Consider the following 55,644-nt stretch of genomic DNA (forward strand, 5'->3'; position numbering starts at 1 on the left):
AGCTGGGCGGCGGCACCGCAGGCAGCCGCCCCCGCACCCAAGATACTAACGCGCATATGAAATCGCCTCTTCTGCTAGGAACGGCAGCCCGCCAAAAATGAGGCCCGCCGCTTCGGAGAAACTGAAACCCGGATATATTCGCGTCTCAAAAGGCATTTCGGCCCTTCGACGACTTGCGATAGAGCAGCACCATCAGGCCGCGCGACGACTTCTCCAGCGGATTGCTGATGGAATGCACCACATCGACCGGATATCGCGCCGTCTCACCTTGCCTGAGCAGGTGGCGGGAACTCCCGCTGGCGATCACGAACTCGCCGGAGAGCGCCGTGAAATGCTCGACGGCTCCTGGAGCATGAGGCGAACTGTCGAGGCATCCGCCAGCCGCGATCTCGACATCGTACCATTCGATATCGCCGGATAGGCTGGGTGGACTCAGGATGCGCAACTGGCAGGAACTGTCGGCACTGCGGATCGTCGGCGTGCGCTCCAGTGACAGCATCTCGATGGCGTTGTCGGCGCCCGCCGTCGCCTGCCTCTCTCCCAGCAACGCAACGAAGTCGATCCCCAGTCCGCGCGTCAGGCTCCAGAGCACGGCAAAGGTCGGATTGGCCTCCCCCCGCTCGATCTGCGACAGCATCGATTTTGAAACGCCCGATAGCGCGGAGAGCTGCTGCAACGTCAGACCCCGCTCCTTGCGTTGGCGTTGGAGAAGCGGGCCGATCTGAGGGGCGTTCAGCTCGCTCATTGGCCCCTCAGTGCGTCAGGACCTGCTTCAGGAATTGCTTCGCCCGCTCCGAGGAAGGCGAAGTGAAGAACTGGTCCTTGGGCGTATCCTCGACGATCTCTCCGCGATCCATGAACAGAACGCGGTCCGCGACACGCTGGGCGAAGCCCATCTCATGGGTGACGACGATCATGGTCATGCCCTCGAGGGCGAGTTCCTGCATAACCTCGAGCACCTCGTTGATCATCTCGGGATCAAGCGCCGAGGTCGGCTCGTCGAACAGCATCGCCTGCGGATTCATCGCCAGCGCGCGAGCGATCGACACGCGCTGCTGCTGCCCGCCGGAGAGTTGAGACGGGCGGTTGCTGAGCTTGCCGCCGAGCCCGACCCGCGTCAGGATTTTTTCGGAACGCGCATCGGCCTCCTTCTGCGAGCGCCCGAGCACATGGACCTGCGCCAGGCTGACGTTTTGCAGCGCGGTCATGTGCGGGTAGAGCTCGAAACTCTGGAAGACCATGCCGATCCGCGAGCGCAGGGCCGGGAGATCCGTTTTCGGCGACGAGACCGAGACGCCGTCGACGGTGATCGTGCCCTGTTCGAAAGGCACCAGGCCATTGATGCACTTGATCAGCGTGCTTTTGCCGGAACCCGACGGCCCGCAGACTACCACGACCTCGCCGAGACGAATTTCGGCCGAACAACCGCGGAGGATCTGCTGCGAGCCATAGAACTTATGCACGTCGTCCAGAACGATCATGACGGACGCCTCCTCCTGTAGAACTCGGCAACCTTCGTGATCGACAGGCAGATCACCAGATAGACGACGGCAACCAGCGAATACATCTCGGTCGCGCGCCCGTCGCGCGAGGCGACGACGCTCGCGGCGGTAAGGAAGTCGTGCAGCGACACGACATAGACCAGCGACGTATCCTGGAAGACGATCACGATCTGATTGAGGATCAGCGGCCCCATGGCCCGCATCGCCTGCGGCATCACGATCAGCCGCAGCACCTGCCAGCGGCGCAATCCAGTCGCCAGCCCCGCATCGCTCTGGCCCTTGCGGACGCTGCCGATTCCGGCGCGGATGATCTCGCAATAGAACGCCGCCTCGAACAGGACGAAGGCGATCAGCGCCGAGGTGAGCGAGCCGACCGGCCGGCCAATGGCGAGCGGCATCAGGAAATAGAACCAGAACAGCACCAGCACCAGCGGCAACGAGCGCATCACCGTGACGTAGCTGGCCGCGGGGACGGAAATCAGCCGATGCTTCGACAGCCGCATCAGCGCCAGCCCAAAGCCGACGACGAGCCCGCCCAGCGTCGCGACCAGCACCAGCAGCGCGCTGAGCGCCATGCCCTCCGCGAGGAAACCGTACGATCGGGCGATCACCCCCCAGTCGAAATCGCTCACGCCGTGGCCTTTCGCAACGCGGCACCGCCGATTCGATTATCGATGAGGCGCATGAGTCCGGTCGCGCACAGGCCGATGACGAGATAGCCGATGGTCGCGAAGGTGAAGGCTTCGAAGCCCTGGAAGGTGTAGTTCTCGACATGGCGGCTCTGCGCGGTCAGTTCGAGCACACCGATCGTCAGGCTGAGCGACGACAGTTTGATCGTGATCAGGAATTCCGAAGTCAGAGGCCCGACGATGGCGCGCAGGCCGAGCGGCAGCGCGATCAGCCGATAGGCCTGCATCGGGCGCAGACCGGTCGCGAGAGCCGCCGGCAACAGCGGCGCACCGACGGCCTCGATGCCTGCGCGAACCTGCTCGGCCACGCGCGCGCCGGCGAACAGGCCGATCGCGATCACCGCGGTGACGATCTCCGGATAGGGCAGATCACGCTTCAACCACAGGCCGACCGCGTCGGGAACGATCTCGGGCAGGACGAAGTACCAGAGGAACAGCTGGACCAGCGGCGGCACGCTGCGAAACACGTCGATATAGATGCCGGCCAGCAAGCGAGCCACCGGCGACGGGGCGCTGCGGGCGACGCCGGCGACGATGCCAATCGCCAGCGCGACGGCCCAGCTCATGATGCTGATCGCCAGAGTCAGGAGCAGGCCGCTCCACAGCCAATCGACAAAAGGCTCCCGTATCAGGACCGACCAGTCCCAGCGGTAATTCATCCGGCCCCACCTATCGCAAAGGCAATTTCTACGTGTTTGCTATTCCGATATACCGGAATTGGCCCATCGACCGGGTGGATTGTCAATCGGCATTTTAGCTCGCCAAAATTTTCGGTATAGAGGCGACGGAGGCCGAATAGAGCGTCATTTGTGCTTCGGTACCGAACGCTTTAGATGAGTATTCTGTTTATATCTACGAACAAAAGCAATCTGGAGGGCGCCCACACCTATCCGCTATAATGAACCTAACGTGCAAGGCGGGGAACTCGATGGCATGGAAATCACGCCCCATCGAAAGCAAACCTCTGGCATTCCTTCGTATATCGCCGGCACGGTCATCGGCGGCCTTCGCGCGCGTTGAGGCTGCGCGAATCGTAACGCACGGGAGCCGGCTCGGCGGGTTGTCCGAAATGGAGCCCCGCCGCGGTGATGATCGGAAGCAGGCTGTTGCACAGCGCATGCGCGTAGACGAGCCGTTGGGCTCGCGCCCATGGTGCGAGCGTCGAGACGGCTCATTCCCAGGGGTCATACCCAACCGGGCTCATGACGTTGATACCTGATGCGGCAATGCCTCGAGAGATCGGCTACGATGCCTCGCCAGGAAGATTTGGATCCGAACCGAAAACCGCGAGCAGGAGCTACGCGGCTGGCCAGGGACAGGCCCCGCCGAAAGCGATACCTGTGAGCTAGCGCGGAGGCGAAAGACCTCGGCGCCCCCTGCCCGACGGCTCGCTACAGACCATCGCAGATAGCGTGAAAAAGAGAGGTGCTGGCGAGCTACGGCTCCCCGTGCAGGGGGCTCGCTTTAGGGATGCTGCAACGGGTCGAGCAGGCCGCCCTTGCTCGCACAATGTGCCGATGTTGGCCTCAGGCTGCTGCTTTAGATGCCACGCCAAGCTCGGCCAGAACAGCCTGCGGACAAAGACAAGCCGGATCGGTTGGCGGGGGACCCCAAGCGGGTTGCCAGTCGAGTTCACCCTGCTGCCAGGCTGAAACAACCGCTTTCCATTGCTTGCGCTGCACAGATGCCTTCCGGCGCCGGACAGATCCGCTGTTTCGTTTAGCCATGATGGATTCGAAAGCCTGTTGTGCGCCGCGTCTAAATTTGTGCGACGCAACAAGGTAGCGACCCGGCGCCCTGGCCGACCATCCCCAGTTTGGGCATCGCGACTATGCGTCGAAGGGGCTAACCAAAAGGCCCCTTCCGCTCCGCTGCTCCGCGGGCTTGTACCGCCGGTCAGGACAGGGTCAGAGAGATAGCCGCCAGAAGAAGCCGTGACTTCGCTCCCGCATCGCGGCAGGATCGGCTTCAACAAGGAGCACTCGGTATGAAGAAGTTTCTCGCGGCGGCATGCTGTCTGTTCCTCACGGGATGCGCTGCCTTCGGCGGAGTATCGGAGTCGACAGGCGTCGATCCGATGCAAAGCGACGGGCAGACTTATGTGCCTCGATCAGCAGGAAGCTTTGAGCCGCCTCCTGCCGAGGAGCGAATTACCAGCACCTGCACGATGAAGGGCCAAAACGTAAACTGCTTCTGAGCGCGGCACTCCGGGCGAGTCCATTCTCGGTCATGGAGAACATTTCGAGCCGTTTGGGGCGTCGCTACGGCCAATCTCCGATTCACGCTTCGGCCTGACGACGACGCCGGTAGCCCATGAATAGCAGTGACGCTCGAGCCTCTCCGTTTATCGGCGGCAGGCATCGGCCAATGAGACCCTGACGCCTTTCGGAAAGGCCTTCATAGTGATCGGCACGAGGCCGGTCACATTCGGAATACCCGCACAACGATCATGCCCAGTAATTTAATCATGAAAGCGCCGACCAACAGAAGTATGCCGGCGATCACCACCGCCGCAGCGGTCTTTATTATTGCGATATCCTGAGAGTCGAAGAGAGAACACCACCAGGCGATGAAATTCAGGAACCAGCCGAGTTCGGATTCGTCTGCCGAAAATTGATACATGGCGCACCGGCTAACCTGTAGCTGAGCAGTTGGCACGCTAACACGCACGCCAGGAGCGCTCAATTCGAAGTCGTTCTCACCGGGCAGCTTCGGCTGCCCTCCGATAGTCCGACCGATCAGCCCACCCAGGCGGTTTTTTCGCGCCTGGAGGATCTTCGGTTGCGTAAGCCGACCGAGTGCCAGGCGATCTGGTCGGATCACGCTTTCTCTATCAATAGCTTAGAGACGGTTTCAGGCTCCGCTGATCGATTGGACCCAGCTCAGCATCTCCCAGGCCACACAGCCAAGAAACAGGAACCAAGCCACCGTCAGCGCGCCGCCGAGGACCATGATCGTGACGAGGAAAACCCCGTGGAGGCGCTTCTTCAGACGAGCCGGAATGAGTTTTTTCATGGTCGATCAGCCAACCATCCGGAACAATTCCGTAGCCGGCGGAACACGCACCTGATTGGTCACGACCAGTGAAATGGACCCGCGGAAATCCGACCACTTGGCAATAGCGGCGCCACAGCTACCGCAGAGAACCTGGCTCTCCGGCTTGAGGTCGTCCGGGATTGAAACATGTGGCGACCAGCAAGTCTCGCAACGGAACTCTGTCTGATCCAAGACGGTACCTCCCGCGATTTTTCCGTTTGTCGCGGCAAGCCTCGTTCCAGTTCATCGTCATAGCCGAAGCATCCCGCTCCACGCGGCTTTTCTTTGGCGGGTGCTCCGACAGCGACACCATCCGCCGCCCGGTCGAGGAGAACGGCACGATGCCCAACACCCTGCCCAAGACCGACCGGCACTGGAGGAACCGCTTCTCGCCCGCGCTCTGCCTGGACCGCAACGCCATCGAGCGCATGTGCTGCCGTCTCAATGACTTCAGGCGCATCGCGACCCGCCGCGACCACCGCGCCGTCGACTGTCTCGCCGCCGCGGTCAGCTACCGGCGGTGAGTCCGGGCCCTAGAACCGCAGGCTCAGCCCGACGACCGGTCCGTGCTGAAGCATATCGAAGGCATAACGCCGCCGTCCTTCCCCTTGCGAATAGTCGACATAGAGCGCCCGGTAACCGATGACGCCCGAATAGGTGATGCCGTTCTTCTCGGCGAAGTCGAAGCCGTAACCGGCGATGCCCTGCCACGAAAACTTGCTGCCGCCGCCGCCGATGTCGCCGCGCAGGAAGAGTTCCTGACCGGGCGCGACCGCGACCCGCATGCGCGCCCCGGCGAAGCCGTCGAGCCAGTCGACAGTGCCGGAGCGGGCGACCGCCACGTTGCGGCCGAAACTGAGATCGCCGATGTCGACCGTCGTGGCGAGATCGAAGGACAGATTGGCCCGCTGATACCAGTAGCGCGCACCGGCCAGGACGTCGAAGCTGACCGATCCGAAGCGCGCCACCTCATAGGTCGCCCCCGCTTCGATGATTCCCATCGAGACTTTGACGTCGGCAGCTGCGCCGACCGCACCCACGATCCCGGGCGCGGCGCTGCGCGTCGTGGCGCCGCTGCGGTCGACACCGATCTTGGACCAGACGACATTGCCGTAGAGAGAGAACCGACCGTAGCGGGCCTCCAGATCGCCCATCAGGCCGATCAGGGTTCCGCCCTCTCCGAGTGTGGCATCGATGACATCAACGAAGCTGGCATCGACCTTCACGTTTCGCCCTTTCACGGTCTGGTTGCCGTTGAGCGATGTGAGCCAGCCATAGGGCGTGAACCGGAAGGTCCATGCCGGGGGCGGCACCAGCTTCTCGGCCGGCACCGGGGGCGACAGATCGGCGGCTTCAGCCAAGCCGCCGCCAAGTCCGAGCATCATCATCAAGGTAAGCCCGCACAACCTTGAGCCGATGAGTGTCATCGCGATCCCCCTTTTTGCGTTTCGTGCTTTCTCGACGCGGGAAAGGGCCTTGTCGTCCCTTAGCCAACTCGCGAGCTAGCTTGCCCGAAAGCCAACTTTCCGGACCCAGAGAAAAGGCCACTTTTACCCGTCGGATCGCTCGCCACCAGAACACCCGGGAGCGGATGTTGTCAAAGTCCGAAATGAACCGATTGTGTTGAAGACGTCGGCGTTGCTGTGGGCTTGAAGTCCTGTTTCGGTCGCGCCTCCCAGATCTGCGTTCCGACAAGGGCACAGCCGCCGAATGCGGTCGATTGATCGCGGAGAGATTTCATGAGTACGAGCCTTCGACGCGCGGTGGGGCCGTCATCTGGATCAGGCCCATGAACCGACGTGGCGGTGCTTTTCACGGCGAGCTCACGGCGCGCCGCGCCGAGTTGGCAGGAGCTGATCGCTCGCGATGCCGCGTTCGTACCAGCCCTTAGACCGATTCACGATCCAGACGACGGTCAGCATGACCGGGACCTCGATCAGGACGCCGACAACCGTGGCGAGCGCGGCCCCGGAATTGAACCCGAACAGGCTGATCGCGGCGGCGACGGCGAGCTCGAAGAAGTTTGAGGCACCGATCAGCGCGGACGGCCCCGCAACGCAGTGCTGCTCGCCGGCTATCCGGTTCAGGAGGTAGGCCAACCCGGCATTGAGGTAGACCTGGATCAGGACAGGCACCGCCAGCAGCGCGATCACCATCGGCTGGGCGAGAATCTGTTTGCCCTGGAAGCCGAAGAGCAGGACGAGGGTGGCGAGCAGAGCAACCAGGGAAATCGGCCCCAGGCGACCGAGCAGCCTATCGAGTGTGGCCTGACCGCCGTTTGCCAGAACGCGGCTGCGGACGACCTGCGCGACGATCACGGGAATGACGATGTAGAGGACGACCGAGAGAACGAGCGTTCCCCATGGTACGGTGATCGCCGACAAGCCCAGCAGCAGGCCGACGATCGGCGCGAAGGCGATGACCATGATCGCGTCGTTGAGCGCGACCTGGCTCAGTGTGAAATGCGGTTCGCCCTTGGTCAGGTTCGACCAGACGAAGACCATGGCGGTGCACGGCGCTGCCGCCAGGATGATGAGGCCGGCGATGTAGCTGTCGATCTGATCGGCAGGCAGCCACGGCCGGAACAGCCAGGCGATGAAGATCCAGCCCAGCGCCGCCATCGAGAACGGCTTTACCGCCCAGTTGATGAAGAGGGTGACGCCGATCCCGCGCCAGTGCCGGCCGACCTGCCCCAGCGCGGCAAAATCGATTTTCAGCAGCATCGGGATGACCATCAGCCAGATCAGCACCGCGACCGGAAGGTTGACCTTGGCGATCTCGGCCGAACCGATGGCCTGGAATACGCCGGGCATGATGTGCCCCAATGCGATACCGACGACGATACACAGCGCGACCCACACTGTGAGGTAGCGTTCGAAGGTGGACATGATGACCTCAGGCGAGCGCGACGGGGCGACCGCAGGCATCGACGACCAGCTCGCCGTCCTCCTTGCGGAACTCGCCGCGCTGGGGCGGCAGCAGGGGCATAACGGCCTCGGACGGGCGGCACAGCCGCACGCCCTTGGGTGACACCACCAGCGGCCGGTTGATCAGGATGGGATGGGCTTCGATCGCATCGAGCAGGGCCTCGTCGGAAAGGGCCGGATCGCCGAGGCCAAGCTCGGCGAAGGGCGTGCCCTTCTCGCGCAGAATTTCCCGGACAGTCAGCCCCGCACGGTCGAGAAGCTGCTTGAGCAGCGTCCGCGTCGGCGGCGTCTTCAGATATTCGATGACGTGCGGCTCGACGCCCGCATTGCGGATCAAGCCCAGCGTGTTCCGGGACGTCCCACAGGCCGGATTGTGATAGATGACGACGTCCATCACGCCACCTCCGGGCGAGCGGAATTGTGCGTGCGGATAAACGGCACGTTGCGAACGCGATCAGGCATCGGTCGTGACCTTCGGCGGGCAGCAGGGGCTGAGTTCGGCGAGAAGCGGCGCACAGATCTCCGGGCGACCGCCGCAGCAATCCTTGAGAACGAACGCGAGCACCGCACGAAGGGCGTCGAGGTCCGCGCGGTAGACGATGGAACGACTGAACCGCTCGGAACGGACGAGACCCGCCCGGCTGAGGATGCTCAGATGGGAGGACATCGTGTTGTGGGGAACATCGAGCTGGCGGGCGACCTCGCCGGCAGGCAGCCCCTCGGGCTCCGCGGTCACCAGCAAGCGGAAGACGTCAAGGCGGGTGCTTTGAGCCAGCGCGGCCAGGGCGAGGATGACTTGAGTGATTTCCATATGTCGAGATTTATCGACATATATTTCGAGACGCAAGAGGCTCTGGATGACGTGAAGGATGGCTCCGCGCCGTCAACTGTCTCGCCGTCTGCATCGCTGCCGCCGTCAGCTACGGGTCATCAGTTTGGGCCCTGGCGCACTGGCGCCAACCACCTCCATCCCGCCCCTGAACTCAGTGGTTCGTGAGCTGCCGGAGATCGTTCATCAAGCTCTTGGAGAGCTGGGCGGCTGGAGGCGGCAACGAACGGTGGGTTGCCGTAATGATGCCGATGCGCAGCATGTTCACGCCGGGGGAAGAAAGGGGGCGCCATGCGATCTTGCCCTGTTCGATTTCCTTCAGGAAGCCGAGTCGGGTGAAAAAGGCGATACCGAGTCCGAGCTCGATGCAGATTCGGATCATCTGAATCGAGTTCGAGGTGATCTTCGGTTTGAGCATCGCCTTGAACTGACTGAAATCGGCGTCGGTGTCGGCGCCGCGCGGCAACGGTCCGGTCTGGTCGAGCACGGGATAGGACAGAGCCTCCTCGAAGCTGACGCTCAGGCGCGCGGTCAGCGGATGATCAACCGGCATGACCACCCCGATCGGCGCGGGAACTTCTGCAATGAAATTGACGTTCGCGGTCGACAGCGGACTGATAAAGGTCAGACCAATATCGACTGCGCCGCTGCTGACCATGCCGGCGATCTCGGCCGGCGGCGTGGCGAGCACGGTGTGGTTGATCGCGGGAAAGTCGCGCCCGAACCGGGCCAATGCCCGCGGCAGGAAGTCAACCAGAAGGGAATCGAGCGCGGCGATCGTGACGTGGCCCGAACGTGCTTCGCGAAGATCGTCGATCGCCGCGCGAACCTGCCCATAGGCTTCGATCGTCGAGGTGACGTGCTGCAGAAGCAACGTACCTGCGACGGTCAGGCGCATTCCGGCTGGGAGCCTGTCGAAGAGGGGACCGCCGAACTCGTCCTCGAGCTTCAGAATCTGGCGATTGATAGCACTCGCCGCGACATTCAGCTGGGCTGCTGCGCGGCGGATCGAACCCAGCCGCGCAACCTCCCGGAAATAGAACAGGGCAGCGGCATGCATGACCGGGCATCCTCAGCTTGCGGCCTTCCTCGGCCAGGCCGCCACCGTGGGATGATCGCGCGTCGTCGTCAAAGACAAGTCGGCGCCGCCGGGCTTGCCCCAGCCTGTCACCTCCGGTCCGAAGAATTCGCGATTGACCGCCGGCCATTCGGCAAGCCCGGGCGGCAGCCGGTCATCGGCGTGGATAGCCGCAACCGGGCAGACCGTCTCGCACAGGCCGCAATCGATGCACTCGTCCGGCTGGATATAGAGGGTGCGGCCGCCTTCGTAGATGCAGTCGACCGGACAGGCTGTGAGGCAAGCCTTGTCCTTGATGTCGATGCAGGCGTCCGTGATGACGAAGGGCATGGCGGACCTCCCGGTTCAGCGACCCTGCCAGACGGGCTTTCGCTTCTCCCGGAAGGCGCGGACGCCTTCGTCCGAATCCGCCGATTGCAGAGCCGCGACCAGGGCCGGCAGGCGCTGCGCCTGCGCCTCCGTCGGCGAAAGATGGGCGGTCCGGCGCGCGACCTGTTTGATCGCGCGCAGCGAAAGGGGCGCGCAGGCGAGGATATCCTGCACCCAGCGATCGACCGCGGCGTCGAGCTCCTCCTTGGCTGCGACTTCATTTACGAGGCCGAAGCCGAGCGCTTCCTGCGCTTTGATCCGGCGCCCGGTCAGCAGCATGCCGAGCGCGTGGCGATGGGCGATCTGGCGCTGCAGCAGCACCATGCCGCCGTCGAGCGGCAAGCGGCCGACGCGTGGCTCGGTCAACCCGAAGCTCGCATGCTCGGCCGCAACGACGAGATCGCAGCCGAGCACCATTTCGAAACCGCCACCGACCGCATGGCCGTTGACGCGCGCGATAACCGGGATGTCGAGTGTCTGGCGCAACGCAATGCCGCCGAAGCCCGCCGGTCGTGAGGCCGCCCAATAGGCAAGGCCGGTCAGCTCGGGATCGACATTGCGCATGTCCGCGCCGGTGCAGAAGGCGCGGTCGCCGGCGCCTGTCAGCACCACCACGCGCACCGAGCGATCGGCCTCGATGCGCTGCCAGATCGCCTCCATCTCGGCCTCGGCCACCTGGTCGAGCGCGTTCAGAACCTCCGGCCGGTCGATGGTGACCCGGGCTACGTGATCCTCGACCGAAAAGCTGACCGGCATCAGGCCACCTTTCCGAAAGCCGACAGCCCGAGCTCGCCCAGGATTTCGTCGGTATGTTGCCCGAGGCCGGCAGGAACAACGCGGATCGTCACCGGCGCAGCCTCCATATGGATCGGCGAGCCGACCACACGCACGCGTTCGCTCGGCCCGTCAGCCTCGAGGATCATCCCGTTCACGCGGGTCTGCTCGTCGTCGAGGGCTTCGGAGAGCTGGCGCACAGGCGCGCACAGGAGGTCTTGTCGCTCGAGCCGCTCCAGCCAGTAGGCGGTGGTCTGCGCCGCAAAGCGCTCTGCGAAGATCGCCTGCAAGGCCGATTTGTTGGCGACCTGCAGCTCATGGCCAGCAAAGCGCGGATCGCCCTTCAGCGTCGGCAGGTCGAGCGCGGCGGCGATGTCGCCGAGCGGATCGGCCTTGAAGGCGCCGACCATGACGAGAGCTCCGTCCTCGGTCTCGAAGACGCCGGTCAGCGGCATCGCCCCCCAATTCACCTCGCGTCCGCGCATCAGCTGCGCGGCTGCCTCCTGCGTCTGCGCCGCCAGCATCGAATCGAACAGCGAGACGCTGATGCGCTGTCCCTTGCCGGTCTTGTGGCGCTGCAGCAGTGCCAGCAGGATACCCTGGACCATGTGCATGCCGGCCGAATAATCGGCGAAGGTCGTCGAGAGCACGGCCAGCGGCTGATCGGCATTGGCGCGCCGGAACATCACGCCCGAGAGCGCCTGGGCCAGCACGTCCTGGCCGCCCTTGTGGGCATAGGGGCCGGTGAGGCCGAAGCCGGTGCCGACCGCATAGATCAGCCGCGGGTTGCGCGCGGCAAGCGCCTCGTAGGAGAAGCCCATCCGGTCCATCACACCGGCGCGGAAATTGTTGACGACGACATCCGCCTCGTCGATCAGCCGCAGCACGGCGTCCTTCGCCTCCTGCTTGCGCAGGTCGAGCACGATCGAGCGCTTGTTGCGGTTGAGCGAGCAGAAGACCGGGCCCTGCAGGCCGGCGGGGTCGTTGGGAAAGGACGTGCGCGAGAGATCGCCGTAAGGCGGGCGCTCGACCTTGATGACGTCGGCTCCATAGTCGCCAAGCACCTGCGTCGCGACCGGCCCCATCATCACCTGGGTGAAGTCGACGATCTTGATGCCGGCGAGCGGCAGTTCGGCAGGGTTGGTCACGCGGCATTCTCCAGGATGGTGGCGTTTTCGGAGGGGATGTCGCCGGGATCCCCCCCCTGGGCGCGCACGTGCTTGCAGATTTCCTGCGCGGCGACATCGCGCAGGCGGCGCCCGCTCGCGACGGCCAAGGCTGCGGCGACGCCGGCCGACTGGCCCATCGCCATGCAAGGCGGAATCTCGCGCGACATCTTCTGGGCCTGTTCCGTCGCGGAATAATGCCGCCCGGCAACGACGAGCCCGTCGAGGCCGCGCGGCAGCATGGAGCGATAGGGTGTGTAGTAGTCGCGGCCGCGGGCCACCGTGTCCGCGAAATGGACCCGGTCGAGCACGTCGCGCTTGCTCACCACGTATTCGCCTTGCAGCAGCCGGGTCTGGCGCACGCCGAGCTGCGGCGCCACGTCGACGACGAAGCAGTTGCGGAAGCCGGGCATGTGCTCGCGGACATAATCGACGAGGGCGTAGAGCTTGTTGCGGCCCTCGAAATCGGCACGGGTCAGGTCCTCGACGGCGAGCGCGTCGAACCCGGCCATATGGGGGCAGTTGCACCAGACGACTCCGGGCAGCGGTGTCTTCAGCCACCACATGTCCCAGGAGCCGCCCATGATGCGCTTGGCCTGCCGGTCGATGGCGGCGAAGGCGTCGGGCTCGTCATGCTGGAAGCGCTCGGCTTCGTCGGTATCGACCCCGCCGAGCCGGAACACGGTCGTGACGATGAAGGAGCCCTTTTCGTGGGCCGCGCCAGCCGAGGCGGCAACGTCAAGATCGCCGGAGGCGTCGACGACGGCATCGGCCAGGATCGCCTGTCGCCCGGACTTGGTCTCGCAGACGATGCCCGTGACCTTGCCGTTCTCGACCAGCGTGCGCGAGAACCAGGAATGAAGGCGCACATCGAGCTTCGCCTCGGTCACCATCTCGTTGGCGGCGCGCTTCCAGCCATCGGGATCGAAGGCAGCGGCCATGACGATCGGTTGCGGCTTGGTCTGGGCGCGGAAATCATGCGCTCCCCAGCGCGCCCATTTGCGGTGCATCGCCCAATCCTGGCGGCGCTCCTCGGGCGGCGGATAGACACAGGCGCCGCGCGCCGCCATGCGTTCGATCATTTCCATGCAGACGCCCTGCACGGTGACTTCGTCGCCGTTGTGCATGTCGTCGAGCACCAGCACCATGCCGCCGGAGGCGAGGCCTCCGAGATAGGGGTAGCGCTCGATCATGGTGACGGCGCAGCCCTCGCGACGGGCGCCGATCGCGGCGGCCATGCCGGCCGGCCCGCCGCCCACGACGAGCACGTCGGTCTTGGCGACGACGGGGACGGGGCCGCCCGGATCTGCAATGGTGGTCGGAGTCATGAGCCTCTCCACGTTTGTGCCGGAGCGTCAGTGCGCGTTGGCCGGCTGCCAGCGCACGATCAGGCGCTCCAGCATGGTCACGGTCAGGAAGAACAGCATCGAGAAGCAGGAAGCGACGATGACGGTGGCGTAGAGCAGAGCCGAGTCGAAGCTGTAGGTCGCCTGGATGATCAGCGCGCCGATGCCGACATTCGAGCCGATCCATTCGCCGACGATCGCACCCACGACCGAGGTCGAGGCCGAAATCTTGAGCGCGGAGAACAGATAGGGCAGCGAGTTGTAGAGCCGGAGCTTGAAGAAGACTTCGCGCTTCGAGGCCGAGAGCACGCGCATCAACTCCATCGCCTGCGGGTTCACCGCCTCGAGCCCGCGCACCATGTTCACCAGCGTCGGGAAGAAGCAGATCAGAGCCGCAATGGCGATCTTGGGTTCCATGCCGTTGCCGAGGAGCAGCACCAGGATCGGTGCCTTGGCCACGACGGGAATGGTGTTGATCAGCACCACCGTCGGGAAGAAGGTTTCCTCGAGCGTCTTTTTGTGAACGAATGCGGTCGCGATGACGATCGCGACGATGTTGCCGAGCAGAAAGCCGGAGAGGGCCTCGATCGCGGTCGGAACGAGGTTCGACAACAGGATGCCGCCCTTGCCGACGAGCGTCTGCGCCACCAGCAGCGGMGAAGGCGCGACGAACGGTGGAACCTTGAACAGGTAGACCAGCGCGGCCCAGATACCGAGGAAGATGGCGATGCCGACGAAGGGCAGGATGCGCCGGCGCAGTTGCGCGTGGCGCCGTGCCCGGCGGAAGCTCTCCTCGGCATCGGAAATGGTTTCTTCGTGCGAAATCGCGGTGGCAAGCGTCATTCCGTGCCTCCCAGCGCTGCGCGTAGGACTGTGGCTGTGCGCATGAATTCCGGCGTCTCGCGGATCGCCAGCGTACGGTCCCGCGGGAGGTCGATATCGACCAGGGACGCGACGCGGCCGGGATTGGCGGCGAGCACCAGGACCTGCTCGCCGAGGAAGAGCGCCTCATAGACCGAATGCGTGACGAAGAGGATCGTCGTGCCGGTCTCGCGCCAGATGCGGCGAAGCTCCTCATTCAAACGATCGCGCGTGATCTCGTCGAGTGCGCCGAAGGGCTCGTCCATCAGCAGGAGCCGCGGTCCGCCGAGCAACGCGCGGGCGATCGAAACCCGCTGGCGCATGCCGCCGGACAATTCGTGCGGAAAGCTGCCTTCCCAACCCTCCAGTCCGACCAGCTTGAGCAATTCGCGCGGGGTCGGCATGCCCGGAGGCAGGGGCGGCCGCCCGCCGACCTCGAGCGAGAGCTCGACATTCTGCAAGGCCGTCCGCCAGGGTAGCAGGGCGGCATCCTGGAAGACGAAGCCGAGCGCGCGCTGGAGCCGCGCCTGTTGCGGGGTCTGGCCCAAGACCGTGATCTGGCCCGAGCTGGGCGGGATCAGATCGGCCACCACCCGCAGCAAGGTCGACTTGCCGCAGCCGGAGGGGCCGAGCAGGCTCAGGAAGCCGCCGCTCTCGACTGAGAAGCTGACATTCTCCAGCGCGGTAACGGTGCGCCGCTCGGTGACGAAGCGCACCGAGAGGTTGTGACAGCCGACCGCGGTGCTCCCGGCCGGGCGCGATGCATCGGTCTGGCGCGGTTCCATCGTGGCGAGCGCGGCCATCGGATCAGCCGATCCGCGGCCGCGTATCGGCTGTCATCCTGAGGACGTCGGCCGTCATAACCTCCGAAAGCTTGGGGGTGCGCTTGGTGAACTGCCCCAGAGCCGCATAGAGGTCGATCTGCTGTTGCCAGACGATTGGGTCCATGGTCCCCCAGCCTGCCGCCTTGGTCTGGGGACCGAAGGAGAAGGACAGCATCACGTCGAGAGCCACCCGCTCGTCCGCTGCGACCAGATTGGGGTATTCCTTGACCAGCAGCGCAACCGCCTGATCGCGATTTTCGTAGGCATAGGCCCAGCCTTTGGCGGTCGCGCGCAAATACTTTGCCAGCAAATCGCTCTTTGTCTTCACCGTATCGGCGGTGGCATAATAGGGCAGTGCGTAGAGCTTCACCCCGGCATCCCAGAGCGACATCCCAACCCGGTCGGCGCCGAGGACCTTGAGCGCGGTGGTGTTCGTCTCCCAGCCGGTCACGACATCGACCTGCCCGGTCAACAGCGGGGTCATTTCCGCGCCGATCGGGACGATGGTGACGTCCTTCTCCGGTATCTTGTTATGAGCCAGGAGCGCGCGCAGCAGGATGATACCCGTCGACTGGATGCCGACCTTCTTGCCGATGAAGTCCTTCGGCTCGCGCACCGGATTCTTCTTCAGTGAATAGAAGGTGTAAGGGTGCTTCTGGCAGCCGGCTGCAAAGCAGACGACCGGGACATCCTGCGAGGCGGCCAGCATCAGCGAGGGGCTCGACGACACCTGGCCGACCTCGAAACGCCCGCTGGCGACGACGGCGACGCCATCGACATTCGGCCCGCCGGGCTGGATGCGCATATCGATGCCTTCGGCATCGTAGTAACCAAGCGCCTTGGCACAGACCTCACCGATCTGATTGCCGCCTGCGATCCAGCCGAGCTGCATATTGACGATCGCCTTGCCTTGGGCTTCGGCTTCGATCGAGAGCAGCGGAGCGGAGAAGGCGGCGGCACTGGCGCCACGCAAGAAATTGCGTCTGTCGAGCGGCATGATGATAGTCCCCTCAATGTGGCGGTTACCGCCTTATCCGGGAACTAGATCACTATCTGGCGTACTCAGATATCACAAAATTTCGTTCAACGCGTTGCCGTAATAAGATCATGCACAAGCTGGCGGCAACTGCCTTGGCGTTGCGCAGGGCGAACCCTCATCTGTCGGTGGCTGCAGCGACGTCGACATGCCGTATGGCGACACCGCCCTCCTCCAGAATCACGACGGAGCGGACGAAGGCATGCCCCCATACCGGATCCTCGAATGCGGGCGGCGGCGTCTCGACGCAGATGATGCCGGCATCGACGATCGCGCGGGCGCAATCGATGCACGGAAAGAATGTCGTCGTCAGCGTAGCTCCCGCCGTCGCGATACCGCGCCGTGCGGCGGTGAAGATCGCATGGCGCTCGGCGTGCTCCATCCACACGAAGCGACCGTCCCCCTCGTGTCGCTCGGGTCGATCCTGCACCCCGGCGGGGAAGGTGTTGCACGCGCCGATCACCGTGCCGTCGCTTGACCGAAGGACGGCACCGACCTGGCGCACCCGATTCGGGCTTTCGCGCGCGGCTTCGAGCGCCGCACGCATGTTCGCGTCCGGGGTGCTGCCCATGGTCAGCCCAGCCGCGGGCGCGAGTCTTGCGTCAGCGCAAGTATGTCCGGCGTGTACACCTCGTCGGCCGAAGGAACGCGCGCGGTGAACTCGCCCAGCTCCCGGAACAGGTCGATCTGGTCCTGCCAGAGCTTCTGCGACATCGCTCCCCAGCCCTGTGTCCGGGTCGTCTCGTCATAGGCGAAGGTTATCAGCGATTTTGCGGTTGCCATCGCATTGGCGGCGTCGAGCTCGGGCTGGTTCTCCAGCAGGTAGGCGACGGCCTGCTCGACATTCTGATAGGCAAAGGCCCAGCCCTTGGAGCTGGCGCGCACGAAGCGCGCGAGCACATCCTTGTGCTTGGCCAGCGTCTCGACCGTCGCATAATAGGGGAGCGCGTAGAGGCGAACGCCGCAATCCCACAGCCCGAGTTCGATCCTGTCCGGGCCGACGGCAAGCCCGTTCGACATCCAGCCGGTCGCGACGTCGACCTGCCCGGTGAGCAGCGGCGTCAGCTCGGCGCCGATCACGGTGATCTTGACGTCGCTTTCCTGCAGGCCGTTCCGGAGCAGCATGCCGCGCAGCAGCGGTCGCGCCGTCGCCTGGATGCCGACGCGCTTGCCGACCATATCCTGCGGCCGGCGAACGGGCGCCCGCGGCAGGGAGAAGAATGTGAACGGGTGCCGCTGCAAAGCCGAGGCGAAGCAGCGCAACGGGATGCCCTGAGACACTGCGAGCAGCAGGGAGGGCGATGACGAGAGCTGTCCGACATTGGCCCGGCCGGACGCGACGATGGCGACACCGTCATTGCTTGGGCCGCCCGGCTGCATCTTCAGCTCGATGCCCTCGGCCTCGTAGTAACCGAGCTTCATCGCGGCGATCTCGCCGAGCTGGTTGTTGCTCAGCCGCCAGCTGAGCTGCGCATTCACGACATCCTTGCTGGCGGCGCGAGCGACCGAAATGCCCAGGCCTCCACCCGCTAGGGCAAGGCCGGAGGCCAGGAGCGTGCGCCGGCTGGGGCAGAAGATGGGTTGACCGGAGATCCTGTTCATCGTTGCTCCCTAGCTCAGGACAGGAAGGGCCGTGCGGGCGGAATGGCGTGCCCGCCACTCATCTCCAGCGGCGGCAGGCCGACATGCGCGGCCAGCCGTGCAGCCGCTGCGCGCACCCCTGCGACGGCGGCGCCCATATCGGCATGAAGGGGGGCGCCGTCACGGGCAACGACGCGACCGTCGACGATCGTGGCGCGAACATCGCGGGTCGTCGCGCTGAAGACGAGCGAGGTATAGACATCGTAGAGCGGCTGCATATGTGGCTGATCCGTCCGGATGATCGCGATATCGGCCCTCTTGCCTCGTTCGAGGGAGCCGAGCTCGTCAGCCATTCCGATTGCCCGCGCCGCGCCGATCGTCGCCATCTCGACCACGTCGCGCGGCGGCATGGCCGCGTTGTTCAGCGCCATCAGATTGGCGACCTTGGCGACATAGCCAAGCTGACCGAGGGTATCGATTCCATTGCCGCTCATCGGCCCATCCGTGCCCAGCCCGACGGCAACGCCGGCGCGGCGCAGCTTCGCTGCCGGCGCGACGCCTTTTCCGGCCTTGATGTTGGCGACCATGTTGTGGGCGACGCTCATGCCGCCCCTGGCCATGATGGCGATGTCGTCGTCGTCGACGAAGATGCAATGCGCGGCGATGAACACGCGATGCGAGAAGCCGAGCGCATCGAGATGAGCGATCGGCGTGAGGCCGCGCCTCTCGCGCAGGCGCTGCGCCTCCCACTCGAATTCGGAGACGTGCATGGTGACGCTGCAGCCGCTCCGATCGCTCAACCCCACGATCGCGGCCAGCGCCTCGTCATCCAACGCATAGGGCGAATGCGGCGAGAGGATCGGTGTGACGAGGCGATGGCCGGCCCAGTCGCCGAGCCAGCCTTCCGCGCGCCGGAGCCCGGCGCGCCAGTCGGGCGAATCCGGCGTGCGCTGGTTCATGATGGTCTGGCCGATCAGGGCGCGCAGGCCGACCTTGTCCGCGGCAAGGGCGCGTCGCTCGGGATAGGTATAGCTGTCGACGACACAAGTCGTGCCGGCGACGACCATTTCGATCGCACCGAGGGTCGCCCCTGCCTCGACCAGATCGCCATCGACCATGTCGCGCTCCAGCGGCCACATGAAGCGCTCCAGCCGGTCCGGCAAGCCCTCGCCGAGGCCACGAAACGGCGTCATCGCGAAATGGCAATGGCTGTTGATCAGGCCGGGGATGACCAGCCCGCCCTCGGCGTCGATCTCCTGCCCGGCTGTGAAGCCTTCGGCGACCGAGGCCGGTCCGGCAGTGGCAATCCGATTGCCGGAAATCACCACTGCGCCGCCGACATGGACCGAGAAACCGCTGTCCATGCTGACAACATGGCCGTTGCGAATGATCAGATCGGCTTGCATGCCCCGCCCCGGCAGATACGGCGCGCCCAAGGCGGCGCGGCGTAACGGAAGCCTAGCGCTGCCGTAGCGCGCCGGGAAGGCATTGATTTTAGCTCCAAATGTACTGATTTCGGCAACGTGCCCATTGGAGAGCCAGATGCCTTCGAACTGGCCGGCGTGCTCCGGGAATCGTGGACAGTGATCTGGCTCCTGGGATCTCCGTGTCGATTGTCGCCCGATCTCGACAGCGCCCTCACCGGGGGCCGCCATCGTGCCGTCGTCGGACATCGCCAAAAAACCCGCCATGCATCAGATCGAAACCCGGCCACGGAACCGCGGCGGGCAAATTCATTCCCGAAACCACCCTTCGGTTTGGAACGTTCTTCGCATCTGCGTCGTATATTAAAAAGAACGTTTGTTTGACTTAACGAACGCTTTCTTTGCAGAATTTGACGATCGCCGCGTCTTCGGGACGCCGCACGGCAAATACTGCGAAAGGGCCGGATATGGTCAGCGCGACCGATCTCGCGAAACGCTTCGATGCCAGCCGCCGGACCCTGCTGAAGGCGTCGCTGGCCCTGCCGCTTCTGGCTTGCGCGGTTGGCGGGGCAGCGGCGCAGGACGCCCTTCCCAAGCAAATCCCTGCCGGCACGAAGCTGGTTGTCGCCGATCAGAACGAGGCGTTGCAGACGCTGATCCGCGCCTCGGGCGTGCAGGCCAAGCTGTCGAGCAACGTCACCTACGCCAATTTCCTTGGAGGCCCGGCGATCCTGGAGGCCTTCCGCGCCGGCGCGCTGGATCTCGCCACCGTCGGCAATACGCCGCCGATCCAGGCGCATGCGGCGGGCGAACGGATCCCGATCGTCGCCGCGCGCGTCTCCTCCGAGACCGATTACTTCCTCGCCGTCCGTCCCGGGCTGAAGATCAACAGCCTCGAGGAACTGAAGGGCAAAAGCATCGCCTATGGCGAGGGCACTGGACGCCAGCCCTTCGTGCTGAACGCGCTGAAGCTTGCCGGGCTGACCCGCAAGGATGTCAAGCTCGTACCCCTGAGAGCCGCCGACTTTCCGGATGCGATACGGACCGGCCAGGTCGATGTGGCCGCGCTCAACGAACCGCATTTCTCTCGCTACCTCGCCGACTTCGCCGATCGCGGCGCAAGCGCGCTGCCGAAGGAGCAGAATGACCGGCTACCCAAGAGCCTGACCTACCTCTACGCAAGCCAGAAGGCTCTCGATGACCCGGCAAAGGCCGCAGCGATCCGCGAATTCGTTGGGGGCTGGATCGACGCCAGCCGCTGGTCGCACAAGAACGTCGATGCCTGGGTCGACGCCTACTACGTCAAGCGCCAGAACCTGAAGCCGGCCGACGGCAGCAAGATCGTCGAGTCTGAAGGCGACTTCCAGTTTCCGCTGCTGGCCGGCCTGATCGCCAAGCAGCAGTCGCTGATCGACGTGATCCACGAGGCGGGCGATCTGCCGAAGCGGCTCGACGCGCGGGAGGAGTTCGACCTGCGCTTCGACGAGGTCATCGCCGCCAAGACCAACTGACGCGCCGGTCGGAACGGATGGACGCCATGAGCCTGATCACCTACGCTAACGGGTTTCAAGCCGGCGCGGAAACCGGCGGGCATTCTGCCGGCTCGGCCGGAACCCAGGCGCCGCGGTCGCCGCAGCTCGCGCCGTCGCGGCTGCCACCGGGCGGAATCCTGTTCGGCCCGATCGCATTGGTCGCCATCTGGGAACTGGCCTCGAGCATCGGCTGGCTTTCCCCGAAATTCCTTGCCGCGCCATCGACAGCCGTCCTGACGGGCATCGAGCTCCTGAGCAACGGCACGCTCGCCGACCACTTCCTCGCCTCGGCCCAGCGCGCCTATCTCGGCCTCGGCATCGGCGTTGCCATCGGACTTGCCATGGCGCTTGCGGCCGGCCTCAGCCGCATCGGCGAGGCCTCCCTCGACGGGCTGGTGCAGATCAAGCGTGCCGTGCCGACGCTGGCCCTGATCCCGCTCGCCATTCTCTGGCTCGGCATCGGCGAGGCGATGAAGGTCGCCCTGATCGCCTCCAGCGTGCTGGTGCCCATCTACATCAACACCCATGCCGCGCTGCGGGGCATCGACATCCGCCATGTCGAGCTTGCCCGCAGCGTCGGGCTTTCCCGCGGAGCGTTCCTGCGTGAGGTCGCGCTGCCCGGCGCGCTGCCAGGCTTCTTCACCGGCTTGAGGCTCGCCGTCACCACCTGCTGGACGGCGCTCGTCGTTCTCGAGCAGATCAACACCACCGAGGGTATCGGCTATCTGATGAACCGCGCCCGCGACTACGGCCAGACCGATGTCATCGTCGTCGGCCTCGCGATCTACGCCATCCTTGGCCTCGGCTCCGATTTCGCGGTCAGGTTCTGGGAGCGCCGGGCGCTGTCCTACCGCAAGGCGCTCGCATCATGAACGCCTCGGCCCATCCCCTCCGCCTGCCACACGGCCATGTGCCCGCCGCCGTCAGCCTGCGCGGAGTCACGCGCCGCTTCTCGGGCCGCACGGTGTTGAGCGACGTTTCACTCGACTTCGCGCCAGGCGAGTTCGTCGCGCTCATCGGCAAAAGCGGTTCGGGCAAGAGCACGCTGTTGCGGGCCCTGGCGGGCCTCGACGACGGCGTCGAAGGCGAAGGCCGGATCGGCGTGCCCACCGATCGTTCGGTGCTCTTTCAGGACTCCCGGCTGCTGCCCTGGAAGACTGTGCTGCAGAACGTCGTCTTCGGCCTGCGCGCGGTGGATGCGGACGAACGCGGCCGCGCCGCGCTTGCCGATGTCGGGCTCGGCGGGCGCGAGGACGCCTGGCCGAATGCGCTCTCCGGCGGCGAACAGCAGCGGGTGGCACTGGCGCGCTCGCTGGTGCGCCAGCCGCGCCTGCTGCTGGCCGACGAGCCCTTTGGCGCGCTCGACGCACTGACGCGCATCAGGATGCATGAGCTGCTCTTCCGCCTGATCCGCCAGCATCAGCCAACGGTTCTGCTGGTCACCCACGATGTCGACGAGGCGATCAAGCTCGCCGACCGCGTCCTCGTGATGGAGGCTGGCCGCATCATTGTCGACCGGCCCGTCATTCTGGCGCATCCGCGCCTCAAGGATCCCAATTTTGAGGCCTTGCGCGGCGAATTGCTCGCAGCGCTGGGCCTCTCAGACGCCGTCTAGACCTCACCGAGCAGGATTGACCCGCCATGGCACGCGAACTTCACCTCAATCTCTTCATCAACGGCCGCGGTCACCACGAGACGGCCTGGCGCCATCCCGCCTCGACGAAAAAGGCACTGAGCGATCTTTCCTATTACCGCGATCTCGCGCTTGCTGCGGAAGCGGCAAAGCTGGATTCGATCTTCTTCGCCGATCAGCTCGCTCTCGGCGACGAGCTCGCTCACGCAGCGCGCGGGGAACTGGAGCCGATCACGCTGCTGGGCGCGCTCGCTGCGCTGACCGACCGGATCGGGCTGATCGCGACGGCATCGACCACCTACAACGAGCCCTACAACCTCGCGCGCCAGTTCGCGTCGCTGGACCACATCAGCGGCGGCCGGGTTGGCTGGAACATCGTCACGTCCTGGGCTCCGGGCGCGGCCGCCAATTTCGGTCAGGCTTCCCAGGTCGGTCTCGACCAGCGCTATGCACGCGCCCACGACTTCGTCGAAACCGTCTCCAAGCTCTGGGACAGCTGGGCCAGGGACGCCATCGTCGACGACCGCGAGCGCGGGATCTACGCCCTCCCCGATCGCGTCCGGCGCGCCGGTCACCGGGGCAGCCATGTCAGCGTCGCGGGAGCGCTCAACATCCCGCGATCGCCGCAGGGCCGCCCCGTCTTCGTTCAGGCCGGCGCCTCGACCGACGGCCGTGCCTTTGCCGCGCGCTACGCCGAGGCCATCTTCACCGCGCATCTGGACAAGGAGAGCGCGATCGCATTCTACGCGGACATCAAGACGCAGGCCCGCGCTGTCGGCCGGAGTCCTGACCAGATCGTCATCCTTCCCGGCCTCAGCGCCGCCATCGGCTCGACCGAGGCGGAGGCGAAACGAGTCTGGGAGGAGCTGAACGAACTCTCGCATCCGAGCGTCGGGCTCGCCAGGCTGTCGAGCCGCTTCGGCGGCCACGACTTCTCGCATCTCGAGCTCGATCAGGTTCTGTCGGTCGACGATTTCCCCGATCCCTCGCAAGTCCAGGCCTCGCGCAGCCGGGCCCAGTCGATCACCGCGCTCGTCGCGCGCGAGCGGCCGACATTGCGCGGTCTGCTGCACAGCCTCGCCGGAGCACGGGGCCATTTCACCGCAACCGGGACACCCGAGCAGATCACCGACATCATCGAGGACTGGTTCACGTCGGGTGCAGCTGACGGCTTCAACGTCATGCCGCCGATCCTGCCGGCGCAGTTCGACATCTTCGCGAGCGAGGTCGTACCACTTCTGCGCAAGCGCGGTCTGTTCAGAAGCGAATATGGCGACGGGACGCTGCGCGACCGACTGGGCCTCGATCCTGTTCCCAGCCAGTTCGACCCGCCTGTGCCGGTGAAACGCTCAGCCTGAGCGCCACACCGTCCAGCCCACGACAGACGGCTGTACTGTTCCTGTCTCGCGCAAACCTGCCCGACGACCGAAGCCGTTATGGCCGACAGCCCCTCGCGCCGGCCAATCGCTACGCCTGTTGGCGAGAGAAGTCTGTTTCCGCATCGCATGGCCGGGGCAGCGCTTTCATTCTATCCCGGCATCGCGATTTGGAAGCAATGCCCCCTCCTCCGGTGCGATAACGCGGAGTTGCTGCCTCGGCCCTGAGGTCGCGCGGAAGCGGAACCTGAGATGATCGACCGTAGAACCCTGCTTGCTCTGGCGGCCGGCTCCGTGGCCGGGATTGGCCCCGGCTTCGCCCAGCGCGCCACCCTGCGCATCGGCTACGTACCGGTCATCGGAGCGAGTGCCTTGTTCGTCCTCGCCGGTGACGGCTCGGCACGGGATGCCGGCCTCGATCTGAAGCTCAACAAATTCGACTCCGGCCCGAACGCCATCCAGGCTTTTGCCTCCGGCACGATCGATATTCTCGTCATCGGCGTCGCACCGGTTGCGGTGGCTCGTTCCCGCGGCCTGGACACGTCCGTCATCGCAGCCGCAGCGGTCGGCGGCACGGCCCTTATGGCCGGCCCGAACCTCGCCAAGGCCTTCGCCGAGAACGCCAACGATCCAGCCAGGGCCTTCGCGGCGTTTCGCGTCGCGACGGGTCGCAAGGCAAAGCTCGGCACGCTTCCGCCGGGCGGCGTGCCGACCGTTGCCCTCCACCACTGGCTCTGGAAGATCGGCAAGGTCGACCGCGCCGATGTCGAGATCGTCAACATGGGCATCGAGGTCGTTCAACAAGCCATGCTGACCGGTGCCGTCGACGGCGGCACGCTGCTCGAGCCCTCGGCCACCCTGGTGTCCGAGCGTGACCCGCGCATCAAGCGCATCGTCAACTCGCCGGACATGTTCCCGAACATTCCCGGCGTCGTCGTCGCAGCCTCCGGCGCTCTCATCAAGAACCAACCGGAGGTGGCCGAACGCTTCGTCGGGCTTTTCCATCGAGCGACCGAGCGGATTCGCAACGAGCCGGCCAAGGTCGCCCCGTTCGTGCTTGCTGCTCTGGGCGGCGACCTGGTCGCCGAGGCGACGATCACGCGAGCACTCGCCTCCCCAGCGGTGAGCTTCGTCAACGACCCCGCCCAGATCCGCAAGGCGACCGAGGAGCTGCTGGCTTATCAGGTGGAGCTCGGCGATTTTCCTCAGGCGCCAGCGTTGAGTGGCCTGTTCAATCAGGCCCTGTACGAACGCGGCGTGCAGACGGCGGTGGTGCGCTGAGTACCACGACTGGCGAGAGCGTGCGCCATCGATCGGCCTGACGCAGGAAAACCGCCACGGCCGTGCCGATCACCCGCCCCTGGAATGGCGCGCATACGAACGGCACATCCGCTTCACTCCTGAATGCGCCCCGACGGGACATTGGACCATCGCAAGCAACGGGACATTCACGTCCCGCGCCTCGGGGTGGCGTTTCGACCCGTTCCTGCCATCGACAGCGTCCGCTTTCACACCACCAGATCGCGCTCTGGCACCGGCTCGCCGCGCGAAACACGCGCCATGTTGTCGAACATGCGCTTCACCGTCGGCACGAAATTATCGGCGGCCATTGCCGCAAGGTGCGGAGTCACCACGAGATTGTCGAGCGTGAGCAACTCGCTGTCGGCCGGCAGCGGCTCGACCGAGAACACGTCCATGGCCGCGCCGGCAATCTCCCTCGCCTTCAGCCCCGCGATCAGGTCGGTCTCGTTGACGACACCGCCGCGCGCGACATTGACCAGTACCGCCGTCTTCTTCATCGCCTTCAAGGCCGCCAGATCGATCAGGTCGGTCGTCTCCGGCGTCAGCGGACAATGCAGCGAGACGACGTCCGCCTGTGCCAGAATCTCCGGCAGCGACGCATGCCGGACACCGAGCGCGGCTTCCGTCGCCGCATCGAGCGGCTGGCGCTTGCTGTAGAGGATGGTGCAGCCGAAGCCCTTGAGCAGCTTCGCCAGGCTCTGGCCGATCGCGCCGAAGCCGATGATGCCGACCGTCTTGCCCGAGAGCATGAAGGTGTCGCCCGGCAGCTTGCCGGTGGCCCAATGCCCCTGCTTCAGCTCGGCATTTCCATAAGCGATGAAACGCAGCGCCGAGAGCGTGAGGCCCAGCGCGAATTCGGCGACCGGCACGGCATTGGAGCCAGTCGTGCGCGCCACCGTGATGCCGAGTTCCTTGGCTGCGGCGATATCGATGTTGTCGTAGCCGACGCCCCATTTGTGCAGCAGCTTCAGCTTCTTCGCCGCCCGCAGCACATCGGCCGAAACGCCGACCTGCCCGGAGATCGCGTAGTCGGCCTCGGCGATGATCTCCTTCATGTGCTCGTCGCCGCGCGCGGTCCCATGCGTCAGCACGAAGCCATCAGGCAGCAGCGCACGCAGCCGGTCGGCCCGCTCGGGGCTGGTCATGTCGAGGAGGACGATGGTCTCGGGCATGGAAAGGTCCAGTCGAATGCTCAAGTCAGATGAGGAAAGGGGCAGCGCCGGGGCTTGGGGCAACGGTCGCCCCCTGCCCCGGAACGGCGACGTCGGGGCAGGACAGGGGATATCGGCGCGCTCCCGCGCCGGACATCAGCCCCTCTGCGCCAGCGCGTCGAGGACCATCTTGGTCGCGCCGGAGATGTCTCCGAGTTTCTCGCCGGCCTTCACGCGCTCCTGGTTGCGTTCACCACGCTCCTGCCGCGCGATGGCCGCGTCGGCAATCGCCTCGGCTTCGGCCCGCGGCAGCACCAGCACGCCGGATTCGTCGGCGAGGATGACGTCGCCGGCCTTGACCGGGACATTGCCGCAGGAGATCGGCAGGTTCAGCGTGCCGCCGAGATTGTAGAGCCTTGTCGTGATCGGCGACATGCCGCGGCACCACATCGGGAAATCGGAATCCTCGATCTCGGTGAGGTCGGTGCAGGGGCCGTCGACGATGCCGCCGACCGCGCCGGCAGCCTTGGCCGCGACCGTGACGCCGCCGCCCCAGCAGGCATGCTTGTCGTCGCCGAGCCGGTCGACGACGAGGATGTCGCCGGGACGCAGCAGGCCGAGCGCGTGATGCAGCAGGGTCGAATCCTGGCCGGGGATCGCCAGCGTCACTGCAGCGGCGGCGATGCGCTTGCCGCGCAGCAGCGGCTGGATGCCGCGATCCATGAAGCCCCAGTGCTGGGAATGGCCGATGGTCGCGGTCTCGACCTTCTGCAGCTTCTCGACCAGCGCCGCCGGCAATTGCTCGGGCATGGCTTCGATGCGGTAATCGGGCATGGACTGGTTCTCCTACTTTCCAACGGCACGGGCGACGCCGACGAGGCGTTCGACGACGAGAACGACGGCAAGCGTCGCGACGATGAGCACCACGGACAGGGCGGCGATGAGCGGATCGGTGCGCCCTTCGACATAGCGCACCATCTCGACCGGCAGGGTCGAGGCGCGCGGGCCGGCGATGAACAGAGAGATCACCGTCTCGTCGAAGGAGAGCAGGAAGGAGAGGCAGGCGCAGGCGATCAGGCCGGGCGTTGCCAAAGGCAGCGTCACCCGCCGCACCACCCGCCAGGGGGTGGCGCCGAGCGTGGCGGCGGCCGCCTCGATATCATCCGGCAGGTTGGCCAGCGCCGTCGCCATCATCCGGATCACGAAGGGCACGGTCACCGTCATATGGCCGAGCACGAGGCCGGGCAGCGTCGCGGTCAGCCTGAGCGGCGAGAAGAACAGCAGCAGCGCAAGGCCGGTGATCAGCGTGGGCAGCAGGAGCGGCGCCAGGAAGAAGCCGGTCAGCGCATCCTTGCCGGGAAAACGCCCCTTCGCCAGAGCGAGCGCCGCGGGCACGCCGACCGCGAGCGACAGCACGGTCACGACCGCGGCGATCTGGACGCTGAGCCAGAGAGCCGCCAGCAGAGGACCGTTGCCGGCAAGCTGCTTGAACCAGCGCAGCGAATAGCCCGATGGCGGGAACAGGATGAAATTATCCGCCGAGAAGGACAGCATGACCACGACGACGATCGGCGCCAGGATCAGCACATAGACCAGCGCCGCGAAGCTGGAGAGAACGCGCCCCGCCCCGGTCATCGCTGCAGCCTCCGCGCCACCAGATTGGAGACCACGAGCAGGGCGAGCAGCAGAACGAGCGTGTAGATCGCCAGCACGGCCGCGACCGGCCAGTTGGTATTGGTCGTCGCCTGCTCGAAAATCTCGGTCGCCAGCACGAAGACGCGCCCGCCGCCGAGCAGCTTGGGCGTGATATAGGCCGACATTGAGAGCACGAAGCCCAGGCCAGCCGCCAGCGCGATCGCCGGCAGGCTGAGCGGCAGGGTGACGCGCCGGAACGTGCGGAACGGCGAGGCGCCGAGCGAGCGCGCGGCTTCCTCCAGCGTGCGGTCGAGCCGGCCGAAGCCGGCGAGCAGCGCCAGGATCATATAGGGCATGATGCTCTCGGCGAGGCCGATGGTGACACCGGTCCAGTTGAAGACGAGCTTCAGCGGCGTCGAGATCAGGCCGAGCGATTGCAGCGTCGTGTTCACCAGCCCGCGATCGCCCAGAATGGCGAGCCAGCCGAAGACGCGCACCACGCCGGAAACCAGCATGGGCATGATCGCGACGACCGCGAGCAGCCCGCGAAAGCGGGAATCGGTGCGGAACAGGAAGAGCGAAACGGGATAGGCGAGGCACAACGCGATCAGCGTCGACACCGCCGAGAGCCAGAGCGAATTCAGCGTCAGTTCGAAGGTGAAGCTGTCATGGAAGGTTGCGCGCCAGGTCTCCAGCGACCAGGCCTCGACCATTGCGCCGGTTGGCCCGACCTCGTTGAAGGCGTTGCGGAACAGCCCGAGCGATGGCCAGACATAGATGACGAGAACGAACAGCGTCGCAGGGATCAGGAGCAGCGGCAGGCGCCGCGAGGCGGTCATGACGCCTCGCGGGCGAAGATGCGGCTCTCGCTGCGCGGCCAGATGACTGCCACCTCGACTCCCTCTGTGGGAGCCGCAGTTCCGGACGGCATCTCGACCGTAAGTTGCCCGCCACCACCTTCGACAAGCACCTCGACATGGTCGCCCACATAGACGCTGCGAAGCACGCGCCCGGTCAGTCGCGCCATTCCTTCCCCGCCGGGCTCGGAAGCCGGCGCGATCCGCATGCGCTGCGGCCGGACGAAGAGATCGGCATTACCAGCCGCTTCCACCGGCACAGCCTGTCCCCATACGGTTGCCCGGCCCTGCGCGTCGCGCTGGATCGGCAGCACGTTGGCGCGCCCGACGAATTCCGCGACGAAGCGCGTCGCAGGCCGCTCGTAGATATCCTCGGCGCTGCCGATCTGCGCGATGCGGCCGCGATGCATCACGGCKATGCGGTCGCACATCGTCAGCGCCTCGACCTGATCATGCGTGACGAACAGCGTGGTGATGCCGAGCGAGCGCTGGATCGAGCGGATCTCGTGCCGCATCGCGTCGCGCAGCTTGGCGTCGAGATTGGACAGGGATTCGTCGAGCAGGAGGACGGAAGGCCGGATCACCAGCGCCCGCGCCAGCGCGACACGCTGCTGCTGGCCACCCGACAGTTCCTTGGGACGGCGCTGGCCGAGCCCGGCGAGCCTGACGAGCGCCAGCGCCTCGTCGACACGCCTGACGATCTCCGGCTTGGCAACGCCCCGCTCCTCCAGCCCGAAGGCGATGTTGCGGGCCACCGACAGATGCGGGAACAGCGCATAGGACTGGAAGACATAACCCATGTTGCGCCGGTGCGGCGGCAACCGGGTAATCTCGTTGCTGTCGAGCGAGATCGCGCCCTGATCGGGCGCAACGAGGCCGGCGAGCATGCGCAAGGTCGTCGTCTTGCCGCAACCGGAGGGCCCGAGCAGCGCGACGGACTCGCCCTGCTCCACCGACAGCGACACGTCGTCCACGGCGACGGAGTTGCCGTAGCGCTTCTGCAGGCGGGAGAGTTCGAGATAGCTCATCGCAAACCGTTCAGCGCGCCGCCGCGATGACCTCGCGCCGCCAGCGATTGTTCCACTGGTCGCGCAGCTTCAGGATCTCGTTCCAGTCGACCGGGATCATGCGCGCGCGATTTTCCGGCGAGGCGGCCGTGCGTGCCAGGGCCTTGGCTTCGATCTCGGCCTTGCCGTTGGTCGGCGCATAGAACATCCGCTCGGTGAACGCCTTCTGCGCGGCCTGCGACAGGGCATGCGCCACGAAGGCTGCGGCTGCCGCCCTGTTCTTCGAGCCGGCGGTCAGGTTGATCGTGTTGACCTGGAAGACCGAGCCTTCCGGCGGGAGCAATGCGTTGATCTTGCCCCCGGTCTGGTCGGAATAGAGCTGGGCGCGGGCATTCCAGCCGGTCGCCACCTTCGCCACGCCGTTGAGGATCAGCGAATAGCCGTCGGGATTGGGATCGAAGGTGCTCACGCCCGGTGCGAGCTCCTTGAGCTTCTTCATCGCGGCATCGATGGATTTGCGATAGTCGCCGCCCTCCATCTTCTCGGTCATCGCCGTCAGCGCCAGCCCCTGGATGTTCGGCGGCGCGGCGAGCGCGATCTGGCCCTTGAGATCAGGGCGCCAGAGATCGGCGAGCTTGGCGAGCTGCGGCTTCAAGGCCGCATCCTGCACGATGACGAGATGGTCGAAGGTGACAGCGGGGCCGTACTCGCCGCCGGCGGCGCGGGCCTCCGGCAACAGCTCGTTGAGTACCGGGAACTCGGCGGGCGTCAGCTTCTCGAACAGCCCCTCGATATTGCCGATGCTGGAGGTGGTGACGTCCATGATCGCCACGTCGGTCTGCGGATCGGCCTTCTGCGCCCGCACGCTGCCGACCATCTGGGCCGAGGTGCCGCCGGGCACGTAGTTCACCTTGACGCCGGGATGCGCTTGCAGAAACGGCTCGATCACCGCCTTGGTATAGTTGTCCTGGAAGATGCCGGAATAGGACATCAACGTGATCTGCCCCGACAGCGTCTGCGCCCTCGGGATGGCAGGCGCGGCGATGGTGGCGAGGCCGGATTGGACGACGAGACGGCGGGTGATCATCAGAACCTCCTGCTGGAGCGCCGCCCCGGCCGAGCGCCGGAGCAGCGGGCTGCGGTGGTGGGCGTGCCGCCGCTCAGGCCGGAACCTTGGCGGCGAAATGGGCGACGAAGCGGGAGACGATCTCGCTCAGCTTTTCGGCGAGCTTGGCTCCGGTCTCGGGCGAGCACAGCTTCGGATCGCCCTTGCCGACGCCGTCATGATAGACCTCGTCATATTCGTGCGGCACTCCGACCTCGGCCCCTTCAAAGCTGGCGGTGCCGAGCCCGGTGAAGGGCAGATCGAGCACGGGATCGCGCTTCAGCGCCTTGCCAGCCGGCACGAGGCCGGGACGCATCAGTTCCGGGAAGAGATGCAGGCCGAGGCTGGTCAGCGGATCGGCGCCATGGCCGGAGACCTTCCCCGACATCTCGGGACCGACGATGCCCGGCAGCATGCCGTAGGCGATACGCCAGAGATAGAGGCTCGGCAGTACGATGCGCTCGCGCTGGTAGAGTTCGCGCGCGACCTCCGAGATCGGCCCGACATTGCCGCCATGGCCGTTGATGACAATGATCCGGGTCAGGCCGTTGCGATGCAGCGAGTCGACCATCTCGGCGATCACCGCCGTCAGCGTCGCCTGCGAGATCGCGATGCCGCCGATCATCGGCCCGAACCAGTCGGCGCCGCCATAGGGCAGCACCGGGGCGACAAGCGTCCGGACACCGGCCTTGCTCGCCTGGAGCGCGGCGAGCTCCGCGATCTTCTCGGCGAGCAGATAGTCGCCCATCGGGGCGTGGGGCCCCTGGTCCTCATGGCTGCCCATCGGCAGCAGGATCACCGGGTTGGACTTGAGCAGCTCACGCGCCTCCCCGCCGGTGATGGTGCCCATATGGACGAGAGGTTCGGTCTTGGCGGCCATGGCGAGGTCCTTCCCTTGATTTCGGTTGGTGTTCAGCGTTCCGCCGTGCGCGGATCGAGGATGTCGCGCAGCGCGTCGCAGAGCAGGTTCATCGCAAGGATGGTCAGCGTCAGCACGGCGCAGGGCCAGAGCAGCAGCAGCGGGGCCTGCTCCATCGTCGAGCGCGCCCCGCGGATCATCAGCCCCCAGGACGGCGCGGGCGGTACGACGCCGAGCCCGAGAAACGAAAGGCCGCTCTCGATCACCACCGCGGCCGCGACGGCGAGCGAGAACTGCACGAGCAACGGCCCCGCGATGTTGGGCAGCACGGTTCGGAACAGCAGATGCGTGGAGCTGGCGCCGAGCGCCCGCGTCGCCTCGACGTAGTCGCGCCCCTTCACCGCCAGCACCTCGGCATAGGTCACGCGCGCAAATCCGGGCAGATAGAGCACGGAGAGGACCAGGATCAGCGTCGCGGCTCCCGGGCCGAGCAGCGTCACGACCAGCAGCGCCAGCAGCACCGGCGGGAAGCACATGATGATCTCGACGCTGCGCACCGTCAGGAACGCCCCCCAGCTCCTCGCCCATCCGCCGATCAGCCCCAGCGTGATGCCGACGAGCCCGGCTGCCAGCGCCGAGGCGAAGGCGACGGAAAGGCTGGTGCGCGCACCCCAGATCAGCCGCGAGAGAACGTCGCGGCCGAACTCGTCGCGGCCGAGCCAGGATCCGGTCATCGGTCCAGCCAGCCGGTTCGCGACGTCCTGACGGATCGGGTCAGGCAGCGGCAGCAGCGGCGCGGCGAGCGCGATCAGGACGATCAGCGCGACGCAGCCACCCGGCAGAGCAAGCTTTGTCAGGCCACGCCGTCTCATGCTGCCTGCACCCGCGGATCGATCGCCGCATGCAGCAGCTCGACGAGGAGGTTGATCAGCAGAAACAGCACCGAAATCGTCAGGATGATGCCGACGACCATCGGGTAATCGCGTCCTTCGACGGCCCGCAGCAGCGGCGTCGACAGCCCCGGCCAGTTGAAGACGTATTCGACGAGCACGGTGCCGCCGAGCAGCGTGCCCATCTGCAGGCCCAGCACGGTGACGACCGGGTTCAGCGCGTTGCGCAGCACATGCACGACCAGCACCCGCCGCGGCGACAGGCCCTTGGCGCGGGCTGTGCGGACATAGTCATGGGCGAGCGCATCGAGCGTCGCCGCCCGCATCATCCGGAACAGGACGGCGGCGAGCCCCTTGGCGATGGCGATCGCCGGCAGGGTGAGGAGCTTGAGATGCTGCGCCGGGTCCTGCGCGAAGGGCACGTAGCCGCCCGCCGGCATCAGCCGCAGCATCTGCGCCAGCACGAGCACCAGCAGCGTGCCGACGACGAAGACCGGCACAGCAAGGAGCAGCGCCGTCATCCAGGAAGCGATGCGATCGAACGCTCCGCCGCGATGAACCGCGGCGTAGACCCCCGCGGGAACTCCGATCACGACCGCGATCAGTGCTCCTGCCAGGATCAGCTCCAATGTGCGCGGCAGCCTGAGCGCGATTTCCTGCACCACCGGATAGTCGTCGACCAGCGAGGCGCCGAGATCGCCGCGCGCCAGGCCGCCGAGGAAATGGCCGTATTGCGCCAGCAGGGACCGATCGAGCCCGAGCTTCTCGCGCAGCTCCGCCACCGACGCCGGATCAGGCACGACGCCGGCCGTCGACAGCAGAAGCTCCGCCGGATCGCCCGGCACCATGTGAAGCGCCAGGAAGACGATCGTCGCCACCAGCCAGGCCGTCAGCAAGGTCAGGATCAATCGCCGTCCGAGCCAGGCCGCGCTCATCCGAAATAGGTCTCCTCGAGCATGTTGCCGGAGGAGTTGGAGAGCGCGCCGGGCAGGTTGGTGAACCCCCGCACGCTCTTGTCCATCCCGTAGCCCTGCTGCCGCCAGGCGAGGCCGACCAGCGGCACCTCCTCCAATGCGGCGCGCTGCATCTCCTTGTAGATGTCGATGCGCTTGGCCTGGTCGAACTCAGCCCGCCCCGCGGCGAGCGCAGCGATCGTGCGCGGCGCGTCCACCTTGAAGGAGCGGCCATGCGAGGGCGAGAGCGAGGTATCGAGCACGACGGTCAGCCCATCCGGGTCGTTGTTGTCGGAGGAGACGCCATGGATCGCCATGTCGTACTGCCCGCGCGAGCCGCGGCTCACCCGCGTCGACCAGTCCGGCAACTGCAGCTCCGCCTGGATCCCGATCGCCGCGAGATATTGCTGGACGATCTCGGCAGTATCCTTGTGCATGCCGAACTGAGCCGTGGCGAGCAGCGTCGTCTGGAAGCCGTTGGCGAAGCCCGCCTCGGCCAGCAGGGCCTTGGCGCGCGCCGGATCGTAGTTCCAGCCATGCGCCAGCTCCTTGTCGTACCAGGGCGTGCCCTCGGCGATCGGCAGCCCCTCGAGCGGCTTGCCGCGGCCGAAGAAGGCGACCTTGACGATGTCCTCGCGCTTCACCGCATGGGCCACGGCCCGGCGCACGCGCGGGTCGTTGAAGGGCGGCTTCGTGCCGTTGAACAGCACGTCCATGAACGGCCCTTCCTGATTGTCGAGCTTGAGCCGCGGATCGGCTTCGACCGCCGCCATCGACTGCCAGGGCACATACTCGATCATGTCGACATCGCCCGAGATCAGCGCCGCATTGCGCAGGTTCTCGTCGGCGTAGACGACGAACTTGATGCCTTTGAGCTTCGGGATGCCCGGCTTGTAGAACTTGTCGAAGGCGGCGAGCTCGAGCGAAGTGCCGCGCTCCTGCCCGACGAGGCGGTAGGGGCCGGCGCCGATCGGCTCGTTCGGGCTCGACTTCCGCCAGATCACGAAGGTGTTGTAGTTGGCAAACCAGCTCGGAAGCGTCGCCTGCGGCCCCTTGGTGACGAGGCGGATCGTCTGCGGATCCGGAATCTCGACCCGCTCGACCAGCTGGAACTGCGCCCGCATATAGGCGGTCGATTTCTCGCCGGCGATCTGCTCGATCGACCACTTCACGTCGTCGGCCGTGACCGGCTCGCCGTTGTGGAAGACGCAGCCCTTGCGCAGCTTGAAGACCCAGGCGCCTTCCGCATCGCGCGACCAGGATTCCGCCAGCTCGCCGCGGAGCTCGCCCTTGGGGTCATAAGAGAGGAGGCTGCGGTGGATCAGCATCTTCACAGTGCCCGCCGAGGCACCGGTCGAAACCCATGGCTGCAGATTGGGCGGGAAGGCGGAGAGCCCGTAGCGAATGATGCCGGAGGAGCGCTGGGCGCGCGCCGGGCTGCTCAGGAAGGGCGAGGCCAGCAGCGGACCGGCAAGACCGGCACCAAGGACGGAACGGCGAGAGATGGTCATCGGCTGATCCTCTGCTGCTATGTCCAATGGCCCGCCGGACTATCTCGGCTCGTGACCTGGAAAGGGGACGAGTGGCGGAACCGCTCGGGCACGAGCAATTGCCGCGCCAGCGTTCCCGGCAGGCCGGACGAGGCCGAAATCTCGATCCGGAATCCGGCTTTGCAGCATCGCAGGAGGCAGCGCGGTCATAAGGTTCCCCGGCACGGCTTCGGCGCTTGGTCGCTCGATCCATACTCTTGATGCGTCATGTATACGTGGCGGATTTTTTGCTGTCTACTGCCGACCTGCCCTATGCTGCACAGAATGAGGGCACCGACGATGACGATGATCGAGCGAGATGAAACGACTGCCGCGCGCAGCAAGCCGACCCGCGAGCGGGTCTATCTCTATGTGCGGGAGCAGATCCTGCGCGGCCGCTTCCCCGGCGCCTCCTTTGTCGAGGAGGAGGAGATCTCCTCGGCGCTCGGCGTTTCGCGTACGCCGGTCCGCGAAGCCTTCCATCGTCTCGAAGCCGAGAGATTCATCGACCTGCTCCCGCGCCGCGGTGCGCTCGTCCGGCAGGTGACGGCGCAGGAACTGCTCGATCTCTACGAAGCCCGGCGCATGATCGAAGGACACGCGATCAGCCGCATCTGCCGGGAGGAGATTCCGTTGCCTGCCGACATGCAGGCCATTCTCGACGAACTCGAACGCATGCCGCAGGACGATTATTTCAATCGGGTTGAGCTGAACCGCCAGTTCCATTTCATCATGGTCGCCGCCGTCGGCAACATCGTGCTCTCTGAACTCTATCAGTCGCTGGGCGCACGCCAGCAGCGCGTCGCGATGACCGCGATCCATACCGACCCCAGCCGCATCGCGCGCATCAGCAAGGAACATCACGCCCTCATCGCGGCGCTGGCCGAATGGGACGAGGAGAAGGCCCTCGCCATTCTGGAGCAGCATTTGCGGCCGATCGTCGGCGTGATCTCGCGCCTGCCGGACTGAGCCGCCCCCTCCGGCGCACCACCCGGGTGCGGCCGGAGAGCGAGGGCCACCCGGAATCGTCCGCTGCGGGACAGCTCGGCGCGGGTCGCCTCGCTACATCCGCGCCGACTGCGTCACCGGCCGGGTGATGACGCCGCTGCGCCGAGCGCGCAGCATCTGATCCTCGACTGCATTCGCGGCAAGCACGCACGGCTCTGCAAGGCGATCCCGCGATCGAGGACGGAACGCTGCCAGCACAGCAATTCCCGGATGGCACCTTCGCCACCGGCAATCAGGGCACGCCGCTAAGCCGCACCGCGGTCGCTGCCGAGCATATCGCTTACGCATTCCATGCAACAATTTTATGAAGATAAAACGCACCTTAATTCAGATATGTTTTCATTTTCAAACCAATTTTCTTTTCAAATACTTTCATAAATTCAGGAATTACGCGAAAATGCCATAATTATAATGTTGACATGAGGTAATATGTACTCAGAATATTGCGATGCAAGAAAATCTGAGTTTGCGATTTGCTGACGCATGGTGGGCGCTATCTTGAACGAGTCATTGTCTGCGACCATTCATCGACTTCCGCATCGCAATCGCTATGTGATTGCCGCGATCAGCGACCAGGATGCTCTCGCAGCCTCTCCGCTCCGCGATCTTCTCGTGTTTGTCGATCCGGAGTCGGACGCCGAAGAGCTGCGGGGCACGTTTCCGCTCATCGGCGTCGCGATTTCCGATGCCGGGAGCAACGCGCTGCGGGCCGCGCTCAAGCGGCTTCGCAAAGTGGGTTCCCTGCCCGATGTCCCCGTCGTCCGGTTGCAGGAAGCAGCGCTCGCGTCGGACGCGGAGCTCGTGGTGCAGGTGCTCGAAGGCGGCCTCGGGCGCCTGTCGCGCCATATGGCGAGCGCCAACACCGAGCTCGCGGCGCTACGGCGGGAGCGGGAGGCGCTCTTCGAAAATTATCGCGCGCTCGAGAATGCGTTTCATGTCCGCAATTGGGACACGGTCTCGGAGGTGTTCGGCCACGGACCGCACATCGACGCCAAGGACCAGGGGCTCGCAGCCTTGCTGTGCGAATCCGAGATCGTGCAGCTCTTCCCGATTTCGAGCTATGCGGTATCCGGCTTCGCTCTGCATTTTCGTGAAGTCCCGACGGACAAGACCGGCCGGCTGATCGTAACCCTCGATTACGTGGAGAGCAGCGAGGGGATCGCGGAATGGTTCATTCCTTATGCCAGTGTCACGCAGGGCTGGAACTTCTTCTCCTTGCCCAAGGCGTGTGACGGCAGCCCCCGCACGCTGCGGCTCAGAATCTCTGCCAGCGGCGGGCTGCCGCCCGAACTCTCTCTCGGCCACGTCATCACCAACGAGCGCTACGCCGCCCAGGCGCGGGCGCCGCATGCCGACCTCGACATGCGCCCTCTCGCCCTGCGGATTTTCACCGGGCTCCCGGGCGTCCGTCCCACCGCCCTGCCGAATGTCTTTGCGCCGTCCACGGTGATCTCCGGGCGGAAGGTCGAGGACTATCGGCTCCCGGTCGAGTTGCTGCGCGCCGTCACCAATGTCTCGGCGAGCCCGATCGAGCCGAGCTTTCAGACTGTGCGCTTTCTCGAGCTCGAGGATGCGATCGTCTGCCATCCGCTCAGCGAGGGCATCACGGCCGGCGCCGTTCGTCGCGTCGTAGCGCCGGGCACGGCGCGCATCTCGGCGCGCGCCGTGATCGATCATCCCGAAGGCAAGCCCGCCACGGTCGGGCTGATGCTCGTCCCCTTGTCGGCGAATATCCGAAAGGAAATCGCGGCTCTCGCCGATGGCCGCGCATTGCCGCCCACGGCGTTCTTCAGCGGGTGGATGGAGATCACGGCCGCGCAGCCGGTAGACATCAACTTTATGCTGGAAGCGCCGGCGCCGCGCACGATGGACCTGGTCGTCCTGAGCAAGGCTGCAACCAATTCGGTCGATTTCGCCTGGCTCAAGGTCTTCAATTTCCGACTGGTAAAGTATCTGGAGAACAGCCCGGTCCGGGAGGTCGCCAATGCGTGACGAGCCTCAGGATCTGGTCGCCATCGCCGTGCCGCTCTACGGCCATGCCGCGCTCGTGATCGAGGCGCTGGAATCCGCCTTGGCTTCGGTAACGGACTGCCGCCTCGCAATCGTGGTTTCGGTCGATGGCGACCCACAGCATGAGGTGTTCGACCAGCTCACCCTCCATGCCGCGGCGCATCCGGAGGTCCATGTGATCTTCGGCGAGAATGCCGGCCCGGGCGGCGCCCGCAATCGTGCGATCGACTACATCCTCGAAGAGTTGCCGGAGACCAAGGCGGTCTATTTTCTTGACGCCGATAATCGCGTCCTGCCGAACACGGTCGAGACCCTGTATCGCCGGCTGAGGGCAAGCAAGGCTGGCTGGGTCTACACGAATATCGATACGTTCTCGGTCAATTGGCGGGCGCATTACGGTGACAGTTATTCGCGCCTGATTCACTGCATCAGCGACAATATCTGCGACACCGGCTCGATGATCTCGATCGACGTCTTCAGCAGCGGTGTCCGCTTCGAAGAAGATCGTCAGAACGGCTTCGAGGATTGGGAGTTCTGGCTTTCGGCCGTCGAAGGAGGCTTCGTTGGCGAGCCTTGCCATGACACCGCGTTCGAATACCGCCTGCGCGCGGAAAGCCGCTTCAAGGAGGCGAACCGCGACCGCTCGGCCTCGATGAGTTTCCTCCGCCGGCGGCACAAGGCGCTGTTCCGCCGGCCAACCCTGGTCGGCTTCGAGCATGAGGAAGCGCCGCGCTATGCTCTGATCCGCAGCGGCGAGGGTATGCTCGACGTCTTCACGGATCCGACGCTGCCACCCGGGCAGATGGGCTTCGACGAAGCGGTGCGGGCCTTCTGGGGCAATGCCGGCGAGCCCGACAATGTCCATTTCCCGCCCTTCATCGCTGCCAGCAGCAGCGAGACGCTCAAGCTCCTCGCCCGTTCGCGGCTCCTGCCGAACGTTCTCTGCCATCTCGAGATGTTTGCCGAACGCTGCAACGTCGTCTTCGTGGAGCTCTGCAACGTCGCTTCGCAGCGGAGCATCGAGTGGGAAATCCTCCCGTCCGGCGCTCAGCGCGGCGCAGCGGATCTGACCTTCGTCTCGACCGATCTGATCAGGAACGTCATCAACGACAACGCGCTCGATTGGTTCTCATCGATTGGCCGCGAACAGGCGTGGCCGACATCGGCACGCCTCAAAGTCAGCTTCCCCTTCCCCAAGGCGCGGCAGCGCCGCTCGCTGATCCGGCCCGAGCAGGCGCTGCTCAATCTCGTCAGCGCGCTCACGACGAGCCCGCTGCGGCCGACAGCGTCGACGCGCTGGACATGGCGCCCCCGCCGGCTGCCTGCCCTGTCCGAGCTTTACAAGCTGCTCAGAACCGAGCTCGGCGGCTCTCCCGTGCTGCCGCTGGCGCACCATGCGGCACCGCGCCGGACGGCAGCCGTGCTGGTGCCGAACGCCTCGTTCGGCGGAGCCGAAAAGGTCGCCTATGCGGCCGGACGGGAACTTAGGCAGAACGGCTTCGAGACCCATCTTTTCGTGCTCGGCTCCGGGCGGATGGAGGTGCTCGACGAGTTCGACCAAGCGTTCGACCATCTCCATTTCTGGAAGGACGGCGTGCCGGCCTGGGGCGCGAGCGGCCATTTCCTCGGTCAGGATTTCATCACCGACGAGCACGCCCTCGACTGGGCCGGGTTGAAGGGGCTGCTCTCGGGCTTCGACCTGATCGTCAACAACCATGTCATGGCGGCCCATCCACTGATGGCGCAGTTCCGCTCTGCCGGAACCCGCACGGCCTGCTATCTCCATGTCGTCGATGAGACGGCGCTCAGGCGCCCGGCCGGGCAGCCCTATGCAGCCATCGCCTTCGAGCATGCTTACGACGCCTTCCTGACCTGCTCGGAACAATTGAAGAGCTATCTGCACAGTTTCGGCGTCCCCTTCGGCAAGATCTTCGCCGTGCCGAATGCGGCAAGCTTCTCCATCGACGCAAAGCTGCGGGCTCAGGTGACCGAGGCGCGCAAAGCCGGGCGCGGAAGCGAGCCGCTCCGCCTGCTCTATATGGGCCGGCTCGATCGGCAGAAGGGCATCGACCGGCTGCACGGCACGCTCGTCCGGCTCAAGGAGCGGGATATCGCCTTCGAGGCCCGGGCCGTCGGCGGCGAGATCCTCTCCGACGACCCTAGCTCGTCCTGGATGACGCGCTTGCGCGATATCGACGTCGAGGTCGCACCGCCGGTCTTCGCCGCCAAGGATATCGCGGCTCATCTGGCCTGGGCCGACATCCTGGTGATGCCGTCGCGCTGGGAGGGGGCTCCGCTGATGATCGCAGAGGCGCAGCAGCTCGGCTGCGTCCCGATGGCGACCGCAGTCGGCGCAGTCGAGGAATTGGTCGTCGACGGCCAGGACGGCGTTCTGATCGCGAACGCGGCCGACGCCCAGATCGTGGTCGAGATGGCCCGGACGATCGCCATACTCGCGCGGGACCGCGCAACGCTTGGCCGCTTGGCCGAAGGCGCGCTCGCGACGGCGGCGCAACGCTCCTGGAGCGCGTCCTTCGCCGATTTCATCGCCTGGAGCGACGCGATCGAACCCGCGGCCCCCGTCCGGCGCAACACCGCTTCGGGCGAGCCCATTAGCGACGTGTCCATGGCGGAGGCCGCTCTCTCCGCCCGTGCCGTCGCGTGACGATCAACGGAAGATCCTGAAGCCATGGCCCCCAGAATCCTTGTCACCGGCATACCGAGCCATCTCACCCGCCACATTCAGAAGGCAGAAGGTGCCCAAGTCTTCTATTCGGAGAAGCAGCCGCAGCCCGAGAGCAAGGAGGCCTTCCTCCGCGAGCTCAAGAACATCAGCAATACCGGGAACTACCTGATCGGCGAAGGCGCGCTGCGGGCGCTGTCGCCGAACGCCACGCATATCCCGTTCTGGCATCTGTGGAACGCCGTCAACAACGGCACCGGCCTCGACACGATCAACGATCGCTTCGATATCTGCGTCTTCACCTGCGCCAACCTGCTGCGCAAGGGCCTTTCGGCCGATGCCGAGGCGCTCGTGCTCTCGAAGCTCGACATGCCGGTCGTGATGCTCGGCATCGGAATCCAGAACCGGCCCGATCTCGAACAGTCCTTGCCCGAGGGCACGCAGCGCCTGCTGAAAGTCCTGAAGGAAAGGGAGCACTATTTCCTGACGCGCGGCGAGGAGACCGCTGCCTTCCTCAAGGATCAGGGCTTTTCCTTCGTCAGGCCGGTCGGCTGTCCCTCGCTCTATTTCATGCCGGCCAATGTACGGCGTGCGCTGCGCCGGCTGCCGGAGGTGAAAGTCGGCGAATGCCGCACGGTTTTCACCGGATATATGGGCGCCGAGCTCAACACGATCGGTGACATGAACGCGCTGTCTTCGAACGACGGGCGCTCATCCTATGTGGTGCAAGACGAGCTGCTGCATTTCGATATTCAGGTCGAGCCGGATGCGGATGGCCGCGTCTACGATTCCGCCTCGGGCGGAGTGATCGGGGACCTGACCTTCAAGGGCTCGGACGAGCTGAAGAAGAAGATCAACGTCCATGCCTTCTTCGACACCAACCAATGGCGGGCCTGGACCTCGTCGATGGACTTCGCCTTCGGCCGGCGCTTCCACGGCAACGTCATCGCGCTGCAGGCCGGCGTTCCCAGCCTGATCGTGGCCGTCGACGACCGCATGCGCGAGATGCTGAACTTTTCCGGGCTGCCCAAGCTCGAAGCCGCCGATTTCAACAGCGCCAATGATCGCGCGGCCTTCGTCGCCGATCACCTCGCCACGATGAACATTCCGCAGGTCATCGAGACCTATTCCGAGCGTGAGCACAATTTCCGCTCGGTCTTGAACGAGATCGGCATCGCCTGATGCCGTGTTTGGCAAAACGGGGCTTAAGGGCAGACTGACATGCGGATCATGGTCACGGGCATACCATCCTACCTGATGCGAACCGTCGAGAGCGCATCGGGAGCGACCGTCAGGCACCGCCCGTATTTCGAGACGGTGCGGACCAAAACGGACCTGATCGACCAGGTCAAGAAGATCGCCAACACCGGCAACTACCTGATCGGGGAAGGTGCCGCTCACAGCGTGCGCGGCCACGACGTAACCTACGTGCCGTTCTGGCATCTGGCGAACAACGTCAATTCGCCGGAAACCTACGAGAAGCTGAACCAGAGCTTCGATCTGTGCTTGTTCGCCTCGGCCAACCTGCTGCGGCCGGGCTATGCGGCGACGACCGAGTCCTTCGTGTTCGAGCGGCTCAACATGCCGATCGTGGTCATGGGTATTGGCATCCAGAAGAAGGAGAACCTCCAGGACGCACTGCCCGAAGGCACGCGCCGCTTCCTCAACGTGCTCAAGAAGAAGGAAAGCTTCTTTCTGACGCGGGGCCATTTCACGGCCGATTTCCTCAAGGCCGAGGGCTTGAAATACGTCCGCCCGACCGGCTGTCCGTCATTGTATTACGAGCCGGCCGCGATGAAGCGCTCGCTCAGCCACCTCGCCGATCCCGATCTCGCCGATTCCCAGAAGATCGCCTTCGGCGGCTATCTCGGCAGCGTGCCGGACACCATCGTCGATGCCCATGCCCTGCTGCGGCAGGACAGCGTCGCGAGCTATGTCATTCAGGACGAGATCACCGTCTACAACCTCAACATCCTCGCCGACGCGACCGGCGACGCCTACGACCAAGCCGCTGGCCGCATCATAGCCAGGACCGAGTACAAGCATTCCGAGAAATGGCAGCGGAACTGCGAGTTCCGCGTCTTCTTCGACACGCATAAGTGGCGCAGCTGGGTATCGGGACAGGATTTCTGCTTCGGCCGCCGCTTCCACGGTTCGATCATCGGCATGCAGGCCGGCGTGCCGGCGCTGATGATCGCGGTCGACGACCGCATGCGCGAGATGCTCGATTTCGTGGGCTTCCCCTATATCGAGGCGTCCGTCTGGAATCGCGAAGCGAAGAAGAAGGCCTTCCTGCAGGATTTCCTTTCCAAGATCGACGTGCCGGCTGCGATCCATCGCTACGCGGCCTGCGAGGAGAACTTCAACGCGGCGCTCAAGGACATCGGGATCCGCTGATGGCAGGAGGCGCGCGCGAAGCCATGCGGCGAAGCCGGCACGCCGGACGGCCGGCGCTGCTGCCCCGCCTGATCCCCTTCGTCGCGGCGTCGGGCCTGGCGGCGGCGGCTGCTCTCGCCGCGCCCGCCACCGCCCCCACGCAGTTCGGCGTCAACCGCGTCAATCTCGCTTGGCTCGATGCCGCCGGCCGCGAGAAGGTGCTGGATCAGATCGCGCAGAGCGGCATCCGCGCGGTGCGGCTTTCTCTCACGAATCCGATGGACGCCAGCATCGACGCCGTCCGGCTTGCCCATCAGAAGGGCCTCGCCATCCTGCTCGAGATTTCGCTCAACAACGCCGCCCTCTATCCCGAGGGAACGAAGCCGCGCTCCGGCCGCGGCCGCATCTGGGACATGTATCGCCTCTCCGACGTCTCGCCGGAACTCTTCCGGACGGCCCTGGGCGATGCCCTGCAACGGATCGATCGGCTCGGCGTCGCTCTCATCGCCGTCGAACCCGGCAACGAGATCAATTGGGGCGCCTATAACGGCGATCTGGAGATCAGGCCCGAAGCCAATACGCGCACGGCCCGCTCGCTCCAGGATCTGGCGGATCCGGATGCGGTCGCACGCGGCGCGGCGAATTACGTCCAACTGCTGAAGGTCACCCGCGCGGAACTGGCGAAGACGAAGCTCAGCGCCGGCGCCAAGGTCGTCTCGGCCGGCCTCTCGGACATCCCGCCGGCGCATGCCGACCGGCGCGGCATCGATAGCATCGACCCGGCGAGCTTCACCGCGCTCATGCGCGAGCATGGGCTCGATCAGGCCGCCGATGGCTATGGCATCCATGTCTATCCCGGCGGCAACGGCTCGCCCGCCGCCCGCGAGCAGCATATCGAGCAGGCCCTTTCGATCTGCCGCTCGCGCCCGGCGGAAGGAAAGCCCTGCTGGGTCACCGAATGGGGCTTCGCCAACACCGCAAAGACCTGCCCGGCCGACGACAGCCGTCGCGAGCGCCTGGTCAAGGCGACCCGCGAGCGCTTCGCGGACCTTATGCGCGCGGGACGGATCGCCGCCGCCTTCTATTTCGACTGGGACGCGACCACCTATGGCATCTGGCGTTGCGGCGAACTTTCTCCCGCCGGCCTGGCCGCGGTGACGCCGTGACGCTGAAAACCCTGGTCATCGGCGGTTCCAATACCGTCATGCAGCCCGGCTACCTGTCCTCGCTCTTGTCGGTCATGGCGCGGCGCGGCGTGGCGCTCGACATCGTCGCGGATCTCTCGGTCGGCGGCACGACCAGCGCCTTCGGCCTCCACCAGCTCAAGCTGCATGAGCAGGAGCTCGCCGATTGCGACCTGCTGCTCATCGAATATGCGCTCAATGACGCCTTCGTCTATGGCGACGAGCGGCGCCCGTTTCGGCACTGGGCCCGCTTTTACGAGGGCCTCATCCGCTTCGCCCGCGAGCGCAACCCCAAGCTCAGGATCGCCACCCTCATCTTCGGCGCCCGCAACGGTTCGTTCCTGACGTCCGTGCCCGCGATCGACGCGGGGATCGCCTATATCTCGCGCTGGTACGGGACGATCTGCATCGATGTCTCGCAGTTGCTGATGCAGCGCCTCGGGCGCGATGTCGTCGGCCATCCGAGCTTCTACTCCGATCAGGGCCATTATGCCCGGCCGGTGGCGACGACCATCGTCGCCAACCTGATCGCCGACGAGCTGGAGCAGGCCCTCGCCGCCCCTCAACGCCCCGCAGCGCTGCCGCCCGCGATCGATCCCGAGCATTTCGCCAACGCCCGCGCGCTCGATGGCGCCTGGCTGGCCAAGCGGCTCGGGCGGCCCGTCGTCGAATATGCCAACCGCCGCTTCTCGGTGGCAGCCGTGGATCTCGGGCGGGACCGGCTCCGTTTCGACATCGACAAGGGCATGCTGCTCGCATTGAGCTATGTCTGCGAGCCCCGCATCCCGCCGCTTGATTTGCAGGCCGGTGACGAGATGCACCGCGCCGCGCTGCTCAAGGGCGGCGTGCGCGACGGCACCTACAAGTTCCTGGTCTCGATGCTCAGCTTCGAGTTTTTATATGGTCCAACGCTTCTCGACATGCAGCAGACGCGCGCGCTGACACTCTCCGGAGGGTCCGCCGCCGCCGGGCACAAATTGCATGTGCCCAAAGACAGCGTTCGGCACGAAACCCTTCCAGCAGAGCCGGCCCTCCCCATTACCGGCATTCTCTTCACCGGAAACCTCAAGACCTGCGCCATCGAGAGATACAGCACACAGCAGCCATCGACGGCCGACGGGCTTGCCGAGGCCGCGACGGCATAGAGGCGCCGGCCCGCACAGGCGTGCTGCGGCCGAGGCACGCCCTGGGCAGGCCCGCATAGAGCGCCGGGCGCGAGTTGGAGATGACGAGGAGGCTCCAGGTCGCGCAGAAGACAAGCCCGTTCGCGCGCCTCGTTGCGGCCAATCATGCGACCATCTGGGACAAATCGGCGAACACTCCGACGACCGCGGAAAGTCGGCACGGAGACTGTCGTCGCGGCAGCCCTCGATCCGCTTCAAGTAACCGGCCTAAGCCGGAACTCCTGCCGCTTCGCTCTCTATCGCGCCGGAAGGGACGCGTAATAGGCAGCGAGAGCGGCGATCTCGGCCGTGGACAGCTCGCGAGCCATGTAGCGCATTTCCTTGTGAGCGCGCTTGCCCGACTTGAAGGCCAATATCTGATTGAACAAGTAGCGTTCATTCTGCCCCGCCAGGTGAGGCACCTCGATATCTCGCGCGATACCATCTTCGCCATGGCATGCGGCACATTGCTCGATGGCGAACTGTCTCGGCTCCGAAAGCGCAGGACTGGCGACAAGGAGCGCAGTCAAAGACAAGCGAATAATCAAGTTCCAAGCTCCCGGCCTACGCGCCTGACGACGCCGCTGTGGTCAACTGTTCCGCCATCGCAATTGCCCGCGACCTAGCTTCCGGCGTCATCATCGGGGCAGGCCACAGCACCTGCACCCGCGGCGGAAGTGGTGGCTCATCATTCAGCCAATCGTGAACGCGKCTGATCCGGCCATTGCAGAACTGCTGCGCAAACCGGTCCGGCGACAAGTTCACCTGCCGGAGCCCATAGCGAAACTGCTCACCGGTTATGTGCGCCGCCTTTTCCTTCGACGGCGATAGCTGAAATTTGGGGGCCATGTCTTGTGCTTAGCCTGTGTACCGCGTTTCCAGCAGGTCGATATCCCGGATCATCTTCTGGGCGGCCTCTTCGTGCAGTTCGCGACGGCGCGACAATCGGTAGATTTCGGCGCGTTCAGCGCGAAGCCCCGCCACTCTCAGCTTTCTCTCGATGGCCTCCAGGCGGCGACCATGAAAAGTTCCTTCGATATTTTTCGGGCGCCCTTCGATCCTTTGTCGATAAGTCTCCATCACGCGTAATGCGCCCTCCGTGTAGAGGTCAGCATCCGAGCGCCCGGCCGCCATTTCATGCTGGGCCCGTTCGATGGCTTTGATGGCCGCACGCGCAGCTCTGTCGCGAGCTTGGTCGATTTCTTCCTGATCGAAATCTTCGGCGGGAAGTTTGAGGTTTCTGAGGAGTGGGGGCAGCACGATGCTGGCCACGACCAACGAAACCACGATAACCCCGGCGGCCAGGAAGATCGCGAGTTCTCTTGCCGGAAAGGGCGAGCCGTCGCGGAGGGCAAACGGCAACGTCATCACACCGGCGAGCGTGATAGCCCCGCGCACACCTGCAAGCGATGTCGCCGCGATTATGCGCCAGCCAACCAGAGGAATGGGCTCACCTTTTCGAGAGGCCCTGAACATCGTGAAGCGAAGTGAGACCCAGACCCAGACGAAACGCAGCACGCAAAGCGCCAGGCTGATTGCCAGAACGTAGGCTGCCAGCAGCAACGGTTGGTGGTGGCCGGCTGCTCGCACGGCGCTCACGGCTCCATTCAGAATTCCGGGCATCTGCTCCCCGAGCAGAACGAAGATCACGCCGTTGGCCGCGAACTGGATCATGTCCCAGACGGCCGCGCGTCGGATGCGGGTGACAGCGAGCGCCTGCCCGGTTCCTTCGATGAAACTCATCGTGATACCGGCCGCGACCACCGCCAGAATGCCGGAACAGTGGAAATGCTCGGCGACGAGATAAGCGCCGAAAGGGATGAGCACGCTGATCAGTATCTGCGAACTCGTGTCCTCGCCGACCCTGCTCGTGATCCATTGCTTGGCAGCGGAGACGGCCCAGGTAAGGCCGACGCCGATCAAAACCCCGCCAAGAGCGAGCCACACGAAAGTCGCGAGCGCCTCTTGCAGCGAGAACGTGCCGGTCAACACCGCCGCCACGGCAAAGCGCATGCAAACCAGGCCCGAGGCATCGTTGAGCAGTGCTTCGCCTTCCAGGATATGCATCAGCCGCTTCGGAATGCGGGTGCGGGACGCAATCGCGGTGACTGCGATGGGATCGGTCGGTGAGACGATTGCGGCCAGGGCGAACGCCACGGCAAGGGGCATCGCAGGAATGAGCCAGTGGATCAGGAGGCCCACGCCCAATACCGTGAACAGCACGAGCCCGAGCGCGAGCTCAAGGATCACTCGCCTGTCGCGAACCAGATGCGCTTTCGGAATGCGCCAGCCATCCAGAAAGAGGAGCGGCGGCAGGAAAAGGACGAAGAACAGATCCGGATCGAGATAAACGGTCGGCACGACCGAGACGGCAATCACCGCACCGAGTCCGATTTGGACGAGCGGCAAAGGCAGCTTTGTCCAGCGAGCAAGGGAGCCGCTGATCACAACGGCTGCAAGCAAGGTCAGAACGGTAACGACAGGTTCCATGACTCGGCGCGCTTTAGACAATCATCAAGCGCCGGACCTTATCCCGGCCTCACGCCACGGCGATAGCTCCGGTCGCACGCGTCGCAAGCGCATAGGCCTTTCGTAGCGGCGGGCTTGACTGACGCTACGGCCGACAGGCCAAAGGTGGCCGAGCAAGGCGGGATCCGAAATGTCGAGAATTGCGAACGCGCCACTACGCGCGAAGGTGATGAGCGCGCAGGATGCGGCGGCACTCATCCAGAGCGGCATGACCCTGGGATTGAGCGGCTTCACGGGCTCAGGCTATCCGAAGGCGGTGCCGCTAGCGCTCGCGGAACGCATCGAAGCCGCGCACCGCGCTGGCCAGCCGTTCCGTGTCCGCGTCTGGACCGGAGCCTCGACCGGCCCCGAGCTCGACGGCGCTCTGGCCAAGGCCGACGGGATCGAGTTCCGCCTGCCCTACAATTCCGATCCCATCGCGCGCGAGAAGATCAACCGCGGCGAGATGGAGTATTTCGACATGCATCTCTCCCAGGTCGCGCCGATGGCCTGGCAAGGCTTCCTTGGGCCGCTCGACGTCGCGGTGATCGAGGTCTCCGGCATCAGACCGGATGGCTCCCTGATCCCCTCCTCCTCGATCGGCAACAACAAGACCTGGCTCGACAGGGCCGACAAGGTGATCCTCGAGGTCAATCGCTGGCAGAGCGGCGAGCTCGAAGGCATGCACGACATCTACTACGGCACGGCGCTGCCGCCGCACCGCGTGCCGATCCCGCTGGTGAAGCCGCAGGACCGGATCGGTGAGGCCTATCTGCGCTGCGATCCCAACAAGATCGTCGCGATCGTCGAGACCGAATCGCCCGACCGCAACCTGCCCTATGCACCGCCGGACGAGACGGCCAGCGCCATCGCCGGCCACCTCATCGAGTTCCTGCGCCACGAGGTCGCCCGGGGCCGGCTGCCCGCCTCGCTGCTGCCGCTGCAGTCCGGCGTCGGCAACATCACCAATGCCGTGCTCTCCGGCCTGCTCGATGCGCCCTTCGAGAACCTCACCGCCTATACCGAAGTCATCCAGGACGGCATGATCGACCTGATCGACGCCGGCAAGCTCGTGCTGGCGTCGGCGACCGCCTTTTCGGTCAGCCCGGAGGCGGCAGCGAAGCTCAATGCCGGCATGGCGCGCTACCGCGACAAGATGATCCTGCGGCCGCAGGAGATCAGCAACCACCCCGAACTGGTGCGCCGGCTCGGCTGCATCGCCATGAACGGGCTGATCGAGGCCGACATCTACGGCAACGTCAATTCGACCCATATCATGGGCTCGCGCATCCAGAACGGCATCGGTGGCTCCGGCGATTTCGCGCGCAACGCCTTCGTCTCGATCTTCATGACCCCGTCGACAGCCAAGGGTGGCGCGATCTCGGCCATCGTCCCGCAGGCGAGCCATGTCGACCACATCACTCAGGACGTGCAGGTGATCGTGACCGAGCAGGGCCTGGCCGATCTGCGTGGCCTCAGTCCGAAGCAGCGCGCCCGCACGATCATCGCCAACTGCGCTCATCCGGACTACCGGCCCGCGCTGGAAGATTATTTCCGCCGAGCCCAGGCCGGATCCTACGGCCAGCAGTCGCCCTGCCTGCCCGGCGAAGCGCTGTCCTGGCACCAGCGCTTCATCGAAACGGGCAGCATGCGGGGCTGAGCAGCAGATTTGGAACTCCCGAAGCCCGGCATGCCGGGAGATCCACGGTCACCGTCAGTTTTGGCGTTGCCAAACCTGCATCCGATATTGGCCCAGAAAGCGGACTCAGGGGCGACGGAAAGAGAGCTCTCCGCTCGGCGTAGGCTTTCATCCCCTCCCGAAAAAGACCCCGTGCCGCTCGTTTAAGGGTCGTCGGGCGACGACGGATGCTTTCGTACACTTCCAGACGGTTTCCTGTCATCGGGAGCCTGACCGGCGCTGAGGACTTCTCCAAGCTTCGGTTCACCTTGACGCAAATCAAGGGAAAACGCTGCCCCGCAGGTTATGAGGGATGTCGAAAGGGCATCCAGATCATGGTTTACGCCAAAGACCTGCCATCCAGCTTCCGCCATGTGCGACTGCTCCTCGCGCGGGAAAAGGGCCATCCTTCCGGCGAGGAGGATCAAGGGTACGATCTCCTGGTTCCGCTGGACGACGAAAATCGTCTCGACCCGGTGGAGTGGAAAAATCATCAAACGGCATGTCGGGTGCGCCGGTTCGACGAAGGCCAGGAAGAAAAAATCGGTCGATTGCGGCGCAAACCCGGCGGCCAATGGTATTTCGACTACGAAGCAGGAGAAAGCGACGACGAACTCGGCTTTCGTCTTGGCGAAGAACGTTTCCTGACCGGTGAGTACATCTCAATCGGCAGACGGCCAGATTACCATGTCTATCGGGTTGTTCGCGTCGAAAAGCCATAAAGCACCGTCCAGACCCTTCACGTATGCGGCCTCGCGTGAGGCATGCCAGTGATTTGCCCCGTCGGTCTGGAGCGCATGGGGAAACTTACGGAGAACAGGACATTGTCAAACACGCCGCACACACTTCGCGATGAATTTCCCGACCAGATGGATGCGATCCACGCCCTGAAGGTGAGCAGCCCGGAATTCTTGCGGATTCTGGAAGAGTACGACGAAGTGAACGACCAGATTCATCGGGCCGAGACCCGGATTGCAGCGCTCAGCGAGGACGCCGAAGCGGCGCTGCGTAAAGAGCGGCTGTCCCTCAAGGACAGGATTGCCGACGCTCTGAACAAGGCAAGATAGGACCCACCGACCGGACAGCCTCGCTCTGAGGCGAGGCTGTCTGTTTCTGCCGTCCTGCGGCGACGGGGGCTGCTGACCGGCACTCCAGAGCCCGCGGCCATCGAGGCGGTGACGCCCGTCGTGCAAGAAATAGCCAAGGTCAGCGGAGCCGCCGGTTCAGCTCGAAGCCGGCTGAGCCTTGCCCGTGGCAGCGGCCTTTCGTCCCTTCAGCGCAGTCAAGATCTGCCAGCCGGTGAACAGCGCCAGCAGCGACAGCAGCGTTGCACTGATCGGATGCTCGAAGAAGGTCAGGAAGCTGCCGCGGCTCAGCAACATCGAGCGTCTGAAGTACTCTTCCAGCATCGGCCCCAGGATGAAGCCGAGCATCAGCGGCGCAGGGTCGAAGGCGAGCCGCATCATGATGTAGCCGATCAGGCCGAAGGCCGCCGTCGTGTAGATGTCGTGCAGGCTGTTGTTGATGCTGAAGGTGCCGATGCAGCAGAAGAAGAGGATCGACGGGAACAGCACGTTATAGGGAATCTTGAAGACGGAGAGCCAGAAGCGCACCAGCGGCACGTTGAGCAAGAGCAGGAAGCAGTTGCCGATCCACATGCTCGCGACGAGTCCCCAGAACAGGTCGGGGTGCTTGGCGATCATGTTCGGGCCGGGCTGGATGCCCTTGATGATGAAGGCCGCCATCATCAGCGCCATCACCGCATTCTCGGGGATGCCGATGCTCATCAGCGGGATGAAGCTCGTGCGGGCGGCAGCTTCGTCGGCCGCAGCCTGCCCGGCGACACCCTCGATCGCGCCCGAACCGATCTCGTCCCTGTATTTGCTCACCTTCTTGTCGAGGCCGTAGGCGGCAAACTGCGCGATCACCGGCCCGCCGCCCGGCAGGATGCCGAGAAAGGAGCCGACGATGCTGCCGCGCAGCGCGCTCGGAATGATGCGCTTGAACTCAGGCCAGGTCGGCATCAGTTTGATCTTGCCGTTGAACGGCGTGCGCTCCTCTTTCGCATCGAGATTCTTGGTGATCTCGGCGATGCCGAAACAGCCGAGCGCCAGGCTGACCAGGCTGACGCCATCGATCAGCGAGGGCAGGCCCATGGTGAAGCGCTCCATGCCGGTTTCGAGGTCAGTGCCGACCTGCCCGAGCAGCACGCCGACCAGGCACATCGCCAGGCCGTTCAGCAGGCTGCCGGTGGTGACGAAGCTGACGCAGACGAAGCCGAACAGCATCAACGCGCAGTAATCGGTCGGGCCGAATTGCAGGGCGACGCTGCCGAGCAGCGGCGCAAGCGACGCCAGGACCACGATCGCGACGGTGCCGCCGATGAAGCTGGAGACGCCGGCCGTGAAGAGCGCGAGCCCCGTCTTGCCCTTCAGTGTCATCTGGTAGCCGTCGATGCAGGCCACGATGCTGGAGGCGTGGGGGATCTTCATCGTGATGGCGCTGACGCTGTCGCCATATTGCGCGCCGTAATAGATGCCGGCGAGCATGATCAGCGCTCCGCCGGTCGGGATCGAATAGGTCAGCGGCAGCAGCAGGCTGATCGTCGCCAGCGGACCCAGGCCCGGCAGCAGGCCAACGAGCGTGCCGACGACGCAGCCGATGGCGCAGTAGAGCAGGTTTTCCGGGGTGAGCGCGTGGCTGAAGCCAAAGGCGAGGTTCTGGAGGACTTCCATCAGATCAATCTCAGATTCAGGCCGAGGAAGCGCTGGAAGACATAGGCCACCACGATCAGGCCGAGCGCGATCTTGATGTTGCGCATCCAGGAGTAGGTCGTCCCCGCGAAGCCGGCGACGAAGACCAGCACGATGATCCCGGCGATGGCGTTCACATATTCCGAGGCGATCACGAAGCCGACGAGGCTCGCCATGATCAGGGCGATGTTCTTCGGATTGAATTGCAGAGGCACCGGCTCGGAGAGGCGCGCCTGCAGGATGATGGCCCCGGCGATGATCAGCAAGGGCACGCAGATCAGAAGCGGAAACAGGCCGGGGCCGGCATGGGCCAGGTCACCAATGGGATATCGCAGTGCGTTCGAGGCGAAGAACAGCACCAGCGCAGCGAGGAAGAGGCCTCGCGCCACATTCTGGTTGAGCATTCGTTGGCCTACTCATGGTTTATGTCGTATCTTTATTAATTCGAAGGAACCAATCTGGCAACGGGCACGACGCCCTGCGTCAAAAGAATTTTCCGAGCCGGCTGCGCGTGCCCTCCGGCCGTGCCCTGCGGCCAGGAACCGCGTGATGCCCACGATCAATTAGAGGAGGTTTCAGCCGGCGCAGCCCCCCGCGCAGAGCTGTTCGCGAAGGCGGCGCGGGCCCTACGACGGCAGCTGTGAGGCATAGACTAAAGGATGATGAAAGACTCAGTGCAGACGGGCGCGCAGATATTTCATCATGACGGCAATCGGGCGCTCAGATCCGATCTAATCCATTAAATCGGGAGGATAACGATGCACCTGACCCGTCGCGGGTTTACGACCGTTCTCGCCGGTACCATTGCCGCCCCGGCCGTCATGCGGACCGCCTACGCCCAGGGCGCCACCGTCAAGCTCGGCATGGTCGTGCCGATGACCGGCGCCGCCGCCGAGTCCGGCTCTTTCGCCCAGACCGGCGCCAAGATCGCGCTCGAACAGGTCAACAAGGCCGGCGGCGTGCTCGGCAAGCCGCTCGAACTGATCTTCGAGGACGACCAGACCACCAATCCCGGCGCGGTCCTCGCCTTCTCCAAGCTCGCCAGCCAGCCCGACATCGTCGCCTTCCTCGGCTCGATCCGCTCCACGCAGATGCATGCGATGGCGCCCGACATGCTGAAGATCGGCAAGCCCGTCGGCTTCGGCGGCACCGACCCGAACCTGACCAAGCTCGGCAATCCCTGGCTCTTCCGCTTTCGGCCGAACGATTCCTATTCGGGCAAGGTGATCGCGCAGTTCGGCGCCAAGGAACTCGGCAAGAAGAAATGGGCGATCGTTCATTCGACCGACGCCTTCGGCACCGCCGGTGGAAAGGCCCTTGCCGATGCCCTGCCCGACAATGGCGCCACGCTCGCCCTCGACCAGGGCTACGCCAACCAGAGCCAGGATTTCACGCCGGTGGTTCTGGCGGTGCGGCAGTCGGGCGCCGATATCCTCGGCACCTATTTCACCTTCGAGACCGACCTCGGCATCTTCGCCCGGCAATTGCGCCAACTCGGCGTCAACATTCCCTGGGTCGGCTCGCCCTCGATCGTCAACGTTTCGGCGCTCAAGCTCGCCGGCCCGGCGCTCTACAACACCTATGGCGTCGCCGATTACGCCGAGGATTCGAGCGACGCCTCGAAGGCCTTCGGCAAGGCCTATCGCGACGTCCGCAAGGTCGCACCCGACAACCAGTCGTCCTGGACCTATGACGCCGTCACCTGCCTGGCCATGGCGATGAACAAGGCGGGCTCGACAGAACCCAACAAGGTGCGCGAGGCCATGCTGGCCATCCGCAGCCACAAGGGTGCCGAAGGCGAATACAACTTCGACAAGAACGGCGACGGCCTGCACGGCTACAACATCGTCAAGAACGAGAAGGGCGAGATCAAGTTCGACAAGCGGATCGACTTCCCGCCGAACCTGGGCTGATCCAAGCCGGGCGCGCCGGCCTTCCGCTCGGCGGAGGCCGGCAATCGTGCCGGGGCTCGGCATGCCCCGCACGGCCCGAAGCGCCCGGCGCATCTCGTACCACGCCTTTTGCGGTGAACGGCCCGGCCGTTCACCCCGAAGGACCGATCGGCTCCACGCAAGCGCGGTAGACAGATGGATCTCGTTCTTCAGCTTCTTTTCACCGGGATCGGCATCGGCTCGGTCTATGCGCTCGTCGCGCTCGGCTTCGTCCTGATCTTCCGCGCCACCAATGTCGTGAACTTCGCGCAGGGCGAGTTCTCCATGGTGGCGGCCTTCCTGATGGTGGTCTTCTCGGTCAAGATCGGCCTGCCCTACTGGATCGCCTTTATCGTCGCGCTGATCGGCATGGCTGCACTCGGCGCGGTCTTCAATCTCGCGGTCTATTATCCGTTGCGCCACCGCACCTATCTGCCGGTCATCATCTCGACGATCGGCGCCTCGATCTTCATGGCCAACACCACGCTCGCCATCCATGGGCCGGAGCCGGAGGTGCTGTCGGGCTGGTTCGACACGCCGGGCTTCATGCTCGGCCCGGTCTATCTCGACAACCAGTACGTCCTGATCATCGTCGTGACCGCGCTCCTGGTCGTGCTGCAATACTGGTTCTTTGAGCACACCCTGCTCGGCAAGAAATTGCAGGCGACCTCGCAGGACAAGGAGATGGCCTCGCTGCTCGGGATCCCCGTCGCCGTGATGATCATGATCACCTTCGTCTATTCGGCGGTGATCGGCGGCATCGCCGGCATCCTCGTGGCGCCGGTGCTCTTCGTCTCGATCGGCATGGGCGCGACCATCGCGCTCAAAGCCTTCGCCGCAACGATCATCGGCGGGTTCGGCGACGTCACGGGCGCGATCATCGGCGGCCTCGCGCTCGGCGTCATCGAGACCTTCGGCGCCGCCTATATCTCGGTGCCCTACAAGGACGGCTTCGCCTTCCTGGTGCTGATCGCCTTCCTGATTTTCCGGCCGCAAGGCATCTTCGGCGAGCGCGTGGCGGAAAAAGCATGAGCACGACCGAAACCACCGCCACCACCGGGGATGCCCGGCCACGCCTG

General features: G+C 65.0%; 56 protein-coding genes (2 of these 56 running past the window's edge). 20 read left to right on the forward strand and 36 right to left on the reverse strand.

What is annotated here, in order from left to right; all coding sequences use genetic code 11:
- The 5 genes from AC1DIN_RS22000 to AC1DIN_RS22020 all read right to left on the reverse strand — a co-directional run.
- On the reverse strand, positions 1-56 hold the beginning of the coding sequence (locus AC1DIN_RS22000; protein WP_476811306.1) for an NAD/NADP octopine/nopaline dehydrogenase family protein. Its footprint begins 1,015 nt before the window's first position; only the first 56 of its 1,071 coding nucleotides appear in the window; the start codon lies at positions 54-56; its stop codon lies beyond the left edge, outside the window.
- An 89-nt stretch (positions 57-145) separates the two neighbouring features.
- The gene (locus AC1DIN_RS22005; protein WP_476811307.1) at positions 146-745 is read right to left on the reverse strand and encodes a helix-turn-helix domain-containing protein; all 600 of its coding nucleotides are present in this window, start codon (positions 743-745) and stop codon (positions 146-148) included.
- 7 nt (positions 746-752) lie between these two features.
- Complete coding sequence (locus AC1DIN_RS22010) at positions 753-1,481, reverse strand: amino acid ABC transporter ATP-binding protein (RefSeq protein ID WP_476811308.1); 729 nt, start codon at positions 1,479-1,481, stop codon at positions 753-755.
- Complete coding sequence (locus AC1DIN_RS22015; protein ID WP_441469025.1) at positions 1,478-2,134, reverse strand: amino acid ABC transporter permease; 657 nt, start codon at positions 2,132-2,134, stop codon at positions 1,478-1,480. The genes AC1DIN_RS22010 and AC1DIN_RS22015 overlap by 4 nt, the downstream gene beginning before the upstream one ends.
- A complete protein-coding gene (locus tag AC1DIN_RS22020; protein WP_441469026.1) occupies positions 2,131-2,850 on the reverse strand; it encodes an amino acid ABC transporter permease in 720 nt (239 codons plus the stop codon). Before AC1DIN_RS22020 ends, AC1DIN_RS22015 begins: the two co-directional genes overlap by 4 nt.
- Positions 2,851-4,178: 1,328 nt before the next feature.
- On the opposite strand from AC1DIN_RS22020, the gene AC1DIN_RS22025 reads away from it, so the two are divergent.
- Positions 4,179-4,388, forward strand: a complete 210-nt coding sequence (locus tag AC1DIN_RS22025) for a hypothetical protein (protein WP_476811309.1) — start codon at positions 4,179-4,181, stop codon at positions 4,386-4,388.
- 224 nt (positions 4,389-4,612) lie between these two features.
- On the opposite strand, the gene AC1DIN_RS22030 is transcribed toward AC1DIN_RS22025, so the two are convergent.
- Both AC1DIN_RS22030 and AC1DIN_RS22035 read right to left on the reverse strand, forming a co-directional pair.
- A complete protein-coding gene (locus tag AC1DIN_RS22030; RefSeq protein ID WP_476811310.1) occupies positions 4,613-5,014 on the reverse strand; it encodes a hypothetical protein in 402 nt (133 codons plus the stop codon).
- 30 nt (positions 5,015-5,044) lie between these two features.
- On the reverse strand, positions 5,045-5,206 hold the full coding sequence (locus AC1DIN_RS22035; RefSeq protein ID WP_476811311.1) for a hypothetical protein: 162 nt from the start codon (positions 5,204-5,206) through the stop codon (positions 5,045-5,047).
- Between the two features lie 362 nt (positions 5,207-5,568).
- Here AC1DIN_RS22035 and AC1DIN_RS22040 point away from each other — a divergent pair, with 362 nt between their 5' ends.
- On the forward strand, positions 5,569-5,751 hold the full coding sequence (locus AC1DIN_RS22040; RefSeq protein WP_476811312.1) for a hypothetical protein: 183 nt from the start codon (positions 5,569-5,571) through the stop codon (positions 5,749-5,751).
- Positions 5,752-5,760: 9 nt separating this feature from the next.
- On the opposite strand, the gene AC1DIN_RS22045 is transcribed toward AC1DIN_RS22040, so the two are convergent.
- The 15 genes from AC1DIN_RS22045 to AC1DIN_RS22115 all read right to left on the reverse strand — a co-directional run bounded on the left by AC1DIN_RS22045 (position 5,761) and on the right by AC1DIN_RS22115 (position 19,424).
- Positions 5,761-6,615 (reverse strand): hypothetical protein, encoded by an 855-nt coding sequence (locus AC1DIN_RS22045; RefSeq protein ID WP_476765250.1) that lies wholly within the window; start codon positions 6,613-6,615, stop codon positions 5,761-5,763.
- A gap of 435 nt (positions 6,616-7,050) precedes the next feature.
- Positions 7,051-8,115: an ACR3 family arsenite efflux transporter gene (gene arsB, locus AC1DIN_RS22050; protein ID WP_476811313.1), complete on the reverse strand. Its 1,065-nt coding sequence runs from the start codon at positions 8,113-8,115 to the stop codon at positions 7,051-7,053.
- Between the two features lie 7 nt (positions 8,116-8,122).
- Positions 8,123-8,548, reverse strand: coding sequence for an arsenate reductase (glutaredoxin) (arsC, locus tag AC1DIN_RS22055; protein WP_476811314.1), 426 nt, complete (start codon positions 8,546-8,548; stop codon positions 8,123-8,125).
- Between the two features lie 60 nt (positions 8,549-8,608).
- The gene (locus AC1DIN_RS22060; RefSeq protein ID WP_476811315.1) at positions 8,609-8,965 is read right to left on the reverse strand and encodes an ArsR/SmtB family transcription factor; all 357 of its coding nucleotides are present in this window, start codon (positions 8,963-8,965) and stop codon (positions 8,609-8,611) included.
- 172 nt (positions 8,966-9,137) lie between these two features.
- Entirely contained in the window at positions 9,138-10,043 is a 906-nt protein-coding gene (locus AC1DIN_RS22065) for a LysR family transcriptional regulator (protein WP_476811316.1), read from the reverse strand.
- Between the two features lie 12 nt (positions 10,044-10,055).
- Positions 10,056-10,391 (reverse strand): ferredoxin, encoded by a 336-nt coding sequence (gene fdxA / locus AC1DIN_RS22070; RefSeq protein WP_441469035.1) that lies wholly within the window; start codon positions 10,389-10,391, stop codon positions 10,056-10,058.
- 15 nt (positions 10,392-10,406) lie between these two features.
- A complete protein-coding gene (locus tag AC1DIN_RS22075; RefSeq protein ID WP_476811317.1) occupies positions 10,407-11,186 on the reverse strand; it encodes an enoyl-CoA hydratase-related protein in 780 nt (259 codons plus the stop codon).
- A complete protein-coding gene (locus AC1DIN_RS22080) occupies positions 11,186-12,352 on the reverse strand; it encodes a CaiB/BaiF CoA transferase family protein (RefSeq protein ID WP_476811318.1) in 1,167 nt (388 codons plus the stop codon). Before AC1DIN_RS22080 ends, AC1DIN_RS22075 begins: the two co-directional genes overlap by 1 nt.
- On the reverse strand, positions 12,349-13,698 hold the full coding sequence (locus AC1DIN_RS22085; protein WP_476811319.1) for an FAD-dependent oxidoreductase: 1,350 nt from the start codon (positions 13,696-13,698) through the stop codon (positions 12,349-12,351). The genes AC1DIN_RS22080 and AC1DIN_RS22085 overlap by 4 nt, the downstream gene beginning before the upstream one ends.
- A 27-nt stretch (positions 13,699-13,725) precedes the next feature.
- Complete coding sequence (locus tag AC1DIN_RS22090) at positions 13,726-14,559, reverse strand: ABC transporter permease (protein ID WP_476811320.1); 834 nt, start codon at positions 14,557-14,559, stop codon at positions 13,726-13,728.
- Entirely contained in the window at positions 14,556-15,380 is an 825-nt protein-coding gene (locus tag AC1DIN_RS22095) for an ABC transporter ATP-binding protein (RefSeq protein WP_441469040.1), read from the reverse strand. The genes AC1DIN_RS22090 and AC1DIN_RS22095 overlap by 4 nt, the downstream gene beginning before the upstream one ends.
- A 4-nt stretch (positions 15,381-15,384) precedes the next feature.
- Positions 15,385-16,398: an ABC transporter substrate-binding protein gene (locus AC1DIN_RS22100; protein ID WP_476811321.1), complete on the reverse strand. Its 1,014-nt coding sequence runs from the start codon at positions 16,396-16,398 to the stop codon at positions 15,385-15,387.
- Positions 16,399-16,555: 157 nt separating this feature from the next.
- A complete protein-coding gene (locus AC1DIN_RS22105; RefSeq protein WP_476803680.1) occupies positions 16,556-17,008 on the reverse strand; it encodes a deaminase in 453 nt (150 codons plus the stop codon).
- Positions 17,009-17,010: 2 nt separating this feature from the next.
- Complete coding sequence (locus AC1DIN_RS22110) at positions 17,011-18,039, reverse strand: ABC transporter substrate-binding protein (RefSeq protein ID WP_476811322.1); 1,029 nt, start codon at positions 18,037-18,039, stop codon at positions 17,011-17,013.
- A 14-nt stretch (positions 18,040-18,053) separates the two neighbouring features.
- Positions 18,054-19,424 (reverse strand): amidohydrolase, encoded by a 1,371-nt coding sequence (locus AC1DIN_RS22115; RefSeq protein WP_476811323.1) that lies wholly within the window; start codon positions 19,422-19,424, stop codon positions 18,054-18,056.
- 485 nt (positions 19,425-19,909) lie between these two features.
- Here AC1DIN_RS22115 and AC1DIN_RS22120 point away from each other — a divergent pair, with 485 nt between their 5' ends.
- The 5 genes from AC1DIN_RS22120 (at position 19,910) to AC1DIN_RS22140 (ending at position 25,264) form a co-directional block, all read left to right on the forward strand.
- Positions 19,910-20,953 (forward strand): ABC transporter substrate-binding protein, encoded by a 1,044-nt coding sequence (locus AC1DIN_RS22120; protein ID WP_476811324.1) that lies wholly within the window; start codon positions 19,910-19,912, stop codon positions 20,951-20,953.
- 26 nt (positions 20,954-20,979) lie between these two features.
- Complete coding sequence (locus tag AC1DIN_RS22125) at positions 20,980-21,846, forward strand: ABC transporter permease (RefSeq protein WP_476811325.1); 867 nt, start codon at positions 20,980-20,982, stop codon at positions 21,844-21,846.
- Entirely contained in the window at positions 21,843-22,589 is a 747-nt protein-coding gene (locus tag AC1DIN_RS22130; protein WP_476811326.1) for an ABC transporter ATP-binding protein, read from the forward strand. The genes AC1DIN_RS22125 and AC1DIN_RS22130 overlap by 4 nt, the downstream gene beginning before the upstream one ends.
- 26 nt (positions 22,590-22,615) lie before the next feature.
- The gene (locus AC1DIN_RS22135; protein WP_476811327.1) at positions 22,616-23,965 is read left to right on the forward strand and encodes an LLM class flavin-dependent oxidoreductase; all 1,350 of its coding nucleotides are present in this window, start codon (positions 22,616-22,618) and stop codon (positions 23,963-23,965) included.
- Positions 23,966-24,235: 270 nt separating this feature from the next.
- Complete coding sequence (locus tag AC1DIN_RS22140) at positions 24,236-25,264, forward strand: ABC transporter substrate-binding protein (protein WP_476811328.1); 1,029 nt, start codon at positions 24,236-24,238, stop codon at positions 25,262-25,264.
- Positions 25,265-25,491: 227 nt separating this feature from the next.
- Here the strand turns inward: AC1DIN_RS22140 and AC1DIN_RS22145 are convergent, their stop codons facing one another.
- From AC1DIN_RS22145 to AC1DIN_RS22190, 10 genes are all read right to left on the reverse strand, one after another.
- Positions 25,492-26,457 carry a 2-hydroxyacid dehydrogenase gene (locus AC1DIN_RS22145; protein ID WP_476811329.1) on the reverse strand — a complete coding sequence of 322 codons (966 nt, stop codon included), beginning with the start codon at positions 26,455-26,457 and terminating at the stop codon, positions 25,492-25,494.
- Positions 26,458-26,592: 135 nt separating this feature from the next.
- Entirely contained in the window at positions 26,593-27,270 is a 678-nt protein-coding gene (locus AC1DIN_RS22150; protein WP_476811330.1) for an RraA family protein, read from the reverse strand.
- A 12-nt stretch (positions 27,271-27,282) separates the two neighbouring features.
- Positions 27,283-28,071 carry an ABC transporter permease gene (locus AC1DIN_RS22155; protein ID WP_476811331.1) on the reverse strand — a complete coding sequence of 263 codons (789 nt, stop codon included), beginning with the start codon at positions 28,069-28,071 and terminating at the stop codon, positions 27,283-27,285.
- Positions 28,068-28,910 (reverse strand): ABC transporter permease, encoded by an 843-nt coding sequence (locus AC1DIN_RS22160; protein ID WP_476811332.1) that lies wholly within the window; start codon positions 28,908-28,910, stop codon positions 28,068-28,070. The genes AC1DIN_RS22155 and AC1DIN_RS22160 overlap by 4 nt, the downstream gene beginning before the upstream one ends.
- A complete protein-coding gene (locus tag AC1DIN_RS22165) occupies positions 28,907-29,956 on the reverse strand; it encodes an ABC transporter ATP-binding protein (protein ID WP_476811333.1) in 1,050 nt (349 codons plus the stop codon). The genes AC1DIN_RS22160 and AC1DIN_RS22165 overlap by 4 nt, the downstream gene beginning before the upstream one ends.
- A 10-nt stretch (positions 29,957-29,966) precedes the next feature.
- Complete coding sequence (locus tag AC1DIN_RS22170; RefSeq protein WP_476765259.1) at positions 29,967-31,022, reverse strand: extracellular solute-binding protein; 1,056 nt, start codon at positions 31,020-31,022, stop codon at positions 29,967-29,969.
- A gap of 73 nt (positions 31,023-31,095) precedes the next feature.
- Positions 31,096-31,920 carry a creatininase family protein gene (locus AC1DIN_RS22175; protein ID WP_476811334.1) on the reverse strand — a complete coding sequence of 275 codons (825 nt, stop codon included), beginning with the start codon at positions 31,918-31,920 and terminating at the stop codon, positions 31,096-31,098.
- 32 nt (positions 31,921-31,952) lie between these two features.
- Positions 31,953-32,771 (reverse strand): ABC transporter permease, encoded by an 819-nt coding sequence (locus AC1DIN_RS22180; RefSeq protein ID WP_441469057.1) that lies wholly within the window; start codon positions 32,769-32,771, stop codon positions 31,953-31,955.
- Entirely contained in the window at positions 32,768-33,724 is a 957-nt protein-coding gene (locus AC1DIN_RS22185) for an ABC transporter permease (RefSeq protein WP_476811335.1), read from the reverse strand. The genes AC1DIN_RS22180 and AC1DIN_RS22185 overlap by 4 nt, the downstream gene beginning before the upstream one ends.
- A complete protein-coding gene (locus AC1DIN_RS22190; protein ID WP_476811336.1) occupies positions 33,721-35,253 on the reverse strand; it encodes an ABC transporter substrate-binding protein in 1,533 nt (510 codons plus the stop codon). Before AC1DIN_RS22190 ends, AC1DIN_RS22185 begins: the two co-directional genes overlap by 4 nt.
- Before the next feature lie 318 nt (positions 35,254-35,571).
- On the opposite strand from AC1DIN_RS22190, the gene AC1DIN_RS22195 reads away from it, so the two are divergent.
- The 7 genes from AC1DIN_RS22195 to AC1DIN_RS22225 all read left to right on the forward strand — a co-directional run bounded on the left by AC1DIN_RS22195 (position 35,572) and on the right by AC1DIN_RS22225 (position 45,677).
- Positions 35,572-36,240, forward strand: coding sequence for a GntR family transcriptional regulator (locus AC1DIN_RS22195; protein ID WP_476811337.1), 669 nt, complete (start codon positions 35,572-35,574; stop codon positions 36,238-36,240).
- 522 nt (positions 36,241-36,762) lie between these two features.
- On the forward strand, positions 36,763-38,271 hold the full coding sequence (locus AC1DIN_RS22200) for a DUF6212 domain-containing protein (protein ID WP_476811338.1): 1,509 nt from the start codon (positions 36,763-36,765) through the stop codon (positions 38,269-38,271).
- On the forward strand, positions 38,264-40,954 hold the full coding sequence (locus AC1DIN_RS22205; RefSeq protein WP_476811339.1) for a glycosyltransferase: 2,691 nt from the start codon (positions 38,264-38,266) through the stop codon (positions 40,952-40,954). Before AC1DIN_RS22200 ends, AC1DIN_RS22205 begins: the two co-directional genes overlap by 8 nt.
- A gap of 24 nt (positions 40,955-40,978) precedes the next feature.
- Positions 40,979-42,154, forward strand: a complete 1,176-nt coding sequence (locus AC1DIN_RS22210; RefSeq protein ID WP_476811340.1) for a polysaccharide pyruvyl transferase family protein — start codon at positions 40,979-40,981, stop codon at positions 42,152-42,154.
- Between the two features lie 39 nt (positions 42,155-42,193).
- Entirely contained in the window at positions 42,194-43,369 is a 1,176-nt protein-coding gene (locus AC1DIN_RS22215) for a polysaccharide pyruvyl transferase family protein (RefSeq protein WP_476811341.1), read from the forward strand.
- Between the two features lie 23 nt (positions 43,370-43,392).
- Positions 43,393-44,514 carry a glycoside hydrolase gene (locus AC1DIN_RS22220; protein WP_476811372.1) on the forward strand — a complete coding sequence of 374 codons (1,122 nt, stop codon included), beginning with the start codon at positions 43,393-43,395 and terminating at the stop codon, positions 44,512-44,514.
- Complete coding sequence (locus AC1DIN_RS22225; RefSeq protein ID WP_476811342.1) at positions 44,511-45,677, forward strand: SGNH/GDSL hydrolase family protein; 1,167 nt, start codon at positions 44,511-44,513, stop codon at positions 45,675-45,677. Before AC1DIN_RS22220 ends, AC1DIN_RS22225 begins: the two co-directional genes overlap by 4 nt.
- A 275-nt stretch (positions 45,678-45,952) precedes the next feature.
- Here AC1DIN_RS22225 and AC1DIN_RS22230 read toward each other — a convergent pair whose 3' ends face one another.
- Both AC1DIN_RS22230 and AC1DIN_RS22235 read right to left on the reverse strand, forming a co-directional pair.
- Complete coding sequence (locus AC1DIN_RS22230) at positions 45,953-46,243, reverse strand: c-type cytochrome (RefSeq protein ID WP_441469067.1); 291 nt, start codon at positions 46,241-46,243, stop codon at positions 45,953-45,955.
- Positions 46,244-46,553: 310 nt separating this feature from the next.
- The gene (locus tag AC1DIN_RS22235; protein ID WP_476811343.1) at positions 46,554-48,185 is read right to left on the reverse strand and encodes a Na+/H+ antiporter; all 1,632 of its coding nucleotides are present in this window, start codon (positions 48,183-48,185) and stop codon (positions 46,554-46,556) included.
- A gap of 169 nt (positions 48,186-48,354) precedes the next feature.
- On the opposite strand from AC1DIN_RS22235, the gene AC1DIN_RS22240 reads away from it, so the two are divergent.
- The 3 genes from AC1DIN_RS22240 to AC1DIN_RS22250 all read left to right on the forward strand — a co-directional run bounded on the left by AC1DIN_RS22240 (position 48,355) and on the right by AC1DIN_RS22250 (position 50,948).
- On the forward strand, positions 48,355-49,863 hold the full coding sequence (locus AC1DIN_RS22240; protein ID WP_476811344.1) for an acetyl-CoA hydrolase/transferase family protein: 1,509 nt from the start codon (positions 48,355-48,357) through the stop codon (positions 49,861-49,863).
- Between the two features lie 206 nt (positions 49,864-50,069).
- Positions 50,070-50,603 (forward strand): hypothetical protein, encoded by a 534-nt coding sequence (locus tag AC1DIN_RS22245; protein WP_476811345.1) that lies wholly within the window; start codon positions 50,070-50,072, stop codon positions 50,601-50,603.
- Between the two features lie 102 nt (positions 50,604-50,705).
- The gene (locus AC1DIN_RS22250; protein WP_476811346.1) at positions 50,706-50,948 is read left to right on the forward strand and encodes an HP1242/YdcH family protein; all 243 of its coding nucleotides are present in this window, start codon (positions 50,706-50,708) and stop codon (positions 50,946-50,948) included.
- A 156-nt stretch (positions 50,949-51,104) separates the two neighbouring features.
- On the opposite strand, the gene AC1DIN_RS22255 is transcribed toward AC1DIN_RS22250, so the two are convergent.
- Positions 51,105-52,616: a tripartite tricarboxylate transporter permease gene (locus AC1DIN_RS22255; RefSeq protein ID WP_476811347.1), complete on the reverse strand. Its 1,512-nt coding sequence runs from the start codon at positions 52,614-52,616 to the stop codon at positions 51,105-51,107.
- Positions 52,616-53,038, reverse strand: a complete 423-nt coding sequence (locus AC1DIN_RS22260) for a tripartite tricarboxylate transporter TctB family protein (RefSeq protein ID WP_476811348.1) — start codon at positions 53,036-53,038, stop codon at positions 52,616-52,618. The genes AC1DIN_RS22255 and AC1DIN_RS22260 overlap by 1 nt, the downstream gene beginning before the upstream one ends.
- A gap of 354 nt (positions 53,039-53,392) precedes the next feature.
- Here AC1DIN_RS22260 and AC1DIN_RS22265 point away from each other — a divergent pair, with 354 nt between their 5' ends.
- The 3 genes from AC1DIN_RS22265 to AC1DIN_RS22275 form a co-directional block, all read left to right on the forward strand.
- Positions 53,393-54,547: an ABC transporter substrate-binding protein gene (locus tag AC1DIN_RS22265; RefSeq protein WP_476765262.1), complete on the forward strand. Its 1,155-nt coding sequence runs from the start codon at positions 53,393-53,395 to the stop codon at positions 54,545-54,547.
- Between the two features lie 174 nt (positions 54,548-54,721).
- A complete protein-coding gene (locus AC1DIN_RS22270; protein WP_441469074.1) occupies positions 54,722-55,597 on the forward strand; it encodes a branched-chain amino acid ABC transporter permease in 876 nt (291 codons plus the stop codon).
- Positions 55,594-55,644: the start of a branched-chain amino acid ABC transporter ATP-binding protein/permease gene (locus AC1DIN_RS22275; RefSeq protein ID WP_476811349.1), read on the forward strand. The gene runs 1,731 nt beyond the window's last position; 51 of the gene's 1,782 nt are visible here — the first part of the coding sequence; the start codon lies at positions 55,594-55,596; its stop codon lies off the right edge, out of view. The genes AC1DIN_RS22270 and AC1DIN_RS22275 overlap by 4 nt, the downstream gene beginning before the upstream one ends.

Source organism: Allobosea sp. 05T438, from assembly GCF_056396025.1.

What these genes read in the sequence shown, in the direction of transcription:
- AC1DIN_RS22145 (WP_476811329.1), bottom strand. Translation starts at nt 26,457, where the DNA reads ATGCCCGAGACCATCGTCCTCCTCGACATGACCAGCCCCGAGCGGGCC.
- AC1DIN_RS22025 (WP_476811309.1), top strand. Translation starts at nt 4,179, where the DNA reads ATGAAGAAGTTTCTCGCGGCGGCATGCTGTCTGTTCCTCACGGGATGC.
- AC1DIN_RS22060 (WP_476811315.1), bottom strand. Translation starts at nt 8,965, where the DNA reads ATGGAAATCACTCAAGTCATCCTCGCCCTGGCCGCGCTGGCTCAAAGC.
- AC1DIN_RS22240 (WP_476811344.1), top strand. Translation starts at nt 48,355, where the DNA reads ATGTCGAGAATTGCGAACGCGCCACTACGCGCGAAGGTGATGAGCGCG.
- AC1DIN_RS22200 (WP_476811338.1), top strand. Translation starts at nt 36,763, where the DNA reads ATGGTGGGCGCTATCTTGAACGAGTCATTGTCTGCGACCATTCATCGA.
- AC1DIN_RS22110 (WP_476811322.1), bottom strand. Translation starts at nt 18,039, where the DNA reads ATGAACAGGATCTCCGGTCAACCCATCTTCTGCCCCAGCCGGCGCACG.
- arsC (WP_476811314.1), bottom strand. Translation starts at nt 8,548, where the DNA reads ATGGACGTCGTCATCTATCACAATCCGGCCTGTGGGACGTCCCGGAAC.
- AC1DIN_RS22215 (WP_476811341.1), top strand. Translation starts at nt 42,194, where the DNA reads ATGCGGATCATGGTCACGGGCATACCATCCTACCTGATGCGAACCGTC.
- AC1DIN_RS22190 (WP_476811336.1), bottom strand. Translation starts at nt 35,253, where the DNA reads ATGACCATCTCTCGCCGTTCCGTCCTTGGTGCCGGTCTTGCCGGTCCG.
- AC1DIN_RS22260 (WP_476811348.1), bottom strand. Translation starts at nt 53,038, where the DNA reads ATGCTCAACCAGAATGTGGCGCGAGGCCTCTTCCTCGCTGCGCTGGTG.
- AC1DIN_RS22155 (WP_476811331.1), bottom strand. Translation starts at nt 28,071, where the DNA reads ATGACCGGGGCGGGGCGCGTTCTCTCCAGCTTCGCGGCGCTGGTCTAT.
- AC1DIN_RS22185 (WP_476811335.1), bottom strand. Translation starts at nt 33,724, where the DNA reads ATGAGCGCGGCCTGGCTCGGACGGCGATTGATCCTGACCTTGCTGACG.
- AC1DIN_RS22135 (WP_476811327.1), top strand. Translation starts at nt 22,616, where the DNA reads ATGGCACGCGAACTTCACCTCAATCTCTTCATCAACGGCCGCGGTCAC.
- AC1DIN_RS22130 (WP_476811326.1), top strand. Translation starts at nt 21,843, where the DNA reads ATGAACGCCTCGGCCCATCCCCTCCGCCTGCCACACGGCCATGTGCCC.
- AC1DIN_RS22100 (WP_476811321.1), bottom strand. Translation starts at nt 16,398, where the DNA reads ATGCCGCTCGACAGACGCAATTTCTTGCGTGGCGCCAGTGCCGCCGCC.
- AC1DIN_RS22085 (WP_476811319.1), bottom strand. Translation starts at nt 13,698, where the DNA reads ATGACTCCGACCACCATTGCAGATCCGGGCGGCCCCGTCCCCGTCGTC.
- AC1DIN_RS22270 (WP_441469074.1), top strand. Translation starts at nt 54,722, where the DNA reads ATGGATCTCGTTCTTCAGCTTCTTTTCACCGGGATCGGCATCGGCTCG.
- AC1DIN_RS22095 (WP_441469040.1), bottom strand. Translation starts at nt 15,380, where the DNA reads ATGGCCGCGCTCGCCACGATGGAACCGCGCCAGACCGATGCATCGCGC.
- AC1DIN_RS22020 (WP_441469026.1), bottom strand. Translation starts at nt 2,850, where the DNA reads ATGAATTACCGCTGGGACTGGTCGGTCCTGATACGGGAGCCTTTTGTC.
- AC1DIN_RS22205 (WP_476811339.1), top strand. Translation starts at nt 38,264, where the DNA reads ATGCGTGACGAGCCTCAGGATCTGGTCGCCATCGCCGTGCCGCTCTAC.
- AC1DIN_RS22195 (WP_476811337.1), top strand. Translation starts at nt 35,572, where the DNA reads ATGACGATGATCGAGCGAGATGAAACGACTGCCGCGCGCAGCAAGCCG.
- AC1DIN_RS22220 (WP_476811372.1), top strand. Translation starts at nt 43,393, where the DNA reads ATGCGGCGAAGCCGGCACGCCGGACGGCCGGCGCTGCTGCCCCGCCTG.
- AC1DIN_RS22105 (WP_476803680.1), bottom strand. Translation starts at nt 17,008, where the DNA reads ATGGGCAGCACCCCGGACGCGAACATGCGTGCGGCGCTCGAAGCCGCG.
- AC1DIN_RS22115 (WP_476811323.1), bottom strand. Translation starts at nt 19,424, where the DNA reads ATGCAAGCCGATCTGATCATTCGCAACGGCCATGTTGTCAGCATGGAC.
- AC1DIN_RS22035 (WP_476811311.1), bottom strand. Translation starts at nt 5,206, where the DNA reads ATGAAAAAACTCATTCCGGCTCGTCTGAAGAAGCGCCTCCACGGGGTT.
- AC1DIN_RS22040 (WP_476811312.1), top strand. Translation starts at nt 5,569, where the DNA reads ATGCCCAACACCCTGCCCAAGACCGACCGGCACTGGAGGAACCGCTTC.
- AC1DIN_RS22005 (WP_476811307.1), bottom strand. Translation starts at nt 745, where the DNA reads ATGAGCGAGCTGAACGCCCCTCAGATCGGCCCGCTTCTCCAACGCCAA.
- fdxA (WP_441469035.1), bottom strand. Translation starts at nt 10,391, where the DNA reads ATGCCCTTCGTCATCACGGACGCCTGCATCGACATCAAGGACAAGGCT.
- AC1DIN_RS22120 (WP_476811324.1), top strand. Translation starts at nt 19,910, where the DNA reads ATGGTCAGCGCGACCGATCTCGCGAAACGCTTCGATGCCAGCCGCCGG.
- AC1DIN_RS22065 (WP_476811316.1), bottom strand. Translation starts at nt 10,043, where the DNA reads ATGCATGCCGCTGCCCTGTTCTATTTCCGGGAGGTTGCGCGGCTGGGT.
- AC1DIN_RS22125 (WP_476811325.1), top strand. Translation starts at nt 20,980, where the DNA reads ATGAGCCTGATCACCTACGCTAACGGGTTTCAAGCCGGCGCGGAAACC.
- AC1DIN_RS22175 (WP_476811334.1), bottom strand. Translation starts at nt 31,920, where the DNA reads ATGGCCGCCAAGACCGAACCTCTCGTCCATATGGGCACCATCACCGGC.
- AC1DIN_RS22210 (WP_476811340.1), top strand. Translation starts at nt 40,979, where the DNA reads ATGGCCCCCAGAATCCTTGTCACCGGCATACCGAGCCATCTCACCCGC.
- AC1DIN_RS22265 (WP_476765262.1), top strand. Translation starts at nt 53,393, where the DNA reads ATGCACCTGACCCGTCGCGGGTTTACGACCGTTCTCGCCGGTACCATT.
- AC1DIN_RS22010 (WP_476811308.1), bottom strand. Translation starts at nt 1,481, where the DNA reads ATGATCGTTCTGGACGACGTGCATAAGTTCTATGGCTCGCAGCAGATC.
- AC1DIN_RS22245 (WP_476811345.1), top strand. Translation starts at nt 50,070, where the DNA reads ATGCTTTCGTACACTTCCAGACGGTTTCCTGTCATCGGGAGCCTGACC.
- AC1DIN_RS22170 (WP_476765259.1), bottom strand. Translation starts at nt 31,022, where the DNA reads ATGATCACCCGCCGTCTCGTCGTCCAATCCGGCCTCGCCACCATCGCC.
- AC1DIN_RS22140 (WP_476811328.1), top strand. Translation starts at nt 24,236, where the DNA reads ATGATCGACCGTAGAACCCTGCTTGCTCTGGCGGCCGGCTCCGTGGCC.
- AC1DIN_RS22160 (WP_476811332.1), bottom strand. Translation starts at nt 28,910, where the DNA reads ATGACCGCCTCGCGGCGCCTGCCGCTGCTCCTGATCCCTGCGACGCTG.
- AC1DIN_RS22075 (WP_476811317.1), bottom strand. Translation starts at nt 11,186, where the DNA reads ATGCCGGTCAGCTTTTCGGTCGAGGATCACGTAGCCCGGGTCACCATC.
- AC1DIN_RS22235 (WP_476811343.1), bottom strand. Translation starts at nt 48,185, where the DNA reads ATGGAACCTGTCGTTACCGTTCTGACCTTGCTTGCAGCCGTTGTGATC.
- AC1DIN_RS22150 (WP_476811330.1), bottom strand. Translation starts at nt 27,270, where the DNA reads ATGCCCGATTACCGCATCGAAGCCATGCCCGAGCAATTGCCGGCGGCG.
- AC1DIN_RS22180 (WP_441469057.1), bottom strand. Translation starts at nt 32,771, where the DNA reads ATGAGACGGCGTGGCCTGACAAAGCTTGCTCTGCCGGGTGGCTGCGTC.
- arsB (WP_476811313.1), bottom strand. Translation starts at nt 8,115, where the DNA reads ATGTCCACCTTCGAACGCTACCTCACAGTGTGGGTCGCGCTGTGTATC.
- AC1DIN_RS22255 (WP_476811347.1), bottom strand. Translation starts at nt 52,616, where the DNA reads ATGGAAGTCCTCCAGAACCTCGCCTTTGGCTTCAGCCACGCGCTCACC.
- AC1DIN_RS22045 (WP_476765250.1), bottom strand. Translation starts at nt 6,615, where the DNA reads ATGATGATGCTCGGACTTGGCGGCGGCTTGGCTGAAGCCGCCGATCTG.